We start from the raw sequence: 56323 nt of genomic DNA, 5'->3' as shown, positions 1-56323 counted from the left end.
CTGGAGGAGGCGCGTGCGCGCCGGGAGCAGCAGCAGGCAAACTGCCAGCGCTGGCAACTGGCGCAGCAAAATCTGGCGCAGTTCATCGCCCTGCGCGAGCAGGAGCTGGCACGGCTCGGGCTGGAACTGGCCGAGCTCAAGGGACCGGACGCCCAGGCGGTGCAGGACATCTCGCCCCTGCTGGCGGAGCAACGCAACCTGGAGGCGCAGCAGCTGGCCTGCCATCAGCGGCTCGCCGAGCTAGAGCGTCAGCTGACCGAGCTGGAGCAAGCCAGAAGCGCCGACCACAAGCAGCTGGTGACCCTGCAGGAGAAGCTGGCTCAGCTCAGACTGGAGCGGGAGCGCAACCTGACCCGGCGACAGGGGCTGCACGAGCAGTTCGAAGAGCTGGGAGTGCGCCTGGTGGATCTCGATCAGGCCGTGCTTATCGCCGCCGATCGCGGCAAGTTGCGCCAGGAGATCCAGACCCTGGAGACACAGGTGGAGGCACTTGGCGCCATCAACCTGGCGGCGCTGGAGGAGTATGAAGAGGCGAAAACCCGCGCAAGCTACCTGGAAAACCAGTGCCAGGATCTGGAGCAGGCGCTGGAAACCTTGAGCCAAGCCATTAAAAGAATTGATAAAGAAACACAAATACGCTTCCGTGACACTTTCGATAAGGTCAACGAAGATTTAAAATCCCTGTTCCCGAAAGTGTTCGGCGGGGGGAGTGCCTGGCTTGAGCTGACCTCGGACGATCTTTTGGAAGCCGGAGTGAGCATCATGGCAAGACCTCCGGGCAAGAAGAATGCTACCATTGCCCTGCTTTCCGGGGGGGAGAAGGCGCTAACCGCTCTTGCGCTGGTTTTTGCCATCTTCAGACTCAATCCAGCACCCTTCTGTCTGCTGGATGAGGTGGATGCACCGCTCGATGAAGTGAACGTGGGTCGCTTCTGTTCTCTTGTCAAAGAGATGTCGAGCACAGTACAGTTCGTTTACATCAGTCATAATAAGGTCTCCATGGAGATGGCCGAGCAGCTGATAGGCGTCACGATGCAAGAGCCCGGGGTTTCTCGTATCGTGTCGGTTGACATCGGTGAAGCCGTCGCTTTGGCTGAGCAAAACTAGAAAGAGAAGCAGCTAATGCAGGAATTGCGTTACATCTTGGTTGCCCTGGGCGGTATTGCCATCGCGGCATTGCTCATTCACGGGTTGTGGAGCAACAGAAAGAACCGTCAGGCACCGATCAAGGAAAAACCCCTGGGTCGGATGGAATCCAAGTCACGGGATCGTGACAGCGATGCGTTTGACAGCGATGGCATTGGCCAGGTGCGCGTGGTCAGCGGCGGCCGTCGTGCCGAGCCCAAGCTGCGCAGCGACGAGGCCCATCAGCCGGAACCCCGCCGTGCCGCCACAGTGCCCGCCTTCGATGACGACGAGGATGACGAGCTGCCGCCGCCCGTGGTTCGCAAGCCAGCCCCTCGTCCGGTGACGCCGCCGCCCGTCTATGAAGAAGAAGATGACTATGACGAGCCGAGCGCCGAGCCTGTCGAAGAGGTGCCTGCCGCGCCGGTACGCAAGCCTGCCCAGGTGATCCGCCGTACCCCGGTGCACCGCTCCCGCCCCCAGCGCGAACCCATGATGCAGCCATTGGACGACGAGCCGCTGGTGGAGCCGGCTTACGCCCAGGCGCCGACCTTCGGTGCCCGCGAACCCGCGCCGCAGCAGCAAGCCCGCTATGCCCAGCCCGTGTCTGCGTATGAAGAGCCCGATTATGATGACGAGCCCGCCTACGAAGAGCCGGTCCAGGTGGCCGAGCCCGTCCAGGAGCTGCCGCCGGTCGAGAAGATCTGGCAGGACGTCTATGTCATCAACCTGATGGCCCGTCCTGGCCACGATCTGCAAGGGGCTACCCTGCTCTCCTCCCTGCTGGCGCTGGGCTTCAAGTTTGGCGAGATGGATATCTTCCACCGCCATGAAGATCTCAACGGCAAGGGTGAAGTGCTCTTCTCCATGATCAACATGGTCAAGCCGGGTACCTTCAACCCCTATCGCATGGAGCAGTTCAGCACCCCGGGTGTGTCCCTCTTCATGCAACTGCCCCTGCGCAGCAACGCGGCCTTTGCGTTCGAGCACATGTTGCAGGCGGCGGATCAGCTGGCGAGCGATCTCGACGCCATGCTGACCGATGCCTCGCGCAGCCCGCTGAGCGACGACGACATTGCCCGTTATCGCCATGAGCTGGCGGCCTACGAGGCCAGCCGCGACTGATGTGCCGTGGGGCCTCAGCAATGAAAAGTGCGGTACCCCGGTGCCGCATTTTCATTTCTGCCCCAGACTGATTGTTCCATCACACTTCGAGACTTCTTCATGAGCGACATCCTCTCCCGCCACCGTCAACTGTGTGAGCTGCTGACCGAATACGGCCATCAGTACTATGTGCTGGATAACCCCACGGTGCCGGACGCCGAATACGATCGCCTGATGCGCGAGCTGATTGCGCTGGAGGCCGAGCATCCCGAGCTGAAAACCCCGGCCTCCCCCAGTGTGCGGGTCGGCGGCCAGCCGCTCTCGGCCTTCAGCCAGGTGCGCCACGAGATCCCCATGCTGAGCCTGGACAACGTCTTCAGCGCCGAAGAGCTGCAGGCCTTCGAGCAGCGCATGCGCGACCGCCTCAAGCGCGAGCTGAACTTCACCTTCTGCTGCGAGCCCAAGCTGGATGGTCTGGCGGTCAGCCTGCTCTATGTGGACGGCCAGCTGGTGCAGGCGGCCACCCGGGGGGATGGCACCACGGGGGAGGAGATCACCGAGAACGTGCGCACCATCAAGGCCATTCCGCTCGTCCTGCGGGGCTCGGGCTGGCCCGCCCGTTTAGAGGTGAGGGGGGAGGTCTTCATGCCCAAGGCCGGTTTCGAGGCGATGAATGCCAAGGCGCTGGCGGCAGGGGAGAAGGTGTTCGTCAACCCGCGCAACGCCGCCGCCGGCAGCCTGCGCCAGCTCGATTCCCGCATCACCGCCAGCCGTCCCCTGAGCTTCTACGCCTATGGCGTGGGTGTGGGCGGCGACGAGCTGGGGAACTCCCACTTCACTCGCCTCAACCAGCTCAAGGCCTGGGGGTTGCCGCTCAGTCCCGAGGTGAAGCTCAAGGAGGGGGCGGCCGGTTGCCAGGCCTTCCACGACGACATCCTGGCCCGCCGCAGCGAGCTGCCCTACGAGATCGATGGCGTTGTCTACAAGGTGGACGACATAGCACTGCAGCAGGAGCTAGGCTTCGTGGCCCGGGCCCCGCGCTGGGCCACGGCCCACAAGTTCCCGGCAGAAGAGGAGATGACCCTGCTGGAGAATGTCGAGTTCCAGGTGGGCCGTACCGGCGCCGTCACCCCGGTGGCCAAGCTTAAACCGGTGTTTGTCGGCGGCGTCACCGTTTCCAACGCCACCCTGCATAATGCCGACGAGATTGAACGCCTCGGCGTCATGATCGGCGACACCGTGATAGTGCGACGGGCGGGGGACGTGATCCCGCAGATAGTGGCCGTGGTAGAGGCCCAGCGCCCCGCGGATGCTCGGGAGATCCTCTTCCCCACCCAGTGCCCTGTGTGCGGCTCGGCGGTGGAGCGACTGGAAGGGGAGGCGGTGACCCGCTGCTCCGGCGGCCTGTTTTGCGAGGCCCAGCGCAAGGAGGCGATCAAGCACTTCGCCGCACGCCGCGCCATGGATGTGGACGGTTTGGGTGACAAGATTGTGGAGCAGCTGGTGGACAAGGGGCTGGTGAAGACACCGGCGGATCTGTTCAGCCTCAACGCCATCCAGCTGGCCGGTCTCGAGCGGATGGGGCAAAAATCTGCCCTCAATCTGGTGGCGGCCATCGACAAGGCCCGCAGCACCACCTTGCCCCGCTTCCTGTTTGCCTTGGGCATTCGCGAGGTGGGGGAGGCGACCGCCCTCAATCTCGCCAACCACTTCCTCACCCTGGAAGCCCTGCGTGCAGCCTCGGTGGAGCAGTTGCTCGAGGTGGCCGACGTGGGCGACATAGTGGCCAAGCATGTCTACTACTTCCTGCGTCAGCCCCACAATATCGAAGTGCTGGAGGCCCTGCTGGCGGCCGGTATCCACTGGCCGGCCATCGAGAAGAAGGAGGCAAGCGATCAGCCCTTCGCCGGCAAGACCTTCGTGCTGACCGGTACCCTCACCACCTTGTCCCGCAACGATGCCAAGGCGGCGCTGCAGGCCCTGGGGGCCAAGGTGGCGGGCTCGGTATCTGCCAAGACCGATGTGCTGGTGGCAGGGGAAGCCGCCGGCTCCAAGCTTGCCAAGGCGCAGGAGCTCGGCATCACCGTCTGGACCGAAGCCGAGTTGCAGGCGGCGATCCAGCCCTGAGTCGGCAGGCACACAATAAAACAGACCCGGCCAGATGGCCGGGTCTGTCGTTTTCGGGCTCAGTCGACATAGGTCACCCGCCCCTGCCATCTTGATGGCGCCTCAAGCTGCCAGCGTGCCAGCTCGCTCTTGCTGAACAGGTATTCGCCACGCTGGGCGGCGCGGGGTGAGAGGGCCCCCGGCGCCGTGCCCGCCAGTATGGCATTGGCCAGCTCGGCCGCCTTCTCCCCCTGGGTGTGGCCATCGAGCACCAGGCCGCCTATGGTGCGGTGCGGCCCCACCGCAAACTCCCAGAAACCGAACAGGGGCACAGGGCTGTTGGCGCTGGTCCAGGCCAGCACCTGCTGCTCGCTCACATGCAGCCCCTGCTCGTCCGTGAGGGTGTGATAGAGGCCGAGGAAGATAGCTTCATAGCCGTTCTGCCGACTGGCGAGCACCACCTCCTGCCAGCGCCGGTAGTCATCGATCTGCTGGTTGTTGACCCTGGTCTGGCCGACCCGCTGCTCGTCGGGGGTCGTGAACTCATCCTCGATGGCGGTGCGCGACACCTCGCTCGCATCGAACAGCACCAGCGCCTTGCCCAGCCCCCCCATCAGCTGGCTCATCTCGCTGATGTTGCGCTTGAGTAGAGGCCGCTCCAGCACGCCTGTGATCTGGGGATGGCCGACCAGTCCCTTGGGGCGGGGATTCTCGTTCATGCCGAGAAACACCACAGGTGTGCCCAGGGCGGCGATGGGGCGGGCGAGGGCGTTGATGGCGTTGTCATCGCCGAGCACCACCAGGGCCGGTTTGCGCGCCTGATAGGCCGCCATCCCCTGGCTGACGAGCTGCTCCCGGGTCTGGTGAGGCTGACGCTTGGTATCCAGGTAGAAGTGGCTGATGTGGTGCTCGCCCTTGAGGTGCTTCTTCAGGCCGGCGCTGTAGCTCTGATCCCACAGATTGGCCTGATGGTAGCTGCTGATCACCAGGATCTCGGCGGCCATCAACTGGAGCGGGAAAAGGGCTAGCAGGAGCAACACCTTGGTCACGTTCATCTTCCATTGGCAGGACACTGCACCCATTATGTGCGTTCCGGCTCCTTGATGCCTTAGTCAATTGTTGTCAGATGGTGCCATTCTTTCTTGGCACCCCTCATCGGGCGCCAGCCCGCACCCCGTCTGGGATGCACAGAAATAGCCTCTTTTGACGCTGGTTGTGAACTGCGCCACTCCTTCCAAAACCTGTCCTGGATCAAGAAACGGGCAATCGCTTTGGGGCCTAATAGCTACCACATATAGGGGTTAGCATAAAAAAAATACCCATATATAGTGTTATCAAGCTGTGCATAAGTCGTCTCCCTCTCAGCGTCAGCCCGGGCCTCTCACGCCTCGGCTGAATGCATGTGCGCCGGGGATAGGGTGTGGAGAAGGGGACTCAACAAGGGTGAGCCCAGGGTGGCTGCCAGGCCTTTAATGCGGGGAAAATCGATGAAACCGGTAGTGATCAAACGTGATGGATGTCGCGCACCATTCAATGGCCAGCTGATCGCCGAGGCAGTGAGCCGGGCGGCGGAAGCGGTCAATCAGGCCAATCCGGCGCTGGCCGAGCGTATCTCAAGCGCGGTCAGTCAGGAGCTGGAAGGGCGGGGTGAGGTGGATATCCACGAGATCCAGAACCGGGTCGAGAACCACCTGATGGCTTCCGACGACAAGGCCATCGCCCGCGCCTACATCGAGTACCGTCACGACCGGGATCAGGCTCGCGAGGCCCGCGGCCGGCTGGCCCAGGAGATCCGCGGCCTGGTGGAGCAGACCAACGCGGCTTTGCTCAACGAGAACGCCAACAAGGACTCCAAGGTGATCCCGACCCAGCGCGACCTGCTGGCGGGCATAGTCGCCAAGCACTACGCCATCAGCCACATGCTGCCCCGCGAGGTGGTGCAGGCCCACGAGAGCGGCGATCTGCACTTCCACGATCTCGACTACTCCCCCTTCTTCCCCATGTTCAACTGCATGCTGATTGACTTGCAGGGGATGCTGACCCACGGCTTCAAGATGGGCAATGCGGAGATTGATACCCCCAAATCCATCAGCACGGCCACCGCCGTGACCGCCCAGATCATCGCCCAGGTGGCGAGCCACATCTATGGCGGCACCACCATCAACCGCATCGACGAGGTGCTGGCCCCCTATGTGACCATCAGCTGGCAGAAACACAGGGAAGTGGCCGAGGAGTGGGGCATCAGCGACGTGGACGCCTACGCCATGGCCCGTACCGAGAAGGAGTGCTACGACGCCTTCCAGTCCCTGGAGTACGAGGTCAACACCCTGCACACCGCCAACGGCCAGACCCCCTTCGTCACCTTCGGCTTCGGCCTGGGCGACAGCTGGGAGTCGCGGATGATCCAGGGGGCCATCCTCGGCAACCGCATCGCCGGCCTCGGCAAGAACAAGAAGACAGCCGTCTTCCCGAAACTGGTGTTCGCCATCAAGGATGGCCTCAACCACAAGCCGGGGGATCCCAACTACGACATCAAGCGGCTGGCGCTGGAGTGCGCCTCCAAGCGGATGTACCCGGACATACTCAACCATGACCAGGTAGTGAAGGTGACCGGCTCCTTCAAGACCCCCATGGGCTGCCGCTCCTTCCTCGGCGCTTATGAGGAGAATGGCGAGCTCATTCATGAAGGGCGCAACAACATAGGGGTGGTGAGCCTCAACCTGCCGCGCATCGCCCTGAAATCCCGTGACGAGGCGGATTTCTGGGACAAGCTGGATGCGGCCCTGCGCGTGGCCAAGCAGGCGCTGATGTACCGCATCGAGCGACTGGATGGCGTCAAGGCGCGGGTCGCCCCCATCCTCTATATGGAAGGGGCCTGCGGTGTGCGGCTCAAGGCCGACGACAACGTCAGCGAGATCTTTAAAAATGGCCGCGCTTCCATTTCGCTCGGCTATATCGGGGTGCACGAGACCATCAACGCCCTGTTCGGCACAGACACCCATCTGTTTGACAGTGAGGTACTGCGGGAGAAGGCCATCGCCATCATAGCGCGCCTCAAGGCGGCCACCGACGAGTGGAAGGAGGAGACCGGCTACGGTTTCAGCCTCTACTCCACCCCGAGCGAGAACCTCTGCACCCGCTTTTGCCGCATCGACGCCAAGGAGTTCGGCGTGGTGGCCGGGGTGACCGACAAGGGTTACTACACCAACAGCTTCCACCTGGATGTGGAGAAGCAGGTCAACCCCTACGACAAGCTGGACTTCGAGGCGCCCTATCCGCCCATCGCCAGCGGCGGCTTCATCTGCTACGGCGAGTACCCCAACATCCAGCACAACCTGGAAGCGCTCGAAAACGTCTGGGACTACAGCTATGACAAGGTGCCCTACTACGGCACCAACACCCCCATAGACGAGTGCTACGACTGCGGCTTCACCGGCGAGTTCGAGTGTACCTCCAAGGGCTTTACCTGCCCGCGCTGCGGCAACCACGACCCCGCCAAGGTGTCGGTGACCCGCCGTGTCTGCGGCTACCTCGGCAGCCCGGATGCGCGCCCCTTCAACGCGGGCAAGCAGGAAGAAGTGAAGCGCCGGGTCAAACATATGTAAGCCGAGCCCTCACCCTGGCCCTCTCCCAGAGGGAGAGGGAACCGATAGCTGAGCTGTGGGGGCCGAAGAGCGACAGTCAGCTCTTGTTCTGATTGGCAAGCTGGTTTCCTCGGGACTATCCGCAATACGTCGCTCTGCACCCTTCTCCCGCTCACGTTGAAAAAGAGTGGGAGAAGGGCTGGGGATGAGGGGGCTGAAAATCCATCATCACTTGCCTGCCAAACAGTGAACCGAGAGACAAGATGCACTACCACCAATACTACCCGGTCGATGTGGTGAACGGCCCCGGCACCCGGGCTACCCTGTTTGTGTCGGGCTGCGAGCACCAGTGTCCGGGTTGCTACAACCAGAGCACCTGGCGCCTCGATGGGGGCAAGCCGTTTGATGAGGCGATGAGCGATCGTGTCATTAGCGACCTCAACGACACGCGCATCAAGCGGCGAGGTCTGTCGCTCTCCGGTGGTGATCCGCTCCACCCGGCCAACGTCCCCCAGGTGCTGGCGCTGGTGAAACGGGTGCGGGCAGAGTGCCCCGGCAAGGACATCTGGTGCTGGACCGGCTACCTGCTCGGCGAGCTCAGCCCGGCCCAGCGCGAGCTGGTTTGCTTACTGGATGTGCTGGTGGATGGCAAGTTCGAGAAGGAGCTGGCCGACCCCGGCTTGCTCTGGCGCGGGAGCAGCAACCAGATCATCCACGACCTCGACGCCTGGCGGGAGCGGGAGCATAAGAGCCGGATCCCCTGCCAGCTGCTGGCCTGAACATTGCGCTTCCTGAGTGCGCCGACCACCGTCAGCTGAACCCTGGCTCAATCCCGGGTGATAAAGGCGCGAAAGGTGTCCGCTGTGGTTTGCAGTTGTGGGCAAGGCTGTTTATGGTTAGCCCATCCGAATCACATGACATCTTTCATGAGGAACCATGAGATGAACAATCTGCTCAAGATCCTGCTGGCCATCTTCCTGCCGCCGGTCTGTGCCTTTATCCAGGTGGGCTTAAGCCTGCACTTCTTCATCAACATAGTGCTGACCCTGCTCGGCGGCCTGCCCGGCATGGTCCATGCGCTCTGGCTGGTGGTCAGCGACAAGCGCGCCTGAGTCATTCCCTTGCAGCAGAGGCCAACCTTAGGGTTGGCCTTTTTATTGCCTGCGAGACTCGCCCGCCAGATGGGGGATTCCTGAATGAGGCTGATTGGTTGACACTGCCCCCTGGCCAAGCCGACCGCTCAGGGAGCCGAGCGGTTACAGGACAAGGAGTGTTGAATGAACTTGAAGATAGCGCTGCTGGGGGCCGCCCTGATGCTGGGGGGCTGCGCCAGCCCGAGTCCCACCGTGAAGCTGAACCAGCCGCCACGGGAGGTCTCGGAGGAGGATCTGTGTCTCTACTGGGTGCAGGAAGGGGAGATGACGCAATTCAACCTGCCCCTCAAACGGCCTATGAAGGCGCCGGTTGAGGGGTTCGTGGATATTCGCTACCTCATCGACTCCAACGGCAATCTGTTCAGCCCCGAGATACTGGCGGCGGAGCCGGCTGGGGTGCTGGAGCTGGCCGCCCTGACGGCACTGTCAAAGATGCGCTATCGGGTCGCCGAGCAGAATCCGGAGGCTATCCCCGTCCAGGTGGTGCAGCGCTTCCGGCTCAAGGGGACGCCCCAATGACAAAGACCCCGGCCTTGGCCGGGGTCTTTGTCATTGTGCGGGGGAGCTGTGGCTGTCGGGGCTTATTGCTCCTTGCAGTCGTTGTAGCGGCTCTGCCACTCCCCGGCTTCATCGCGCATCTCCACGAAGCCTTCCTTCCCCTTGTTCCACCAGACCACCTCGTGATCGTCGGTGTAGCGGGCCCCGGAGGCAGAGACCGCCTGGGGCAGGGTGTAGTCCTTGCCATCGGGCAGGGAGAGCTTGACGAAGTTCAGGCTCTCGTCCGAGAGGGTGAAGTAGCGCACCTGCACCTTCTGGTTCTGCTCGCACAGATAGGTGACAGGATCGCCCCCCGTGACCCCCAGCTTGCCAGCGCCCAGATCGCAGCCGCTCAGCAGGGTCAGGGTACCCAGACCCAGTAGTGCCAAATTGGTCTGTTTCATGTCGCATCCTTTGAACGGTGTCATATGGCCTTGAGCCTAACAGGCTGAGGATCAACTGCAACCTCGGTGTGTCCCCCTTGCGTCGGGATGCGTCCGTCGCACTGTGGAGCCTGCGGGCAAAAAAACGCCCCGCAGGGTTGCGGGGCGAAAGACAGCACATCCTTGGCCATTGGAAAGGGGATCAATAACCGAAGCGGGTCGCCTCGAAACGGTTGAGCAGACGGTGGATCAGGTAGCAGGCCAGCAGGGTGGCGACGATGGCAAAGAGGATGCTGCTGACCCGGTAGAGGGCGCTGAACACCAGATCGTTGCCCGGGGTCAGGTACTGACCAAACAGTATGCCGAGGGTGGTGAGGGCGCCGAAGCCGACCCCGGAGCCGCTCGCCTCCTTCACATGGGCATGGCTGAACAGCATGGCCCCGAGCCAGAGCAGGGGGGTGACCAGCAGCAGCAGACCAGACCAGTCATAGAGCACCAGCTGCCCCAGGATGCCGAAACTCACCCCCAGCAGGGTGCCCATGGCGCGCTTGCGGGCGTAGCTCAGGGCCCCGTCCCAGTGCATGGGGAAGAGCACCAGCAGTGTGGTCGCCTGGGCGGACATGGAGTCGCGCAGATCGAACAGCTGGAATACCAGGAACGACAGGGTGGCGATGCTGGCACCGAGCAGGGCCTCGTGGCGCATCCGGTGGGGCGCCTTGGGAGAGGGGGTGGGGGCGGGCCGCGCCTCCACATCCGGGATCAGAGCCGTCATCAGGTAGGCGATGAGCACCGACAGTATGCTGGCCCAGAGGTTGCTGAAGATGAGATCGTTCAGATCGGTTCCGGGGTAGCTGGCAAAGTGCAGCATGATGCTGAGGCTGAGCACGCCGTTGGCGCCAAACAGGAAGAGGCTGCCCCGGGACATGGCGGCGAAGCGGTAGAGGAACAGCAAAAAGACCAGGGGGGTCATCAGCCCGGGATGACTGCCGAACAGGCCGCCCAGCAGGCCGACCTCCAGCCCGCACATGGCGGCTGAGGCGATAAGCTGGCGGGCGGCGTGGCCGTTCATCACCGGGATCATGCCGAGCAGCAATACAGGGGTGACGGTGAAGAAGACCCCGTTGCTCCAGCCGAAGATCTTGCACAGTACAAACCCCAGGGTGCAGCCGAAGGCGATGCGCAGACACTGGCGCAGCTCGTTGGCGGTGAGGGGTCTGTGCCACAGGTTCATGGTCGTCATCTCAGTAGATGTAGTGCAGCAGGCTGAGCAGGCGGATCTGGCCGCGGGCAAAGAGCGCGCTCAGGGCGTTGTCCGGCAGCAGCTGGACAGTGGCGCGGGCCCCGGCCGGCAGATGGGCGGGCAACTGATCCAGGGTCAGGTGCAGGCGCAGTCGCTGGGCATCCCGCACCCAGCGATCGGACTCGATGGGATTGGCCAAGAGGCCGTTGGCGTCGAACTGGCCGGCGCTGACCCCGGCGTCCAGGCTGGCGACCCGGGCCGGGTAGAGGCGGCCGGGCTCGCCGTCGAAGGCGACCAGCGCCCGGCTCTGCGGGGTGATGTTACGCAGGCTCTTCTCGCGAAAATCGGCGATCACATCCACCTGCTCCGACACCAGGGCCAGCAGGGGAGAACCCGCCGTGGCCACGCTGCCGGGCTTGAGCTGCAGGTTGGTGATGATGCCATCCTGGCTCGCATGGACCTGACTATAGGTGAGGTTGAGCTCTGCCTGGGCGAGGCGGTTGCGCGCCTGGCGCAGCAGCAGGTTGTCATCGCCGGCCAGGCCTCGGTTGACGCGAGCCTGCTCCATGCGGGCCTGGCTGGCCAGCAGGTTGGCACGGGCGGTGCGGGCGGCGCTGTCGGCGTCATCTTTCTGCTGCTCAGAGACCATGTGACGGCGATAGAGGGTATCGATGCGCTCGGCCTCCCGCTGTTTCTGGGCGGTCTGGGTCTGCAGCGAGCTGAAGTCGGCGGCGGCGGCGTTCAGGGTCGCATCCAGCTGGCGATTCTGTTGCTCGGCCTGATCCAGGGCGAGTCTGGCCTGCTCGACCGCGAGCTCGAAGGGGGCCGGATCCAGCACGAACAGCAGATCCCCCTGTTTGACGTGCTGGTTGTTCACCACTGCGACCTCGACCACCTTGCCGCTGACCTGGGGCGCCATCTTGGTGACGACCCGGGTGGCCATGGCCTGGGGGGTGAGGGGCATCTTGATGTCGGCCAGCAGGAAGTAGCCGAACACCAGGATGAAGCAGGCCATGGCCCACTTGATCCAGCGTTTGAATTGTTGATCCGGGGTCATCTTATTCTCTCTCTTCATGCTGGGCACCGATCTTGCCGAGGGCATTGGCGGAGATGCGGTGCACTATCTCTTCAAACTGGGCCAGCTCCTGCTGGCTGATGCCTGCCAGCAGATCCCGGCGGACCTCCATGATGCGATCCTCGATCTTGTCGAGCAGCGCCTTGCCGGCCGGGGTCAGGGTGACGATGCGGGCGCGCTTGTCCTGGCTGCAGCAGTGGCGCTCGATCAGCGCCAGCTCTTCCAGCTGACCCAGGGTGCGCATCAGGGAGGGCAGCTCTATCTCCAGCGCCTCGGCCAGGGTCTTCTGGCTGAGGTGGCCGCCGAGGCGGCTCAGCTTCCAGAGCGCGGTCCAGCGCGGATGGGTCAAACCCAAGGGGGCCAGCTCGATATCGGCCACGGTGCGCCACAGCCGGTGCAGTCGCCCCAGTTGTTCGGCGAGGGAGAGCTCGCGCAACATCTCCAGATCCTTTTTCATGGCAGATACCTCATATACTTAGCCTGCTAAGCATTATATTTATTTCGCAGGCTAAGTAAAGCGTGATTCAGCTCACATTCAGTTTCGGGGGCAGGGGACGCGGGGAGGGCAATGGTGCTTAAGGTTTCAATGTTTTTATATGGCTTTGCAGGCCCGCTAACCGACAGCGCAGGAGGGGATACGTAGAGTGGCGCCACACCACAAGCTGGAGCATAACAATGAAAAACCTCTCTACCCCCGAAGTACAGATGAAGGGCGCCTGGAGCGACCAGCAGATCGCCGGCATGCCCATGATGATCTTCCTTGGGCTTGCCACCTGCGTCCTCTACGCCGGCTGGAACGGCTCCCTGCCGCTCGGCATGGTCGGCGCCCTGGCGCTGATGTTTGTGCTCGGCACCCTGCTGAGCGAGCTGGGCGAGCGGATCCCTCCCATACGGGAATACCTGGGGGGCGGCACCATACTCGCCATCTTCGGCGGCGCAGCGCTGTTCGAGTACCGGATTCTGCCGGTCGAGGCCGGTGAGGTGATCACCCGCTTCATGAAGGAGGGGGGCTTTCTGAACTTCTTCATCGCCAGCCTGGTGACAGGATCTGTGTTCGGCATGAGCGGCGCCCTGCTCAAAAACGCCGCCATGCGTTACCTGCCGGTGATCCTGGGGGGCGTGGCGCTGGCGCTGGTCAGCGTCGGCCTGGTCGGCTCCCTGATGGGGTACGGCTTCAAGAATGCGGTGCTGCTCATCGGTCTGCCCATCATGGGTGGCGGCATGGGCGCCGGCGCCGTGCCCCTGGTGGAGATCCTCTCCGGCCCCTTGCAGATGTCCAGCGCCGACCTGCTGTCGCGCATGGTGCCCGCCGTGGTGATCGCCAACACCCTGGCCATACTGGTGGGCTCCCTGCTGGCGCGCCTCGGTCGTCGTTACCCCTCCCTGACCGGCAACGGCAAGCTGATGGTCAAGGAAAACAGCCAGAGCGTCGCCGACGAGCAGGCCGAGGCGCCGACCCTGCAGAGCCTGGGTCTCGGGCTCTTCATCAGCTCCAGCATGTTCGTGCTGGGCTCCTTGCTCGGCAACTTCATCCCCATGCACCCCTTCGCCCTGATGATACTGGCGGTGGCCTTTATCAAGGTGAGCGGCGTGCTGCCGCGCCGCTACGAGCAGGCGGCCGCCGACTGGTATCAGTTCGTGGTGAGCAACCTCACCCCCTCCCTGCTGGTGGGCATAGGGGTGGCCTACACCAGTATCCCCGAGCTCATCGGCGCCTTCTCGGTCAACTACTTCATCATGGTGCTGACCACTGTGGTCGGCGGCGCCCTGGGGGCGGCCCTGGTGGGGCGCATGATAGGTTTTTATCCCATAGAGGCGGCCATCACCGGTGGCCTGTGCATGGCCAACATGGGGGGCACCGGCGACGTGGCCGTGCTGTCGGCAGCCCAGCGCATGAAGCTGATGCCCTTCGCCCAGATCTCTTCTCGCCTCGGCGGGGCCGTGATGCTGATCCTGGCCACCGCCCTCATCTCTCTGCTCGCGTGACGACCGGATACAGGAAAACGACATGAACGACATCATGATGGGCACCAGTCTGCCCTATGCCGAACGCAAGCGTCAGGGGCTGATGGGGCGCATGCCTCACAAGGAGGAGTCCCTCTCCCAGCAGCGCCGCCGCATCTACCGCCTAGTCTCGGCCATGCAAAGCCCCTTCGATCAGCACCTGCTGCTGCGCCAGTTGCAGGAGGACAACCCTGTGCTGTTTTACGATCTGGTGCGCCACCACCTGCCCGAGCTCCTGCCCATCATCTACACCCCTGTGGTGGGGGAAGCCTGCCAGCGGCACAGCGATCTCTACCTGCGCAGCCACGGTCTCTACCTCTCCTGGCACGACAGGGACGAGCTGGACGCCATCTTCGCCGCGGTAGAGCAGGAGGTGGACGTCATCGTCATCTCCGACGGGGAGCGGGTGCTGGGGCTCGGCGATCTCGGCATCGGCGGCATGGGGATCTGCATCGGCAAGCTGGCGCTCTACAGCGCCGCCGGTGGCATCAACCCGGCCCGCACCCTGCCCCTGTGCGTGGACGTGGGCACCAACAACCCGGCCCTGCTGGAGGATGACTCCTACCTCGGCTGGCAGGCCCCGCGCATCGACGGCGAGACCTACTACCACTTCATGGACAAGGTAGTGGCGGCCATCCATAAACGCTGGCCCCAAGTGGTGCTGCAGTTCGAGGACTTCGCCGGCAAGCATGCCGCCAACCTGCTGGCCCGCTACCGGGACGAGCTCTGCATGTTCAACGACGACATCCAGGGCACGGCGGCGGTCGCCTCCGCCTGCGTGCTGGCGGGGTTGCAACAGGCGGGAAGCACCCTTGCCGACACGCCGGTGCTCATCGTCGGCGCGGGCTCGGCGGGCTGCGGCATCGCCGCCATGCTGGCCCGGCTGGCGGGCAGCCCAGAGCGGGTGCAGTTGTTCGATCAGGACGGCCTGGTCTGCCTGGACAGGGCCAACCTGACCCCTTCCCAGCAGCCTTTCGCCCGCCCGGCAGAGGAGGCCTGCGGCTCCCTGTCCGAGCTCATCGCCCGGCTGAGGCCCGGGGTGCTGATCGGGGTGAGCGGCCAGGGCGGCCTCTTCACCGAGCAGGTGCTTGGCGCCATGGGGGAGGCGTGCGAGCGCCCTGTGATACTGCCGCTCTCCAACCCGACCCGCAGCGCCGAGGCGACCCCGGAGCAGGTGTGGCAGGCGACCGAGGGGCGTGCCCTGCTCGCCACCGGCAGCCCCTTCGCCCCGGTCGAGGTGGCTGGGGAGGCGCGGGTGGTCTCCCAGTGCAACAACGTCTATGTCTTCCCGGGCATTGGCCTGGGGGCCTGCGCGGTCAAGGCGCGTCGTATCAGCGATGGCATGCTGCTGGCCGCGGTGCGGGCTGTGGGTGCCTATCCGCTGGTGACGGGTCGGCTGCTGCCCCCTATCGAACAGGTGGGAGAGGTGGCCCGCGCGGTTGCCAGGGCCGTGGCCCTGACCGCCCGCGAGGAGGGGTTGGCGGATTTTGACGGTGATCCCGCGCCGCTCATTGACCAGACCTGGTGGCGCCCGCACTATTGGTCCGCCTCCTGAGCTTGCAAGGTTAATCGATGAAACTTCGCCACCAACTGGTCACCCTCTCCCTCGGGCTGTCACTGCTGCTGATCCTGATCTTGGGAGGGCTGCTCGCCCTCTTTATCCGCCACCTGCTGGAGAGCAACCTGGAGGAGAAGGGGAGCGATCTGGCCCGGGTGCTGGCGGCGGACAGCCGGGTGGTGCAGGCCCTGCAGCAGGGCAATGATCCCGGCCTACGGGACTATGTGCAGGGGATCTGCAACCGCACCGATGCCGCCTACATGGTGGTGACGGACGAGCACGCCCGCCGCCTGAGCCATCCGTCACCCGAGCTGGTCGGTGCGACCTTCCGTGGCGAGGACATCTGGCCGGCGATCCAGGAGCGGCGCAGCTATTGCTCCAGGGACAAGGGCACGCTCGGCCCGGCCATCCGCTGCTTCTCGCCGGTGATAGGGGCGGACGGGCGCGCCATAGGGGCGGTGGCGGTGGGCTACCTGATGCGGACTGTGGAGGGCATCTATCTGGAGCGGATAGCCCTGCTCATCAGCGCCATCGGCGCCGTGCTGGGCTGCGGCCTGCTGCTGGCGCTCTGGTTGCAGCACCGGCTGCGGCGCACCCTGCTGGATCTGGAGCCGGAGACCATAGTCAACCGCTTCGCCCAGCAGGATCTGGTGCTGGAGGGCATCTCGGAGGGGATAGTGGCCCTCGATGGCAACCATCGCATCAAGATGCTCAACAGCGCGGCCTTCTACCAGTTGCGGCTACCGGGCACCGGCCGCCACGCCCTGCTGGGGCAATCCCTGGCCGAGCTGGCCCCCAGCCTTCTGCCCGCCCTGAACCAGCAGGGGGGGGTGAACTTCACCGTGCAGGGGGAGGCCTTTGTCGGTCACTGGCAGGATCTCAGCGGCCGCGAGCCGGGCCGCATGCTGATCTTCAGCCGACCGGACGGCACCGGCAGCCTCGGCATGCAGGTGACTCACTTGCGCCAGTATGCCGAGATGCTGCGGATCCAGACCCACGAGTTCGCCAACAAGCTGAGCAGCCTCTCCGGCCTGCTGCAGCTCGGTCACGTGGATCAGGCGGTGGAGCTGATCCAGCAGGAGAACGAGGCCTGCCAGACCATGCTGCAGGATCTGCTGCGCTCCATCGAGAACAAGCCGGTGGCCGGCCTCATCCTCGGCAAGTTCAGCCGGGCGCGGGAGCTGGGAGTCGAGCTGGTGCTGGATCCCGGCTCGGCCCTCGGGGAGTACCCGGCCGAGGTGTCGGCGGATCTCATCACCTGCATCGGCAACCTGCTGGACAACGGCATCAGGGCCGCCTGGGCGAACCGCCAGCGGTGCGCGCCCCGGGTGCTCATCTCGGTGGATGACTTCGGGCGTCGGCTGGTGATCGAGGTGGAGGACAGCGGCGAGGGGGTGGACGAGGCGCTGGCGGATCACCTGTTCGACTATGGGATCAGTCGCCAGACCGGCGATCATGGCGTAGGCCTCTTCCTGGTCAAGAAGACGGTGGCCCGCCGTGGGGGTGTGATAGAATGGCGCCGCACCGCCGAACAGACCACCTTGTTCGGTATCTATTTGAATAAAAACCAATTGGTGTGAGTCATGAAGCCAATTTTCACTCTTGTTATCGAGGACGACGAGCGGATCGGCGCCATCCTGGCGGAGCTTATCTCCTCGACCCCGGGCTACTCCCTGCTGGGGCGGGCCGAGAGCCTGGCCCAGGCCGATCTCATGATGCGTGCCACCGAACCCCAGTTGCTGGTGGTGGACATCTCCCTGCCGGACGGCTCGGGTCTTGAGTGGGTGAACCGGCTGCGCAGCCACAATCGGGAGGTCTTCGTGGTCATGGTGACCGCTTCCTGCGACGTGGAAACCATACAGCAGGCCCTGAATCTCGGGGTGCAGGACTACATCATCAAGCCGCTGCGGCTGTTTCGCATCCAGCAGAGCCTGGACGAGATCCTGACCCTGCACCGCCGCCTGTGCGAGCGCGGCCTGCTGGAGCAGAGCGATCTCGATCGCCTGATGGGCAAGGGGCGGATTCAGCCGAGGGAGGTGCGCGACACCCCCAAGGGCATAGACGCCATCACCTTGCGCCAGGTGCTGGAGCTGCTGGCGGGGGAGCCGGACACCGCCTTCTCCACCGATACGGTGGCGCTGCGCCTGTCACTCAGCCGCACCACGGCGCGCCGCTACCTGGAGTTTCTGGAGTCCGAAGACAAGCTGGACGTGGATCTCAACTACGGCCAGCGCGGTCGCCCCGAGCGGCGTTATCACTGGCGCCGGAGCAGCTGAGGCTGTTCTAACCCGCTGATGAAAGAAGGGAGCCCGAGGCTCCCTTCTTTCATTGCGCAGCAACGGCGCTCGCCGGCTTATGCCCCTTCTACCAGGGCGGGGCGTGCCCTCGGCTTGAACTGGGAGATCATGACGCCGGTCAGGATCAGGCCGCCGCCGAGCAGGTGATGGCCATGGATGGGCTCCCCCAGGGAGATGACGGCGATCAGCGCCGTGCACAGGGGCATCAGGTTCATGAACACAGAGGTGCGCTCCGCCCCCATGCTTGCCAGGCCGCGCATCCAGCAGTAGGCCGCCAGCAGGGAGGAGGCGAGCCCGGCGAACAGCACCAGACCCCAGCCTTCGGCAGGCACCGCCAGGGAGTCCGCACTCAGGGCGACCGGGATCAGCAGCAGCACCGCCAGCAGGATCTGCAGATAGAGGTTGAGCCAGGGGCCGAACGGCAGTTGCCAGCGGCGGATCAGCAGGCCATAGAGCGCATAGCTGGCGGAGCCGAGCAGCATGAGGCCATCCCCCGGATTGATGCCGTCGTGCAGCAAGGCCAGGGGGTTGCCCTGACCCAGCAGCCAGAGCACCCCGAACAGGGAGAGGCTCATGCCGAGCAGCGCCTGCTTGCCCGGGCGCTGGCCGAAGAAGAGGGCGCTCTGCAGCAGGGTCAGCAGCGGTATGAGGGAGCCGATGACCCCCATGTTGGTGGCCGAGGTGCTGTGGGCGGCGTAGTAGGCCAGGCACTGGTAGAGCACCATGCCAAGGGCCGCCAGCACCAGCAGCTTGCCGAGCCAGGGACGGATCTCGGCGCGGCGGCGCCATAGCTGCGGCAGGCAGAAGGGGGAGAGCGCCAGGGCGGCGATCACCCAGCGGTAGAAGGAGATGGCGGCGGGATCCAGCACGCCGGCGGCGGCCTTGGAGACCACCGTATTGGCGGCCCAGATCAGGATGGCGAGCAGGGGGAAGAGAAAGGGCATAGGCACTCCTTGATACGATGACGAGAGTCTAGCCTTGTCTTGAACGATGCAAGTAGCGTAAATAAGACATGTCATAACCGCTTTGGGACAATCTTCATGGGCAGCCTCACCCTGGCCGAGCAGGATCGCCTGCTGGGCGACCCCAACCCCCTCTATTTTCGCTACCGCCAGATCCAGGGGGGCAATGCCTGCGCCGAGCATACCCACCCCTGGGGCCAGCTCAGCCTCATCAGCCTGGGGGTCATGGTGGTGGAGGTCGGGGGAGAGCGACTGGTGGCGCCGGCCGACTACCTCATCTGGGTGCCGGCCAACCTGCCCCACAGCGCCTTCAACGAGCAGACCCTGGACTACACCTCCATCTATGTGAGCCATGCGCTGGCCCCGCGCCTGCCAAGGGAACCCCAACTGCTGGAATTGACCCCCTTGCTGCGGGCCCTGCTGGAGGATTTTACCCAGCGCCGGGTCGGCCATCTGGAGGACGAGTGGGACGCGCGCCAGGGGGAGCTCTTCATCGAGAAGCTGGCCCGCACCCGCTGCCAGCCGAGCTACCTGCCCCAGAGTCGCGACCGCCTGCTGGCCCCGCTGCTGGCCGCGCTGCACGCGGCTCCCGAGGACAACCGCACCCTGGCCGAATGGGCCAAGGTCTTGCACAGCACCGAGCGCACCCTGGCGCGGCGCTGCCAGAAGGAGCTGGGCATGAGCCTCGGCCAGTGGCGCACCCGGCTGCGCATGGTCAAGGCGCTGGACTGGCTGCGGGGGGAGATGCCGGTGCAGGAGATAGCCTGGCGCCTGGGTTACACCTCGACCTCGGCCTTTATCGCCATGTTCCAGCGTGAGCAGGGGTGTGCCCCCCAGCGTTATCGCCAGCAGCTGGGCCAGCCAGGGGGTTGATGAGCCTGGTGGAAAAAGAGAGGGCGCCTGCAGGCGCCCTTGTCATCAGAGGTGGCAGGATCAGAAGAAGCCGAGGGGGTTGATGTCGTGGCTCACCAGCAGGTTCTTGGTGTTCTGGTAGTGATCCAGCATCATCTTGTGGGTCTCGCGGCCTATGCCTGACTTCTTGTAGCCGCCGAAGGCGGCGTGGGCCGGGTAGGCGTGGTAGCAGTTGACCCAGACCCGGCCAGCCTGGATGCCGCGCCCCATGCGCCAGGCCAGGTTGCTGTCCCGGGTCCAGAGACCCGCCCCCAGGCCATACTGGGTGTCGTTGGCAATGGCCAGGGCATCCGCCTCGTCCTTGAAGGTGGTGACCCCGAGGGCCGGCCCGAAGATCTCCTCCTGGAACACCCGCATCTTGTTCTGACCCGAGAAGATGGTGGGCTGGATGTAGAAGCCCCCCTCAAGGCCATTCACTTTGGCCGGGCCGCCGCCTATCAGCATCTTGGCCCCCTCGCCGCGGCCAATCTCCATGTAGCTCAGTATCTTGTCGAACTGCTCCCGGGACGCCTGGGCGCCCACCTGGGTCGTGGTGTCCAGGGGGTTGCCCTGCACTATGGTGCGGGCGCGGGCCAGCACCCTGTCCATGAAGTCGTCATAGATGCTGGCCTGCACCAGGGCGCGAGAGGGGCAGGTGCACACTTCGCCCTGGTTGAAGAAGGTCATCAGCATGCCTTCCACCGCCTTGTCGATGTAGCTGCTCTCATGCTGCATCACATCGGCAAAGTAGATGTTGGGGGACTTGCCGCCCAGCTCGACGGTGGAGGGAATAAGCTTGTCGGCGGCGCAGCGCAGTATATGGGCGCCGACTTCGGTCGAACCGGTAAAGGCCAGCTTCTGGATCCTGTCGCTGGTAGCCAGCGCCTGACCCGCCTCGGCGCCGAAGCCATTGACCACGTTGACCACGCCGGGGGGCAGTATGTCCTTGATGAGATCCATCATCAGCATGATGGTGACCGGGGTCTGTTCGGCTGGCTTGAGCACGCTGCAGCAACCGGCCGCCAACACAGGAGCCAGCTTCCAGGCTGCCATCAACAGCGGGAAGTTCCAGGGGATGATCTGGCCGACCACGCCTATGGGCTCCTTGAAGTGGTAGCTGACGGTGTGCTGATCCAGCTCGGCGGCCGAGCCCTCCTGGGCGCGGATGCAGCCGGCGAAGTAGCGGAAATGATCCACCACCAGCGGCAGGTCGGCGGCCAGGGTCTCGCGCACCGCCTTGCCGTTCTCCCAGGTCTCGGCGACGGCGAGCACCTCTATGTTCTGCTCGATGCGATCGGCGATGCGCAGCAGCAGGTTGCTGCGCTCGGTGACGCTGGTCTTGCTCCAGCTGGCAAAGGCCTTGTGGGCGGCATCCAGCGCCAGCTCGATGTCGGCGGCGTCGGATCTGGCCACCTCGCAGAATACCCGGCCATCTACCGGCGAGACGTTCTCGAAATAGCGGCCGGCGCGGGGGGCCACCCAGTCGCCACCGATGAAGTTGTCGTAACGGGACTTGAAGCTGACCAGGGCGCCTGCCTGACCGGGAGCGGTGTAAATCATCTCATCATCCTTATGTGTGTGGTCCTGACCGGCCCGGGGCCGGTGACCAGCTGCTATCGCAAGGGCCGTGCCAGAGGGTCTGACCAGAGGGACGAAAGTTAATAAAACGTTATCAAACGGGGTGCGGCGGCGTATCTTGATTAACCAGTGACCCCGGCCGTGGCGATGAGACTGTGCCGTTTCTGGACAGTGGTCGTGACACTGTGCCCTTTGTGAACAGGAGGCGTGATGAGCGAGTTACCTCAGTCCATTCCCAGCCCCAGCCCGATCCAGCGCTCCTGGCAGCGTTGCCTGCATCAGGGCCTGCTCCGCCAGCAGAGCGCCGAGCTGGATCTGCTGCCCCAGGGAGAGCTGTCGGCCCGCCAGGAGCAGCACAGAACCCTTATCACCTGCTTCCAGCGCTTCGTGTTGCCGCTGTTTGCCCAGTTGCTGGCGGGCAGGCCCTGTCGCCTGCTGCTGTGTGACGGCGAGGGGGCCATTTTGGCCGCCAGCGGTGACGATGGCTTCGCCCGCCTCGCCGAGCGGATCTTTTTGCGCAGCGGTGCCCGCTGGGGGGAGGCGAGCAAGGGTACCAATGCCATAGGCACAGCGCTGGCCGAGCAGAGCGAGGTGCAGGTGCTGGGGGCCCAGCACTTCTTCGCCCAGCACAGCTTCCTCAGTTGCAGTGCCTGCCCCCTGCTCGGGCCGGACGGGCAACTGCTGGGGGTGCTCGACATCTCCACCGATGCGGCCCACCACGACGGCGACATGCTGGGCACTGTGCGGCTGCTGGCCATGACCCTGGAAAACGCCCTGCTGGCGCGTCAGCCGGGCTGGCTGGTGGATCTCGATCCCCAGAGTCTCTGGTCCGCCCGCCTGCTGCTGGGGGAGGGGGGCGAGCTGCTCGGGGCCAACCGGGCAGGACGGCTCTGGCTCGGCCAGCACCCGTTTGACGGCAAGCAGCTGCTGCGGGATCGGCGCGGCCTGCGGCTGGAGCCCGAGCCTGTGGTGATTCAAACCGAAAACCAACCCCAGCCAGCCGTTACCGCCGGGGTGCCCCTCAAGATGCTGGAGCGCGGCATCTCGCTGCTTGTCGAGGGGGAGACCGGTAGCGGCAAGGAGCACCTGGTGCGTGCCCTGCACCGCCAATCGAGCCGACGGGGCAAGCCCCTGGTGTGCGTCAACTGCGGCGCCCTGCCCGCCGATCTGGTGGAGGCCGAGCTGTTTGGCTATGTGGGTGGGGCCTTCAGCGGCGCCCGCAGCCAGGGCAGTCAGGGTTATCTGCGCGCCGCCCACGGCGGCATCCTGATGCTGGACGAGATCGGCGAGTTGCCGCTCCCGGCCCAGACCCGGCTGCTGCGGGTGTTGCAGGAGCGCAGCGTGACGCCGGTTGGCAGCCACAAACCAGAGCCGGTGGACTTCTGGCTGGTCAGCGCCAGCCACCGGGATCTTACGGCCATGGTGCAGGATGGCGGCTTTCGCGAAGACCTCTATTACCGCATCTGTGGCTGGCGCCAGCAGCTTGCGCCGCTGCGGGCCTGGCCCCAGGGCGAGCGCCTGGGGGTGATCCGGCGCCTGCTCTCGGAGATGGACCCGGCCCTGCAACTGACGCCGCAGGCGGAGCGGCAACTGCTGGCCCATCCCCTGCCCGGCAACGTGCGCCAGCTCAAGCAGGCGCTGGAGGTGGCCTGCGTGCTGGCGGAAGGGCAGGGCTGGATTGAACCCGCCCACCTGCATCTGCCCGAGGTGGCCGCCATGCCGGCTCCCCGGGGCGCCACCACCTTGCGCGAACAGAGCCGGCTGCGGGTGCAGCAGACCCTGACGGAGTGTGGCGGCAACGTGAGCGAGGCGGCGCGGCGGCTTGGCATCAGCCGCACCACCCTCTACCGGGCGCTGCGGGAAGAGGGATAGGGGTGTTGCCGCACCGCTTGCTTGTGTAGACTGGGGCTCTGCGATGATTTTTCTTTATTTTTCCATGGCATGGAGCGCTCAGTGGTGAAAGGAATGATGACATCGGGAACCCGTTTCCCCAGGAGCTGGCGTCCGCCTCTTGCGGTGCAATGCCGACAGGATACAGCCCGGCGGATGGCAGGCGACGCCCTGCTCGCGGGCTGAGCCGACCAATGCCCCGGCGCCCGTGAGGGCGCGTGTAATAACCTTGGATCTGGATCAGCACGGTGCAGAATTACAAGGTGTAGAGTAAAAGCTCTTTTTCAGGTGTGATCGCCATGACCCCATCCTATTCCCGCGTGACCAATATGTTGTTCTGGAGCCTGCTGCTCGGCAGCCTGCTGGCCATACTGGTGTTCGAGTTCGGGCCAGAGCGGCGGCTGGACATCCTGAGCCAGGCCAGCCTAGCCGTCAGGGCCCAAGATGATCGCGCCAATGGGGGCCAATCGGTCACCACGCTGATTCCTGGGGGCGACAAGCCCGCCATCGACTGCAAGCTGCGCGCGGGCCACAGCTCCCCCTTCTGTGAACTGATCCTGACCCTGTCTGCCCCCGAGTGGGGGCTGGATCTCTCCCACTTCAACGGCGTGCGGGTCAAGCTGAGGGTGGAGGGGAGCGAGCCGCAGAGCTGGCGCCTCTATCTGCGCAACTATGATCCCGCCTACTCGATAGCCGGGGACGAGATCTCCCACAAGTTCAACGAGGTGCTCTTTCGTCCCGACGATTACGGCCGCATCCAGGACATCCCCCTCAAGGTGTTCGCCCCCAGCTCCTGGTGGGTGCAGCAGTACCGGATCCCGCTGGCGCAGCAGGGGGCGGATCTGCACCATGTCTATGCCATCGAGCTTGCCACCGACGACAGGATGCAGCCGGGGGACTACAGGTTGATCCTGGAAAAGCTGGAGTTCTATGGCCGCTGGGGCAAGCCGGGGGACTTCTACCGCCAGCTGCTGCTGGGCTGGCTGATATACGGAATACTGCTGTTTCTGACCCAGTACCTGCTGATGGGAGACAAGCTGCGCAAGGCTCGCGAGGCGCGGCTGGCGGCGGAGGCGCTCAGCCAGAGCCTGTCCGAGCAGTACCGCCGCACCGAGGAGGAGGCCCGCTACGATCCCCTGACCGGGGCCCTCAACCGGCTCGGTGGCGAGAAGCTCTTGAGCGAACTGGGGGAGATGCCGCTCTCCTTCATCTATATCGACATCGATCACTTCAAGGGGGTCAACGACACCCACGGCCACCCCATGGGGGACGAGGTGCTCAAGCACATGGTGAGCGAGCTGCTGCGCCATTGTGACAGCCTGTGCCGCCTGGTGCGCTGGGGAGGAGAGGAGTTCGTGCTGGTCTGCCTGCACCATGAGCAGGCGAGGGCAGAGCGGCTGGCCGAGCGACTGAGGGGGGCGCTGGAGGCCTACAGGGAGTGGCCCCTCGGGCTCAGGATCACCGCCTCCTTCGGGGTGGCGGAGCGGCGCGGGGACTCCCTGGAGCTGACCCTCAAGCGAGCGGACGAGGCGCTCTATCAGGCCAAGGAGCGGGGTCGCAACCGGGTCGAGGTGGGCTAGGGCGCAGGCTTGCCAACCGACTAAGGGCCTTGCCTTCGCTAAGGTGATTGCAGCTGGAGCCCCGGCCTCCCAGCCGTTATGATGCGCGCCAGCCGGGGCGCGGGCCCCCCTCTTCAGTCAAGGAGTTTCCCATGTCCCAACACCTAGGTGCCCTGACCCTGCTGGTGGCCGACTACGATCAGGCCATTCGCTTTTTTACCCAGGGGCTCGGATTTGAGCTGCTGGAAGACACGCCCCTCGACGAGCCGGGCAAACCGGGCAAGCGCTGGGTGCGGGTCGCCCCGAAAGGTGCCCCAGGGTCGGCCCTGCTGCTGGCCCAGGCTGCCAATGCGCAGCAGCAGGCCGCCATCGGCCAGCAGGGGGGCGGCCGGGTCTTTCTGTTTCTCGAGACCGACGATTTCTGGGGCGACTACCAGCGCATGCAGCAGTACGGCGTGCATTTTTGTGAACAGCCCCGCCACGAGCCCTATGGCACTGTGGTGGTGTTCGAGGACATCAGTGGCAACCGCTGGGACCTGCTGCAACGCATTGCTGCCAACTGAATCTGAAAACGTTTATCATCCCGCCTGTCATAAAGTCATAAAAGTGTCACAGAAAGTTCTAATAATTGGCGCACCCATCTTCACAGAGGAGAGAGAAGGGATATGGCTAAGCGAATTCTGGTGGTCGAGGACGAGGCACCAATCCGCGAGATGCTCTGCTTCGTGCTCGAGCAAAAAGGATATGAGACGGTTGAGGCAGAAGATTATGCCGATGGACTGGCGAAGGTGCGTGAACCTTACCCCGAGCTCATCGTACTGGACTGGATGATGCCAGGCGGCAGTGGCATCCAGTTCATCAAACAGCTCAAGCAGGACGAGGTGACCCGCCAGATACCCGTAGTGATGCTGACCGCCCGTGGTGAGGAAGAGGACAAGGTGCGCGGCCTCGAGGCGGGCGCCGACGACTACATCACCAAGCCGTTCTCTCCCAAGGAGCTGACCGCCCGTCTGCACGCCGTGATGCGCCGGGTCTCCCCCACCTCGGTGGACGAGGTGATCGAGGTGCAGGGGCTCAAGCTGGATCCTGTCTCCCACAGGGTCAGTGCCGAGGAGAAGGCGCTGGACATGGGGCCGACCGAGTTCAAGCTGCTGCACTTCTTCATGACCCATCCCGAGCGGGTCTACAGCCGCGAGCAACTGCTCAACAACGTCTGGGGCACTAATGTGTATGTGGAAGACAGGACGGTGGACGTGCACATCCGTCGCCTGCGCAAGGCGATCGAAGAGACCGGGCACGACAGATTGATCCAGACGGTGCGTGGAGCCGGATACCGCTTCTCAACCCGTCTCTAGGGGATAACATGTTGCAACCTTACGCCTGGCGGCGACAGTTGTGGCGAATGGCGTTCTTCTACGCCCCCTTCGTCTTGGTAGGTTGGTTGATAGAACACCTCTCCCTCTGCCTGCTGGTGGCGACCGTGCTGCACCTGGGCTGGCACTACCGCTTCCAGAAGCGGCTGTCGGACTGGCTGTGGCACGATCGCAGCCTGGTGCCGCCCCATGGCAGCGGCAGTTGGGAATACATCTTCAATGGCATTTACAAGTTGCAGCAGCGCCACCGTGCCCGGCGCCGCGAGCTGGCGGGGCTCATCCGTCGGTTCCGGGAGGGGGCCGAGGCCCTGCCCGATGCCGCCGTGGTGTTTCGCACCGACGGCAGCATCCTATGGTGCAACCGGCTGGCGGAGCAGTTGCTCGGTTTTCGCTGGCCCGAGGATGCCGGCCAGCACATAGGCAACCTCATCCGTCACCCCGGTTTCGTCGCCTACCTCGGCAAGGGGCAGTATGACGAGCCGTTCGAGATGAGCTCCCCCATCAACGAGGAGAAGTTTCTCGAGTTTCGCATCATGCCCTATGCCGAGGATCAGGCCATGCTGGTGGTGCGGGACGTGACCCGGCTGCGCAGCCTCGAGAAGACCCGCAAGCACTTCGTCTCCAACGTCTCCCACGAGCTGCGCACCCCGCTCACAGTGCTCAAGGGGTACCTGGAGATGACCGAGGAGCCGCCGCCCCCCGCCATGTGGGCCAAGGCGCACAAGGTGATGATGGAGCAGACCATTCGCATGGACAACCTGGTCAACCAGCTGCTCACCCTGTCGCGCATCGAGGCGGCCCCGACCGTGGATCTCTCCCATCTGGTGGACATGCCCGCCATGCTGGGGCTGCTGGAGCAGGAGGCGCGGGCCCTGTCGGGAGAGAGTGCCCATCAGATCGAGTTTCAGGTGCAGTCCAATCTGTTCGTGAAGGGTGACAGGGACCAGCTGCGCAGCGCCGTCTCCAACCTGGTCTACAACGCCATTCACTACACCCCCGCCGGTCGCAAGATCACTGTGGAGTGGCGCAAGCAGGGGGCCATGGCGCTCTTTGTGGTGCAGGACCAGGGGGAGGGGATAGCCCCGGAGCATCTGGCGCGGCTCACCGAACGCTTCTATCGGGTCGACAAGGCGAGATCCCGCCACACCGGCGGCTCCGGCCTTGGCCTCGCCATCGTCAAGCATGCCCTGAGCCATCACGATGCCCAGCTCGAGATAGAGAGCCGGGTCGGCCAGGGCAGCCGTTTCAGCTTCCTCATTCCTGCCAGGATGGTGGTGGTAAAATAGTCTTTATTGACAACTGGTTAGCAATAAAAAAGGGGGCGGCGAGAGCGGCCCCCTTGGCATTTGTTCCGCGCTGGGCCCATGTCATCAAAGTGTCATATAAATTCCATAAATTTGTCACTGCCAGGTCAGATACTGGCGCCGTCTTAAGAACAGACCCAGCGTCACCTTGGGAAAGAGGGGACGGAATACAACTCAACAAGCTGACTGACGCAGTCAGCTTGATCACCGCAAGACAGTGTTAATCGGCGCCATGTATTGGCAATTGCCTTCTGTAACTTTGGAGAGATTGGATGAAACTCAACAAACTGGCTGGTGTAATCGGATTCACCGCAGCAACCCTGTTTTCTGTCAGCGCCCTGGCTGCCGGTGTGGATAAAGATCTGCCGGATTACACCCCGACCAGTGGCATCTCGGGCAACCTGTCCTCTGTCGGCTCGGACACCCTGGCCAACATGATGACCCTGTGGGCCGAAGAATTTAAGCGCGTCTACCCCAACGTCAACGTGCAGATCCAGGCCGCCGGTTCTTCCACTGCCCCGACCGCACTGACCGAGGGCGTCGCCCAGTTTGGCCCCATGAGCCGTGCCATGAAGGCCGGTGAAGAGGAAGCATTCGAGAAGCGCTACGGCTACAAGCCGACCGCCATCCGCGTCGCGGTCGATGCCCTGGCGGTGTTCGTGAACAAGGACAACCCCATCAAGGGGCTGACCATGGAGCAGGTTGACTCTGTCTTCTCCAGCACCCTCAAGTGCGGCGAAGCCAAGGCCGCCACCAAATGGTCCGATCTGGGTCTGGATGGCAACTGGTCCAGCAAGGACCTGCAACTGTTCGGTCGCAACTCTGTCTCCGGCACCTACGGCTACTTCAAGGAGCACGCCCTGTGCAACGGTGACTTCAAGAGCGGCGTGAACGAGCAGCCGGGCTCCGCCTCAGTGGTGCAATCCGTCTCCGCTTCCCTGAACGGCATAGGTTACTCCGGCATCGGCTACGTCACCTCAGGCGTGCGTGCCGTACCGCTCTCCAAGGATGGCAAGACCTTCGTTGAAGCGACCGCAGAGAACGCCTTGACCGGCAAGTACCCGCTGTCGCGCTTCCTGTACGTTTACGTGAACAAGGCTCCGAACAAGCCGCTCTCCCCGATGGAGCAGGAGTTTGTGAAGATGATGCTCTCCAAGGCCGGTCAGACCATAGTGGCGAAGGATGGCTATGTGCCGGTTCCCGCCAAGATTGTCCAGGCCGACCTGAAGAAGCTGGGTATCATGTAATCCCGCTTTCGCACTCTATACAGACGAGCCTCCAAACGAGCCCAAGCGGGCTCGTTTTTATTTTGGCGCCACGGGATCTTTTTGGTCGCATGGGGTGGTGCCTGGCTTGCACCGGACGGCGGCATTCCCGAGAATAGGGCAACTTCACGGTAAAGGACCCTCTCATGCGTGCATCTTCCCTGTCCAAATTCGGCCTGGCGGCCTTGTGTAGCGCCCTGCTGGCCAGTTGTGCCCAGTCGCCGACCGGCCGCAGCCAGATGCTGCTCTTCTCACCCCAGCAGATGAACCAGCTGGGTGCCGACTCCTTCGAGCAGATGAAGAAGCAGGAGAAGGTAAGCAAGGATGCCAAGGTGAATGCCTATGTCTCCTGCGTGGCCAAGGCGGTCACCGCCCAGGTGCCTGCCAGCTATGGCATCGCCAGCTGGGAGGTGGTGGTGTTTGACTCCAAGGAGGTCAATGCCTTCGCCCTGCCCGGGGGCAAGATCGGCGTCTACAGCGGCCTGCTCAAGGTCGCCAAGAATCAGGATCAGCTCGCCACCGTCATCGGCCACGAGCTGACCCACGTGCTGGCACAGCATTCCAACGAACGCCTCTCCCGGGATCAGCTGACCGGCATAGGGCTGGCGGTGGCCGATGCCGCCATCGGCAGCAGCCAGGGGGGCGGTGCCACCATGGCGGCGCTCGGGCTCGGGGTTCAGGTGGGGATCGCCCTGCCCTATGGCCGGGCTCAGGAGAGCGAGGCCGACCGGTTGGGGCTGGATCTGATGGCTCGCGCCGGCTTCAACCCGGCCGAGGCGATTCCCCTGTGGCAGAACATGAGTGCCGCCGCCGGGGGCAAGGCGCCGCCCCAGTTGCTCTCTACTCACCCGAGCGACGAGAACCGCATTACCGAGTTGCAGGCCCAACAGGCTCAGGCAGAGCCCCTGTATCGGCAGGCCCGTGCCGCTGGGTTGACTCCCCAGTGCAAGGCATAACACTGCGTCTGGCCCGTCCCGCCGATGCCGCCGCCATGACGGTGATGCAGCGGGCCAGCTGGCTGGCGGCCTATGGCGGTGTGCTCGGTGAGGATCTGCTGGCCCAGCTGGCGGTCACCGAGCATCTGCAGATCTGGCGCCGCCGGCTCGCCGAGCCAGCCCCCATCCCCATGCTGCTCTGCCAGGACGAGGTCGTCATCGGCCTGCTCTATTGGCACCCGGCCCATGAGGAGGGGCTGATGACGGCGCGCATCCGGGCGCTCTATCTGCACCCGGATCACTGGCGTCGGGGCCATGGCAAGCGGCTGTGGCAGGCGGTGGCGGTGCAGATGCGCCGGGCCGGTTGCGAGTGCGTCAGGCTATGGCTGCTCGATGGCAATCACATTGGCGAGGGGTTCTACCTGCGCCGCGGCTTCGTGTTTGACGGCCAGGAGCGCACCCTGACGAGCCTGGGACAACCCTGTCTGCAGCGGCAAATGTTCCGTTTGCTTTGAGCTGGCTCCCGTTTTTCGCCCATGGTTACTTTATTTTTTTGGCGAATTAATACAATGTGCCCCATCTGGACAGACTGAGGTGACCCGGTTCACCGGCAAGGGAGTGTGGCATGTATTACGGATTTGATATTGGTGGTACCAAGATTGCCTTCGCGGTGTATGACGGTGGCCTGAATCTCTGTCACGAAGAGCGCATGAGCACCCCCGGCAATGATTACGAGGGGCTGTTGCAGCTGATCCTGACGCGGGTCGAGGCGGCGGACGCCCGCTTCGGCGCGAAAGGCGCCGTCGGCATCGGGTTTCCCGGCATCATCAATCGCCTGGATGGGAGCATAGTGGCGGCAAACCTGCCCGCCATTCACGGTCGTCATCTGGGCGCGGATCTGGCCGCACGACTGGCACGCACCGTCAGCGTCGACAACGACGCCAACTGCTTCCTCTGGTCCGAAGTGCATCAGGGGGCCGCCGCCGAGGCCGAGAGTGCGCTGGGGGTGACCATTGGCACCGGCATAGGTGGCGCCGTCTATCTGGCGGGCAAGCTCATCCAGGGCCGCAACTGGCTGGCGGGGGAGATAGGCCATTACCCGCTGCCGGCCACCATATTGATGAAGTATCCCGATCTGCCCCGTCCCCGCTGCGGCTGTGGCCGCCTGGTCTGTTTCGAAACCTATGCCTCGGGCACCGGCCTGGAGCGGCTCTATCACCACTTCAACGGCGAGCGCGCCAGTGGTCACCAGATAGTCGCCCGTGCCGAGGCCCGGGAACCCGCGGCGCTCTCGGCCATCGACTGCTGGCTGGAGATCCTGGCCGCCGGGCTCGCCACCGCCATCTCGGTGATAGACCCCGAGGTGGTGGTGCTGGGGGGCGGCCTCAGCGGCCTGCCTGCCCTGTATGAAGAGCTGCCCAAGCGTCTGCCCGGCCACCTGCTGCCCGGCGTCGCCCTGCCGGCTATCCGCCAGGCCCGCTTCGGCGGCGCCGGTGGCGTGCGTGGCGCCGCCCTGCTGAATTTATGAGATCAGGCACTGGGTCTGATCTCCCCGGATAAGGAGTCATCATGACCCGTCTTGAAATCTGCATCGACAACCTGGAATCCCTGTTCACCGCCCAGCAAGCCGGGGCGGATCGCATCGAGCTCTGCTCTGCGCTGGGGCTGGGCGGTCTCACCCCCTCCTATGGTTTCATGCAGCAGGTGGCGCGCCACGCCACCATTCCCGTCTACGCCATGATCCGCCCCCGTGCCGGGGATTTCTGCTTCAGTGCCGCCGAGTTCGAACTCATGTTGCTGGACATCGCCGCCGCCCGGGCAGCAGGCTTGCAAGGTGTGGTGGTGGGTCTGCTGGACGAGGGGGGCAGGGTGCCTGCCGCTCAGTTGCAACAACTGGTCGAAGCGGCTGGCCCCCTGGGGGGCACCTTCCATCGCGCCATCGATCTCAGCTCCAACTGGCGCGCCGATCTGGAGACCATAGTGGCGGCCGGCTGTGAGCGTATCCTGAGCTCCGGCCATGCCCCGACCGCCCTGGCGGGTCTGGAGACACTGCAGGCGATGCAACAGACCCTGGCGGGCCGCGCCAGCCTGATGCCCGGCGCCGGGGTCAATGCCGACAACGTGCGCACCATACTCGAGTTCACCGGGGTGAGCGAGGTGCACATGTCCGGCATGGGCTGGCGCGGCGGCATGGTGCCCCACGGCGTCAACATGGGCACTTCGGACGACGGCCGGGTCAATATCACCGACGGCGCCAAGGTGGCAGCGGTGAGAGCCCTGCTGGATCGCGCCTGAGTCAGGGTGTGGCCGGGCGGCATGGTGCCTCTCTATGGGATGTGAACATGGGCACTTCGGACGACGGTCGGGTCAATATCACCGACGGCGCCAAGGTGGCAGCGGTGCGGGCCCTGCTGGATCGCGCCTGAGTCAGCCTGTGGTTGTCGTCTCCTCTCCCTTCTCCCCTCGCGGGAGAAGGGCCGGGGATGAGGGGGATGTGAAGTCTCTCCCACGGGCGGGGAAATCAGGACGGCAGCCGGCAGCACCTCGCCAAAAAGTCTGATATTATCTCGACTCTTTTACTCTCAGGACCCGGAGCAACATCTCAATGTCCCAATACGACTCTATCGAACAGAAGGCCAGCTATGGCATCGGCCGCAACATGGGTGATCAGCTGGCGCAGCAAGCCTTCGCCGGTCTGGATATCCCTGCCCTGCAACAAGGTCTGGCAGATGCCCTGAATGGCCTGGAGTTCGCGGTCAGCCGTGACGATATCAATGATGCCTTCCAGGTCATCACCGCCCGCATGCAGGAAGAGCAGGAAGCCGTTGCCAAGGCTGCCGCCGCCGATGGCGAAGCCTTCCTGGCCGACAACGCCAAGCGCGCCGAGGTGAAAGTGACCGACTCCGGTCTGCAATACGAAGTCATGGTAGAAGGCAAGGGCGCCGTGCCGGTGGCCGGTCAGTCCGTGCGCGTGCACTACCACGGTACCTTCACCCACGGTGGCGTGTTCGACAGCTCGGTCGCCCGCGGCCAGCCTGCCGAGTTCCCGGTTACCGGCGTCATCGCCGGTTGGGTGGAAGCGCTGCAGATGATGCCGGTTGGTTCCAAGTGGAAGCTCTACATTCCACAGGATCTGGCCTACGGTGCCCGTGGCGCCGGCTCCATCCCGCCCTACTCCGCACTGGTATTCGAAGTGGAGCTGCTGGACATCCTGTGATCCGGCTGGCGTGATGCAAACGGCGACCCCTGGGTCGCCGTTTGTTTTTGCGCCGCCACGCCCTGATGGATGAGCCATGGTCTTCTCGGGAGATTTGGATATAGTCAGGACGTCGCACTCTCGGCCACCCAGGGAGACAGGCCATGGCCGCCATCATAGAAGTCGTCGATCTCATCAAGCACTTTCCCGGTGTCAGGGCGGTGGACGGACTCAGCTTTGCCATTCCCGCCGGTAGCTGTTTCGGCCTGCTTGGTCCGAACGGGGCGGGCAAGACCACCACCATAGAGCTGCTCGAGGGGATCCTCACCCCGGACAGCGGCCAGATCCTGTTTCATGGCGCCCCCCGCGGCCCCGACTATCGCTCCCGCATCGGCATCCAGTTCCAGCACACGGCGCTGCAGGATTTTCTGACGGTGCGCGACACCCTGCGCCTGTTCGCCAGCCTCTATCCCAACCCCCTGCCACGGGAGCTGCTCATCGAGTTGTGCGCCCTTGGCGAGTTCATCGACAGGGACAGCCGCAAGCTCTCCGGCGGCCAGCGTCAGCGCCTGCTGCTGGCCCTGGCCCTGCTCGGCGACCCCGAACTGCTGTTTCTGGACGAGCCCACCACAGGGCTGGATCCCCAGGCCCGTCACCACTTCTGGCAGCGGATCGAGGCGATCAAGGCCCAGGGCAAGACGGTGGTGCTCACCACCCACTACATGGACGAGGCGCAGCAACTGTGCGATCGCATCGCCATCGTGGATCACGGTCATCTGCTCAGCCTGGACACGCCGGCGGCCCTGCTGGCGCGGCACTTCGACGGCGTGCTGGTGCGCCTGACCGATCACCCGGCCCTCGCCAGCCTGGGTTATCCGCTGCTGCCCCACGGGGATCAGGTGGAGCTGAACTGTCCCGATGTGGCGGCCTTGCTGCCACGGCTGCTGAGTCTGGGGGTACCGCTGACCGGCATGCAGGTGCGTTCCCCCAACCTGGAGGATCTCTTCCTGCACCTGACCGGCCATAGCCTCCGGAGCGGTGCATGAAAAATCCCATCAAGCGCAGTGTCGTTGCGCTCTGTTACCCGCAAGCCTTGTCATGGCCACTGGGTTTGTCATCTCTACTGGGTTCGAGCCCGAGGAGGGGAACATGAAGGGCGTCATCAAGCGCAATGTCGTCGCGCTCTGTTACCCGCGAGCCTTGCCATGGCCACTGGGTTTGTCATCTCGACCTGAGAGCGGAACATGAAGGGAGCACTCAAGCGCATAGGTGCGCTCTTTTACGCCCGCACCCTGGAATTCGTGCGCGACAGGGCGGCCCTGGTCTGGAACCTGCTTTTTCCGCTCTTGCTGGTGATTGGCTTCTCCCTCATCTTCTCCGGCCCTCCCAAGCCGCTGGTGCAGATAGGGGTGGTGGGGGAGCTGACGACGGCCTATCAGCCCCTGACCCATATCCCGTTGCTCAAGCTCATCCCCTATGACGACGAGGCGAGAGGCGTCCTCAAGGTGCGCCACCATCAGCTGGACTTGCTGCTGTCACCGGCGCGCGGCCACTACTGGGTCAACCCGGATGCGCCCCAGGGAGCCATGGCCGAATACCTGCTGCGCCAGGCGGTGCAGGAGCCCTTGCAAAGAGAGGCCCTGAGCGGACGGGCCATTCGCTATGGCGACTGGCTGCTGCCCGGGGTGATCGGCATGAACCTGATGTTCTCCGGCCTGTTCGGGGTCGGGTTCGTCATAGTGCGCTATCGCAAGAACGGGGTGCTCAAGCGCTTGCGAGCGACCCCGCTGTCGGCGGCCGAGTTTCTCTGCGCCCAGTTGCTGTCGCGGGTGCTGATCACCCTGGTGGTGAGCCTGCTGGTCTTCCTGGTGGCTTACTGGCTGCTGGATGTGCCCCTGCTCGGCTCCGGCTGGCTGCTGCTCTTTATCGCCCTGGTCGGCGGGACCGCCATGGCCTCCCTCGGGCTGCTCATCGCCGCCCGCATTCAGAACGAGGAGCTGGCGAGCGGTTTGCTCAATCTCATCAGCTTGCCCATGATGTTCTTATCCGGCGTCTGGTTCTCGCTGGAAGGGTCTCCCCCCTGGTTGCAGGCCGTGGCAGCCCGCTTGCCGCTCAGCCAGATCATAGAGGCGGCCCGCGCCGTCATGCTGGAAGGGGCGGGCTGGCAGGCGGTGGCGGGGATGCTGGCCCAGGTCATGGTGTTTGCCCTGGTGTGCATCACGCTAGGGGCGGCGTTATTCAAATGGAGCGCAAAATGAAGCCAATACTGTGGTTGCTGCTGGTGGCGACGCTGCCGGTGGATGCCGGCACCCTGCGCTGCAAGAGTGCCCTGCTCACCGAAGGGGACACCACGGCCGAGCTGCTGATCCGCTGCGGTCAGCCGATGCTCAAGGAGGATCTGACCCGTTTTGAGGAAAACGGCTTCGGGGCGCGGATGACGGTCAAGTATGCCGAGCGCTGGACCTACAACTTCGGCAGGAGCGAATTCATGCAGTTCGTCACCGTCGAAAACGGCGTCATCACCGAGATTGAAGACGGTCCCCGCGGCGGTTGAACCACGTACCGATCTAGGGTCGGCGCCCCGATCTTGAGGCTCCTTATCCCGGCCTCGTTTCCCGCCAGAAGATAGGCTGCTTGAGCCTGTGCTCCCCACGCCATAGCGCCATATCGACGCCGCCCAATATTTGTTCACTTCCACCCGTGTTGGGGCTTGCCGAGAGAAAAGTGAGCCTGATGAGTCAGTTGGAGTCCGATTTCGCTGCCCCATCCCGGTGCGTCCCATTTTTTTGCGAAAATAATCCTCACAGTGGGAATGGCTTTTAACAGCAGGCTATTTGGTGAATAAGGGTCTACTTTTGATTCTGAGAGTGCATATCGCCCCGTGTGAACATTTTGTGCTGTTGCACCACTGTTGTGCCGGGTTGCACCGATTGACAGGTTTTTGAAGCGCTGGATAAGCTGCAAAAAAGCAGGGAAACGATGGCATCTTGCTCGGTTTGGGTGCCAATTCGAATCAAACCACAGGGAAGAGTGACATGAAGCAGATACACAAGGCGGGTATGGTGATAGTGCTGTCGCTGGCGGCAGCCAATGTCTGGGCAGAGGGTACTCTGGATGCCGTGAAGAAGAAGGGGTTCGTGCAGTGCGGGGTCGGTGATGGCCTGCCCGGGTTCTCCAATCCGGACGCCAAAGGCACCTGGACCGGGCTGGACGTGGATGTGTGCCGCGCCGTCGCCGCGGCCGTGCTCGGGGATGCCGGCAAGGTCAAGTATGTCTCCCTCACCGCCAAGGAGCGTTTCACCGCCCTGCAATCCGGCGAAGTGGATCTGCTGTCGCGCAACACCACCTGGACCCTGACCCGGGACGGCTCGCTGGGCCTGACCTTCGCCGGGGTGAACTACTACGATGGTCAGGGCTTCCTGGTCAACAAGTCTCTGGGCGTCAAGAGCGCCAAGGAGCTGGACGGGGCCGCCGTCTGCATCCAGTCCGGCACCACCACCGAGCTCAACCTGGCGGATTACTTCCGCGCCAACGGCGCCATGAAATATACCCCAGTGGTGTTCGACACCTCGGATCAGACCGTCAAGGGCTTCGAAGCGGGGCGTTGCGACGTGCTGACCTCGGATCAATCCCAGCTCTACTCCCTCAAGATCAAGCTGACCAAGCCGGAGGATGCCGTGGTGCTGCCCGAGGTCATCTCCAAGGAGCCGCTGGGCCCGGCGGTGCGCCAGGGTGACGAGCAGTGGTTCAAGGTGGTGCGCTGGAGTCTTTACGCCATGCTCAACGCCGAAGAGGCCGGTGTGACCAGCGCCAACGTGGACGAGATGCTCAAATCCACCAACCCGGACATCCGTCGCCTGTTGGGGCTGGAAGAGCCCAAGGGCGCTGTGCTGGGGCTGGATGACAAGTGGGCCTACAACATAGTCAAACAGGTCGGCAACTACGGCGAGTCCTTCGATCGCAACGTCGGCGCCGGCTCTCCCCTCAAGATCGACCGTGGCATCAACGCGCTCTGGAACAAGGGTGGCCTGATGTATGCCCCGCCCATCCGCTAAATAGACTGCAGTCGGGGGGCCTGGCCCCCCATTTCCCCCTTGCCCTGGCTTTGTCGGAGTCATCCTCATGGCGATACAAGCATCAAACCATAGGAAAGAACAGGGCCGCTGGTGGTATGACGCTAAGGTGCGGGCGCAGATCTTCCAGTGCCTGGCCATTGCGGCCGTTCTCGCGTTTCTGTTCTACATCATCAACAATGCCCTGACCAATCTGGCAACCCGTGGCATCACCACAGGTTTCGATTTTCTGGGCAACACCGCCGGGTTCGGCATCTTGCAGAGCCTGATCCCCTACGACGAGACCTATACCTTCGGTCGCACCTTCGTGGTCGGCCTGCTCAATACCCTGCTGGTCTCGGTGCTCGGCATCCTGTTTGCCACCCTGCTCGGCTTCGTGCTCGGGATAGCGCGTCTGTCCCGCAACTGGCTGGTGGCCAAGATAGCCACCGTCTACATAGAGACCTTCCGCAACATTCCGCTGCTGCTGCAGATCTTCTTCTGGTACTTCTCGGTGCTGCGCACCCTGCCGTCTCCCCGTGAGAGCGTGGAGCTGGGAGGGCTCGCCTTCTTGAATGTGCGGGGCTTCTATCTGCCCAAACCCTTGTTTGAAGAGGGATTTGGCTATGTGCTCTGTGCCCTGCTGCTGGCCGTCGTCCTGAGCTGGGGGCTGAGCCGCTGGGCAAGGCGCCGTCAGGCGCTGACCGGCAGGATCTTCCCGTTCTGGCGTTGTGTGGCCGGCCTGGTGATCCTGCTGCCCGCCATCGCCTTCCTGCTGGCAGGCAGCCCGCTCTCCTGGAGTGTGCCCATACTGCAAGGCTTCAACTTCCGGGGCGGCTTGACGGTACTGCCCGAGCTCGCGGCGCTGCTGCTGGCGCTCACCATCTATACGGCGGCCTTCATCGCCGAGATAGTGAGATCCGGCATACTGGCCATCAGCAAGGGGCAGACCGAGGCCGCTTCCGCCCTCGGGCTCTCGCCCACCAAGACGCTGCGGCTGGTGGTCATTCCCCAGGCGATGCGGGTCATCATTCCCCCGTTGACCAGCCAGTACCTGAACCTCACCAAGAACTCCTCGCTGGCCACCGCCATCGGTTATCCGGATCTGGTCTCTGTGTTCATGGGCACCACCCTCAACCAGACCGGGCAGGCCATCGAGGTGATCGCCATGACCATGGGGGTCTATCTCATCATCAGTATCACCACCTCAGTCCTGATGAACATCTACAACCGCAGGATGACGCTGGTCGAGCGCTAGGGAGCTGTCATGTTTGTGAACGAGTTGCAGGAGGCGCTGCCGCCTCCCAATCATCGCCGGGGGCTGGTCGCCTGGATCAGGCAGAACCTCTTCCCCAACTGGTGGAACGGCCTGCTGACCCTGGTGCTGGCCTACCTGCTGCTGCCACTGCTCTGGTCTGCGCTGGACTGGGCTATCTTCTCCGCCAACTGGCAGGGGAGCAGCCGTGCCGACTGCGCCCAGGGCGGGGCCTGCTGGGTCTTTATCGAGAGCCGCCTGGGGCAATACCTCTACGGCTTTTACCCGGTCGACCAGTATTGGCGCATCAATCTGGCCTTCGCCGGTCTGGCCGTGCTGCTGGCACTGCTGATCTGGCCGCGCACCCCGCGCAAGGGCTGGCTGGCGCTCTTTACCCTGCTGGTGTTCCCTGTCATCGCCTTCGTGCTGATCCACGGCGGAGCCGGTCTGGAGGTGGTGGAAACCAACCGCTGGGGCGGCCTGATGCTGACCCTGGTGCTGGCGGTGGTGGGCATAGTGGTTGCCCTGCCATTCGGGATCCTGCTGGCGCTGGGGCGCCGCTCCCACATGCCGGTCATCTCCAGCCTCTCCACCGTCTACATCGAGTTCTGGCGGGCGGTGCCGCTCATCACTGTGCTCTTCATGGCCTCCGTCATGCTGCCGCTGTTCATGACCAGCGAGGTGGAACTCGACAAACTGCTGAGGGCGCTCATCGGCATCATTCTGTTCCAGGCGGCCTACGTGGCCGAGGTGGTCAGAGGGGGGTTGCAGGCGATCCCCAAGGGGCAGTACGAGGCGGGTGAAGCCTTGGGACTCTCCTACTGGAAGGTGATGGGACTGGTCATCATGCCCCAGGCCCTCAAGATCACCATTCCCTCCCTGGTGAACACCTTTATCTCCCTGTTCAAGGACACCAGCCTGGTGCTGATCATAGGGCTGTTCGATCTGCTGGCCATCTCCAAGGTGGCGCTGGCGGATCCGGCCTGGCTGGGGTTCTCCACCGAGGCCTATGTGTTTATCGCCATGATCTTCTGGATGTTCTGTTTTGGCATGTCCCGCTACTCCATCTATCTGGAGCGCAAACTCAACACCGGTCACAAGCATTAGGAGTAGTTTCGAGATGAAAACGGACGCTGTGGTAGAACTCAAGGACGTCAACAAGTGGTACGGTGAGTTTCATGTGCTGCGCAACATCAATCTGCAGGTAGGCAGGGGGGAGAAGATCGTCATCTGCGGGCCCTCGGGCTCGGGCAAGTCCACCATGATCCGCTGCATCAACCGGTTGGAGGAGCATCAGAGCGGTGACATCCTGGTCAAGGGCACGGCCCTGACCTCGGATCTCAAGAACATAGAGACGGTGCGCCGCGAGGTGGGCATGGTGTTCCAGCACTTCAACCTCTTCCCCCACCTGACGGTGCTGGAGAACTGCTGCCTGGCCCCCATCTGGGTCAAGCAGTTGCCGCGCAAGGAGGCCGAGGAGATCGCCATGACCTTTCTGCGTCGGGTCCGGATCCCGGAGCAGGCCCTCAAGTACCCGGGCCAGCTCTCCGGCGGCCAGCAGCAACGGGTCGCCATCGCCCGCAGTCTCTGCATGAATCCCCAGGTGATGCTGTTTGACGAGCCGACCTCGGCGCTGGATCCCGAGATGGTGCGTGAGGTGCTGGATGTCATGGTGGAGCTGGCCCACGAGGGGATGACAATGCTCTGCGTCACCCACGAGATGGGCTTTGCCAAGCAGGTGGCGGACAGGGTGATCTTCATGGACCGCGGCCAGATCATCGAGGAGAACGTGCCGGACCAGTTCTTCGACCATCCCCAGTCGGAGCGGACCAAGCTGTTTCTCTCCCAGATCCTGCAGCACTGATGCGGATAAGACGCGGCCCGTCCCATGGAAAATAGCCCGCACGCTCGGTGAGCTGCGGGCAAAGACATGCATGAAAGCAGACTACAAACGGAAAGGAGTATGTCAGCCCGGCAACAGGGTGGTGGTGCGCAGATCGCGCACGGCCAGATTGATCTGCCGGGCCAGGCTTAGCGCCTGACGGCAGTCCAGCGTCTTCACATCGATGACTCCCCCTTGAAACTCGAATCGTCCCAGTGCCTCGATCATGAAGCTGCCGTGATGGAAGCTTTTGATATAGCGGGCAATTCGACGAGGAGACAACTGCTTGAACACCTTCATGGCAAGACACCCTGTTGTTTGGACAGGGCACACTATGCCGCCTCACCGTGACACTGATGTGACACTTTATAAAGGTTTGTATGAATCCTTGTTATGGCGGGCTGGCGTCCTGTTCCCGGCGTTGAAAAAGTAGTGCAGCCCCTGGCCTCGGCCCCGATATACTGCGGCCATCGCTGTATGGACAAAGGGACCGCACGTGGAGTGGGTGGACGTAGTAGACGAGCATGACAGGGTGATCGGGGTGGCCGAGCGCGCCCGGGTGCGTCAGGAAAATTTGCGCCATCGCGCCAGTTACATCCTGGTGCTCGATGAGGCCGGTCGAATCCTGGTGCAGCGGCGCACCCCGAGCAAGGATTTTTGCCCCGGCATGCTGGACGCCTGCGCCGGTGGCGTGGTGACAACTGGGGAGGCGATGGAGCCTTCCGCACGGCGCGAGCTGGCCGAGGAGCTGGGTATCTTTGATGTGCCCCTGCAAGACTTCGGCACCTTCTACGCCGAGGGGGAGGCGAGCGGGGGAGGCTATCGGGTCTGGGGCGGTCTGTTCAGCTGCCAATATCAGGGGCCGCTGCAACTCCAGGCGGAGGAGGTGAGCGAGGTGCACTGGATGAGCCTGGCCGAGATAGCCGAACGGGCCGCCGAGTTCACGCCGGATTCCCTCCTCGCCATCGCAACCTGGCAGGCACGGCGGCACGGGTGAGGGAGCGACGTGAGACGTCGAGTTCACCCTGGGTTTCCTGCTCGCCATCGCCACCTGGCAGGCACGGCGCTCGCAATAAGGGCGAGGTGCGGGCCGCCGAATGCAGGTTGAACTCCCTGTTCGTTATGGCCACCTGGCAGGCGCGGCGCTCGCAATAAAGGCGAGGTGCGGGCGGCGACAGGGGAGCCGGTGTCGTCTCTTTCCGGGTTGGAGTAGACTGTGCCTCTTTCAGTCACTTAAGGACGAGACATCATGATCACGGTCGGACAATCCCTGCCAGCGGGGGAATTTACCTTCATCACCGCCGAGGGCAAGCAGGTACAAGACAACCAGGCCCTGTTTGCGGGCAAGAAGGTGGTGTTGTTCGCGGTGCCGGGGGCCTTCACCCCCACCTGCTCCAACGCCCATCTGCCGGGCTATGTGGTGCTGGCGGATCAGTTCAAGGCCAAGGGCGTCGATGCCCTCTATTGTCTCTCGGTCAACGATGCCTTCGTGATGAAGGCGTGGCAGGCTGCCCAGAATGCCGACGCCATCACCATGCTGGCGGATGGCGACGGCAGCTGGACCCGGGCACTGGGCCTTGCAAAGGAGACAGGCGCCTTTGGCGGTCTGCGTGCCCAGCGCTTTGCCCTGATTGCCAATGATGGCGTGGTCGAGCAGCTGTTCGTGGAGGCCCCCGGCAAGTTCGAGGTGTCTGATGCGCAGAGTCTGCTGGCCGCCTTGTGAATTGTTAATCATCGTTTGATTTCAGCTTGAAATAGCAAGGCGGCTCGCTACACTGAGCCACCTTTGGATGGAGCCAGGCTGACCCCTGGCTCTCGTGTTTGCAGCCGATGAGATGGAAGAATATGACCCTGGCTTTTGTTGCCCTGATTGCCGGACTGGCGTTGCTGGTCTGGAGTGCGGATAAATTTGTGGACGGCGCCGCCGCCACCGCCCGTTATGCCGGCATGCCGCCGCTCTTGATCGGCATGGTGATCATCGGTTTTGGTACCTCGGCCCCCGAGATGGTGGTCTCGGCCCTGGCATCCATGCAGGGTAACCCGGGCCTGGCCCTGGGCAACGCTTATGGTTCCAACATCACCAACATCGCCCTCATTCTCGGTCTGACAGCCCTCATCAGCCCCATCGCCGTCTCTTCCCAGGTGGTGCGCAAGGAGATCCCCATACTGCTCGGCATCACCCTGCTGACCGGCGCCTTGCTCATCGATGGTCACCTGGGGCGTGGCGACGCCCTCATTTTGGGTGGCGTCTTTATCGTACTGCTAGGCTGGTCCATCTGGACCGGGATCAAGGGCAAGGGAGACGCCCTGGACGAAGACGTGAATGTGGAGATCGACAGCGAAGCCATGCCGCTCAAGAAGGCCATCTTCTGGTTGATCGTCGGCCTGGTACTCCTGGTCGGCGCTTCACGTCTGCTGGTGTGGGGCGCTGTGACCATAGCCCAGGCATTTGGCATCAGCGACCTGGTCATCGGTCTGACCATAGTGGCGGTGGGCACCTCGCTGCCTGAGCTGGCCTCCTCCCTGATGGCCATCAAGAAGAAGGAGCACGATCTGGCCCTCGGCAACGTGCTCGGCTCCAACTTGTTCAACACCCTGGCGGTGGTCGGAATAGCAGCCGGCATAGCGCCCCTGGACGTGGATCCGGCGGTGCTCTCCCGCGACTGGAGCCTGATGATGGGGCTGACCCTGCTGCTGCTGGTGATGTGCCTGGGCCGCAAGGGACAGGGCCGCATCAACAGGGTGGAAGGGGGCATCTTGCTCTGCATCTTCGTCGCCTATACAGGTTGGCTGTTGACCAGCCAGTTCTGATTCAGGCACGACGATACACACAAGAAGGGGAGCCAATGGCTCCCCTTCTCTATGCTGCTGGCGTGGTCAAAGCGTTCAGGCCACCGCCACCAGCTTCTGCTTCTGGGCGCTGTCCAGGATGAGGATGCTCGCCTTGGGGAAGAAGTTGAAGGTGGAGGCCGACGCCCAGGTGTAGGCCCCCATCACCCGGCCTATGACCAGCTCGCCGATGGCCAGATCCGGCAGCATGATGCCGTCGCGAATGACATCCACGCTGTCGCAGGTGGGGCCGGAGAGCACGGCATTGTGCAGCGGGCCTTGGGCGTAGGGAGTGCTCACCGGATAGGTGACGTGGTCATAGAGCTGACCGTTGTAGCTGCCGTAGAGGCCGTCATCCAGGTAGTACCAGATCTTGTCGCCGCGGTGGGCCTTGCCCATCACGCTGGAGACAGAAGTCATGGCTGGCGCGCTGATGAAGCGGCCCGGCTCGGCGATCTTCTGCACAGTGGCGGGCAGCTTGGCAAGGGCCTCGCGGATCGGCGCGCAGAAGCCGTCGATGTCGAACTCGCCGCCGTCATAATCCACCGGGAAACCACCGCCGATGTCCAGCACCCAGGGCTTGAGCCCCAGATCCCAGGCCTGCTCCATGATCTCGCGGCAGGCGTCGATGGCCTGTACGTGGCGACGGGCGTGGGGCACCTGAGAGCCGACGTGGAACGACAGCCCCATCACCTTGATCCCCTTGGCCTGGGCCAGTTGCAGCAGCGGCAGCGCCTGCTCCGGGGTGCAGCCGAACTTCTTGGAGAGATCGACCTTGGTTTCGGGGTTCGGGAAGCTGACGCGCAGCAGCAGCTTGACCTCGTCCTTGTAGGGCAGGAACTTCTCCAGCTCCAGCGGGTTGTCATAGACGAACACTGTGCAGCCGAATTCCAGCGCATAACGGATGTCGCTGTCGCGCTTGATGGGATGGGTGTGAATGCAGCGTCCCGGGCGAACCCCTTGGCTGCGCACCAGATCCACTTCGCCATTGGTGGCCAGATCGAAACAGGCCCCCTCTTCCTTCAAGACAGAGACCACGGCCTCATGGGGCAGGGGCTTGAGTGCATAATGCAAGCGCACATCGGGCAGGGCGGCGGCCAGGGCTCGATACTGTTTGCGGACGGCTGCCTTGTCGAGCAGCAGCAGGGGGGAGCCAAATTGTTCAACCAGCTGACGGTAATCTTGTGCGACCAGGGTCTCGTTCATTCTCTTTTGATCATCCTTAGGGGGCGTGATATGCCCAAGCCATATGCGATTGAATCGGCGACGGCCGGCTCAGGCGAGTGGTCCGGAGGGACCGACCAGGCACAATGCATAACTCCCTTGCAAAGTGCTTAGTTATGCGCGGGATTATCGACTTATTGAGTTTGTGTGCAAGCATTTTGATTGGATATGTTGGCAAGTATTTCTGGTCGAGACGAAACATCATCTTGATATGGGGCAGTCTGTCCCTGCTTGTGCGCGCCATTGGCAGAGAAGTCCTCATAAGCTATTGATAGTTAACGAACATTTAACATGTGTTCCGCTCATGGTCGGGGCAGAAAAAAGCGGCGCTGAGGCTGGCCGAGTGGGAGACAGCTCACATTTTTTGGATTAACATGCCCGCTTCCTAATCCAAACTAGTTCGGATGAAGGTAGCAGGAGAGCGATGGGGGACCATCCACCGAAGAAGTGAATCTTTCAGGTACCGGGCAACCGGTGTGGACTGCTACTGGACGATACTCTGGAGAGACCCGTTAGATCGGGCGCCGAAGGAGCAAGGCACCATGACGACCCGCAAGGGCTGGCTGGCGCCGGAAACTCTCAGGCAAAAGGACAGAGGGGATGGGATGGTTGTACCTGAGCTTGGAACTGTTCACGATCTGTAACGAGAGGTCGTCAGCAAGGTAAAGAGCAGCGCAGGAACCGGAGCGTATAGACATACGTGAGCCTCTCGGTCCCACATAAGCGAGCTGCACATGAGCCTTGATCACGGCCTCGCAGTAAGAGTGTGAACACGTTCTTGGCCCGCATCCGATCGCCTCTGGGGATCGCGACACCTATGGGAAGATCATCCTTCTCCTCCTTAATCGTTGTTTTTTAAGGAGGATGCATGTCATCAATTCAATCGGCGCTCGCCGCCATCGATAGCTTTGTCTGGGGGCCGCCCCTGCTGATCCTGCTGGTCGGGACCGGTATCTATCTCACCCTGCGTCTGGGTCTGCTTCAGGTGGTGCGCTTGCCGCTCGCCCTCAAGCTGGTCTTTGGCCGGGATCAGGGCCAGGGCAAGCAGGGGGATGTCTCCAGCTTCGCCGCCCTCTGCACCGCTCTCTCCGCCACTATTGGTACCGGCAACATCGTTGGTGTTGCCACCGCCATCAAGCTCGGCGGCCCCGGGGCCCTGTTCTGGATGTGGATGGCGGCCCTGTTCGGCATGGCCACCAAGTACGCCGAGTGCCTGCTGGCGGTCAAGTATCGCGAGCAGGATGCCAACGGCCAGATGGCGGGCGGCCCCATGTACTATCTGGAGAAGGGGCTCGGCTCCAAGCCGCTGGCCAAGCTGTTTGCCCTGTTTGGCATAGGTGTGGCCTTCTTCGGCATCGGCACCTTCCCCCAGGTCAACGCCATCTCAGATGCCATGAGCCTCTCCTTCTCGGTGCCCCGGGAGGCGACCGCCGTGGTGCTGACCCTGATAGTGGCCCTGGTGACCCTGGGGGGTATCCAGTCCATCTCCAGCGTGTCGAGCAAGGTGGTGCCCTTCATGGCCATCTTCTACATACTCGCCTGCGCCGGTGTGCTGGTGAACAATGCCAGCGCGCTGCCCGATGCCCTCATGCTGGTGATCGAGAGCGCCTTTACCGGCCATGCGGCCACCGGCGGCTTCGTCGGGGCCGGCATCATGCTGGCGATCCAGTCCGGGGTGGCGCGCGGGGTCTTCTCCAACGAGTCGGGGCTGGGCTCGGCTCCCATAGCCGCGGCGGCGGCCAAGACGGACTCCTGCGTGGAGCAGGGGCTGGTCTCCATGACGGGCACCTTCATCGATACCATCATCATCTGCACCATGACAGGCCTGACCCTGGTGGTGACAGGGGTGTGGAGCGGGGACTTGAGCGGAGCCGCCATGACCAGCCAGGCCTTTGTCCAGGGGCTGGATGCCCACATAGGTCAGTATCTGGTGAGCATAGGGCTGCTGTTCTTCGCCTTCACCACCATCCTCGGCTGGAACTACTACGGCGAGCGCTGCACCGAGTACCTGTTCGGGGTCAAGGCGATCAAGCCCTATCGCCTCATCTATCTGGCGCTGGTGGCGAGCGGCGCCTTCCTCCATCTGGACATGATTTGGCTCCTGGCAGATATCGTCAATGGCCTGATGGCGGTGCCCAACCTCATCGGCCTCATCGGCCTGCGCCACGTGGTGATCGCCGAGACCCGGGCCTACTTCAGCCGGGACCGAGATACGGAGTCGGAGCCCGAGCCGCAGACGGCCTGAATCTGTGCCCGTCCAATCAGGAAAAGCAAAGCCACGACTCGGGTCGTGGCTTTTTTGTGCGCGGCGTTATTTCCATGGACGGGGGTTTTCCCTCTCCCTCCGGGAGAGGGTCAGGGTGAGGGAGATAGCCCCTCGCTCAGCAGGCTATCCAGACGTGCTCGCACCTTGTCCACCAAGGCCTGGTCGCCACCGCGCCAGCCAATGCAGCTTGCCAGCGTGGTGGAGGTTCCTGCCATGAAACGCAGCTCCCCGCCCGCCAGCTCGTAGAAGCGGCTCGCCATCCGGGTGCCTTCGTCCACATCACCCGCCACCAGCAGCATGGCTTGCGCCAGCACGGCGCCGCCATGATCCTGGCCCGGCGCCAGCCAGCGCTGGGCTGTGCCTGTTACCTTGCGACCCTCGATCACCAGATTGTACTGACCGTCGCAAAAGGATCCGGGCACGAAGTCATAGTTTCCTTCAAGGCCGTGCTCCGCCAGCAGGGCCAGCAGCGGCGCCCCCAGCAGTCGGTAGTAGTGGCCAAGATCCGTGGTGGTACGGGGCAGCAGCAGGGAGAGGTTGAGGATGCCGGCCCCGTGGGGTACGGCGGTGCCGCCGCTGTCACGCACATGAACGGGCCAGCCTTCGGCGGCTAGCTGCTCGCAGGCCGCCTGATAGCGGGGCAGACGCATGTCCTTGCGGGTGACAATCAGGCACTGGGGCGCCTGCCAGAGGTGGGCGCGGGGCAGGCCGTCATGGGCACAGTCCCGCAGCCAGCGCTGCTCCTCGGCCAGTATCTGATCCGGGGTGTGGCGGGTGGGCAAGGAGGGAAGCAGGATATAGGTCATGAAGGGGCATCCTGGGCAGAGGCTGCCCAGCACAGTACCCGCGACTGGGGAGGAGGTAAAGCCCCGTACGGCGGGGCTTTACCGGTTTGTTGACGAGAGAGTCAGGCCTGCGCGGCGGCGCGCTTGGGCAGCAGCAGGTTCATCACTATGGCGGTGATACCGCCGGTGGCGACGCCGTAGGAGAGCACGCTTCGGGCCAGCTCCGGCAGGTGTTGCAGCACCTCGGGCACCTGGGCGACCCCCAGCCCCATGGCGAGCGACACCGCCAGTATCATGAGGGCGCGGCGGTCGAGCTCCTCGCGGGAGATGATGCGCACCCCGGCCGCGGCTATGGTGCCGAACATGACGATGGTGGCACCGCCCAGCACGGGTTCGGGGATCTGCTGCACCAGGCTGGCGACCGCCGGGAAGAGGCCGAGCAGGGCCAGCATGGCCGCGATGAAGAGGCCGACGTGGCGGCTGGCGACCCCGGTCAGCTGGATGACGCCATTGTTCTGGGCGAAGGTGGACATGGGGAAGGTGGAGAAGAGAGCCGCCAGCATGGAGTTGGCGCCATCGGCCAGCACGCCCCCCTTGATCCGCGCCATGTAGACGGGTCCGTCCAGCGGCTCGCCCGAGATGTCCGAGGTGGCTGTCATGTCGCCTATGGCCTCCAGCGCTGTCACCACGAAGATGATGGCGAGCGGCACGAACAGCTGCCAGTCAAAGCCGATGCCGTAGTGAAGCGGAATGGGCACCATCACCAGGGGGCCCTCGAAGGTGGGAGGGCTGACCTTGCCCAGCAGCAGGGCGACGGCATAGCCCGCCAGCATGGCAATCATGATGGCGGAGAGGCGCAGCCAGGGGTTGCGGCTGCGCTGCAACAGTACGATGAGGCCGAGCACCAGCAGGGAGAAGAAGAGGTTGGTGTGGCTGGCGAAGCTGCCGTCAGAGAGGGCCGCATAACCGCCCCCCATGCTGATGAGGCCTACCTTGATCAGGGTCAGGCCGATGAGCAGCACCACTATGCCGGTCACCAGGGGGGTAATGATGCGCTTGACCAGATGGAGGAAGCGACTCATCACCACTATGGTGAGGGCCGCCGCCAGCATGGTGCCAAACAGGGTGCCCAGCAGATCCTCGGTGGGCATGGCGGCCTGTTTGAGGGCGAGGCCGGAGGCGATGATGGGGCCGAGGAAGTTGAAGCTGGTGCCCTGCACCGAGAGCAGGCCTGAGCCGAGGGGGCCGAAGCGGCGGGTCTGGATGAAGGAGGCGATGCCGGACATGACCAGGGACATGGAGACTATGTAGCGGGTGTCGGCGGCCGGGAGGCCCAGGGCATTGGCGATGATGAGGGGCGGGGTGATGATGGCGACAAACATGGCGAGCATGTGCTGAAGGGCGGCGAACAGCGTCTGGGGCAGGGGTGGGACTTCGTCGATGCCGTAGATGAGTTCGCTGTGGGCTCGCCTGGGGGGGTGGGTCTCTGGGGTCGCACGCACGGCGGCAGCCTGTTCCATAAATACCTCTAAGTGTGGGGAGGGGGAGAAAATTGGGCGCTATTCTAGTGGCTGAGCCTGGGCTGACCAGCGCTAATTGGAGCGATAAAGGGTTTATTTTTCGATGGGTTGAAACGTTTGCGTGCGGCGATTATGATCCGCCGGTTTGTGTGAGGCAGTTCTCGTTATAAATAGGGGACATGCTGATGCATCCAGGGAGGGACGGTGTAGAATGAGCCCTCAGTTGTAAAATGGAGGCTCTGGATGCTGAAGCTGTCGGAGTTCTGGAGTGCCCGTGCCCACTCCGAAGATTTCACCCTGACCCGCATGGGCTTTATGACGGTGCGTCTGCGCCTGCTCACCTGCCTGCTGATGGTGGGACTGCCCGCCTGGGCGCTGGTGGATTGGCTGACCCTGCCCGCCACCCAGTTCGACGAACTGTTTCAGGTCAGGATCTTCTGCCTGCTGGCCCTCTCTCCCCTGATCCCTCTTTCGTATCTCATCCACTTCAAGCGCGAGCGCATGAGGCTGGCGCTGGGCTACCTGATGGCGGTGATGATGCTGTTCTCCCTCATCTGTCTGCACAGCTTCGGGACGGATCAGGAGCTGCAGGCGGGCTACATGGCCTTCCCCTATCTGCTCATCAGCCTGTTTGCCATCTTCCCCATACCGCTCTCCCTCAGCCTGCAACTGGCGGGGGGCATTCTGATCACCATGCTGGCGGGCAACTGGCTCCTGGTGGGCCAGCCGCTGCTGAGCGTGCAGACCCTCAACCAGGTCTGGCTGCTGGGGCTCTTCACGGTGGCGAGTGCCTGGGTGCAGTGCGGCCAGCTCAACATGCTGCTGCAGCTCTATCGGGAGTCCACCACGGACGAGCTGACCGGCATGATGAACCGCCGCCTGCTGATGAAGCAGCTCGAGAAGGCCAGGGTCACTATGATCCGCAAGCAGGCATCCTTTGCCGTGCTGCTGCTGGATCTGGACAGATTCAAGCGCATCAATGACAGCTTCGGCCATCTGGCGGGGGACGCCGTGCTCAAGGAGGTGGCGGCGACCCTGGCGGAGCAGCTGGAGCCCGGCATGGTGCTCGGTCGCTACGGTGGCGAGGAGTTTGCCATACTGCTGCCCAACTGCGCCGATCTGGCCCAGGCGAAACGGGTCGCCGAGCGACTGCGGGTAGCGGTGGAGGCGCGGCTGGTGAAGAGCCCGACGTCGGATGAGCTGCTGGAGGTGACGGTGAGCATAGGCCTGACCCTGTCCCTGCGCGGGGAGAGCGTCGAGGAGCTGCTCAACCGGGCGGACGAGTGCCTCTACATGGCCAAGATGGCGGGGCGCAACTGCGTGGTGGGCGAGCTGGCGAAGACGCCGGGCAAGCCCGGGCCCACAAAGACGGATGCCGCCTGAGGGCGGCATCTTGTCTGGAGGGCTATATCAGTTCAGCCGGTACTTGCCTGACAACTGCTGGGCCAGCAGCTTGAACATGTTGAACACCGCCATTGTCTTGCCGGTCGGGGTGCCATCCTCGGCCAGGAAGAACTCCCCCTTGAACACCAGGATCTCCCCCTTCTGCTCCACCGAATCGGCACGCATGCCGTGGATGAAGTCTTCGTGGCTCTTGATGATGCCGTTGGCCATCTCCAGCAGGGCAGTCTCGGTGATCAGCTCTTTTTGTGGTTGCATGTGCGTCTCCTTAAACGACTACTGGCAGGGCGTGGTGTGCCCCGCCGCTGATTGAAGAGGCGGTTAGCATACTGCAAGGGGGGATTTTCTGTCATTGATATGACCCCGCTTTTTGCCCGGCTGCGGGCAGCCGTCACCCCATCACCAGATTCTTGAGCCAGTGGCGCTGGCGGATCCTGCGCTGCACCAGCAGCACCTTGCACAGCTCCTCCAGCAGCACCACGGCCACCACCCAGGAGAGAGGCCAGCCCAGCAGGCTGACTACCGCCCAGGCGAGCGGCAGGCCGATGCACCACATGGCGACTATGTCGATGAAGATGCTGTAGTTCACGTCCCCCCCCGAGCGCAGCACCCCGACTATGCCCACCATGTTGAACACCTTGAGCAACATGCCGAGGCACATGATGGCAAGCACCTGACCCGCTTCTCCCATCAGTTCGCCCGGCAGGTTGCCGACCCACTGCAACAGGTTGGCCTGCAGCAGCCAGACGGCTATCCCCACCAGCAGGGCGCCTATGGGGGCGAGCAGCAGAAACAGCTGGGAGTGCTGCCAGGCCGCCTCGTACTCCTCGGCCCCGAGCCGGTGGCCGAGCAGGGTGGAGCAGGCCACCGCCAGCCCGAAGAAGAGGGAGATGAGGATGCTCTCCAGGGTGCCAAGGGTGGTCATGATGGCCAGCGAATCCGTGCCGAGGTGGGCATAGAGGAAGCCGTAGAGCAGCATGCCGAAGGCCCAGAGCCCGTCGTGGAACAAGAGCGGCAGGGCGATCAGGGTGAAGCGCACCACCTCCTTGCGCCGAAAGGCGTCCCACCAGTCCTGTTTGCGCGGCACCAGACGTGGCTCCTGGCGCCACACATAGGCAAGCAGCAGCGCCGTCTGCAGCAGTCGTGAAATCGTGGTGCCCCAGGCCGAGCCCGCGACCCCCATGGCCTCGAAGCCGAAGTTGCCGAAGATGAGGGCGTAGTTGAGGATGACGTTGGCGATGATGGCAATGATGCCGATCCGGGTCGGCGCCGCCGCGTTGCCCACGGAGCGCAGGGCCGCCTCCAGGGGCACGACTATGGCGGTGCAGAGGATGGTGGCACCTGTGATCATCAAAAACTCGTCGGCCAGCAGGCGCAGCGCGGGATCCTGGCTGGCAAAGCCGAGCACGCTGCCCGGCGAGAGCACATAGATGAGGGCAAACGGCAGGCTCACCAGCAGGGCACCCACCAGGGCCAGCGCCAGGGAGCGGCGCACCCCGGCCAGCTCGCCCCGGCCATAGTATTGGGCCGCCAACACCGAGACCCCGCCAGAGAGCCCCGCTATCACCAGCAGATTGAAGAAGAAGACCCGGTTACCCAAGCCGACCGCCGCCACAGCCGTGGTGCCAAGCTGGCTCACCATCATGATATCGATGAGACCGAGCAGGGAGAACATCATGGATTGCAGCGACACCGGCAGGGCCAGTCGCCACAGTCGGGTCATGAACTCACGATCGGTGGTTTGTTTTAAAATCGCTTGCCAATAATTCATTTATGTTAACCGGGTATGTGAAAAGCAAGGTTTGTCATGGGTATGATAGGGGCTGACACGAGAGGCTTCACTGTGAGCATCTCTCGGCTTTCTTGTTCAAAACTATCATGTTGAGGCGTTATGGCATTTGTCAGCGAGTGTCTTGAGATAGCTCCCGGCTGCGAGGAGCGGATGCTGGGGCGCGAAGGCTTGCCCCTGCTCGGTGAGGCGGGCATCTTCCTGACCGGCCTCTCCCGCTTGCGGGATCACTACCTCATTCGCCGCAACAGACCCGAATTTCACATCCTGATGGTGAGCCACGACGAGGGAGGGGCCCTGCTGACGGAGCAGGGGGAGCAGCCCATCCCCGCGGGCTCGCTCATCTTCCTGCCGGCGGCCGTGCCGGGGGGGCTCAGGCTCATCGGCGAGCGCTGGCAGATCAGCTGGATCCTGCTGGACGACGTGCCGCGCTGGCAGCACCTGCACCGGCTCGGCCACCGCATCTGGCAGGGGGAGGAGGGGGAGCAGCTCTACCATCTGCTCAGCCTGATGCAGGGGGAGGGAGTGCGATCTCCCTTGCAGCCCCAGCTGCTCAGTCTGTTGCTGGCCCTGCTGGACAGAACCCTGCAAGGGGAGGTGCGTGGCACCCCTGAGCTCAGGCTGCAGGCGCTGTTTCGCCGGGTGGAGGCGCGCCTCGATGAGCCCTGGAGCGTGGCCCTGCTCGCCAGCCAGATGGCCTGCTCTGTGCCCCATCTGCATCGGCTCTGCCAGCAGGTGTTCGGCATGGGGCCCATGGCCTGGCTGACGGGGCTTCGAATGAACAAGGCGCGCCAGTTGCTGCTCTATACCAACTGGCCCCTCGGCGAGCTGGCGGCCCGGGTCGGATACAGTGACGGCGCCAACTTTGCGAACCGTTTTCGCCGCCTCACTGGTCAGACCCCCGGCGCCTTTCGTCGCCTGGGTCGCAAACCTGTTGCCACTGAGGTGCAAACCCTTTGAAATTGTTGGCCCAAGCCCATAGGATCGGCGGGCCACACAGTCAAGGTACAGATCCATGTTTGAAGATAATAATCAGAAACGTCCCCTCTACATTCCCTACGCCGGCCCGGCCCTGCTGGAGACCCCGCTGCTCAACAAGGGCAGTGCCTTCACCAGCGAGGAGCGCAGCAGCTTCAATCTGGAAGGCCTGCTGCCCCAGAACATAGAGACCATAGAAGAGCAGGTGGAACGCGCCTATCGCCAGTTCATGGCGTTTGGCAACGACATGGACAAGCACATCTATCTGCGCAACATCCAGGACACCAACGAAACCCTGTTCTATCGCCTGCTGACCAACCACCTGACCGAGATGCTGCCGGTCATCTACACCCCGACCGTGGGCAAGGCGTGCGAGGAGTTCTCCAACATCTACCGCCGTGCCCGTGGCCTCTTCATCTCCTATCCGGACAAGGACAGGATCGATGACATGCTGCAAAACGCCACCAAGCAGAACGTCAAGGTGATAGTGGTCACCGACGGCGAGCGGATCCTGGGGCTGGGGGATCAGGGCATAGGCGGCATGGGCATTCCCATCGGCAAGCTCTCCCTCTACACCGCCTGCGGCGGCATCTCCCCCGCCTACTGCCTGCCGGTGGTGCTGGACGTGGGCACCAACAACCAGCAACTGCTCAACGATCCCTTCTACATGGGCTGGCGCCATCCGCGTATCTCCGGGGAGGAGTACGACGAGTTCGTCGATGCCTTCATCCAGGCGGTCAAACGCCGCTGGCCCGAGATCCTGTTGCAGTTCGAAGACTTCGCCCAGGGCAATGCCACCCCGCTGCTCAACCGCTACAAGGACGAGCTGTGCTGCTTCAACGATGACATCCAGGGCACGGCCGCCGTCACGCTCGGCAGCCTGATCGCCGCCTGCAAGGCCTCGGGGGCCAAGCTCTCCGAGAAGCGGGTCGCCTTCCTCGGCGCGGGCAGCGCCGGTTGCGGCATCGCCGAGCAGATAGTGGCGCAGATGAAGGCCGAAGGACTGAATGATGCGGAGGCCCGCGGTCGGGTCTTCATGGTGGACAGGTTCGGCCTCATCACCGACAAGATCCCCAACCAGCTCGACTTCCAGCGCAAGCTCTCCCAGCCGCTGGAGCGGATCAAGGAGTGGCCGGTGGGGGACAACATCTCCCTGCTGGAGGTGATGGAGCACGGTCGTCCGGACATCCTGATCGGGGTCTCGGGCCAGCCCGGCCTCTTCACCGAAGAGGTAGTCAAGACGATGCACAAGCACTGCAGTCGCCCCATCATATTCCCGCTCTCCAACCCCACCTCCCGAGTGGAGGCGACACCGGCGGATCTCATCCGTTGGACCGATGGCCAGGTGCTGGTGGCCACCGGCAGCCCGTTCGCGCCGGTGGAGTACAAGGGCAAGCGCTACGTCATCGCCCAGTGCAACAACTCCTTCATCTTCCCGGGCATAGGCCTCGGTGTCATCGCCTCAGGCGCCACCCGGGTGACCGACGCCATGCTGATGTCCGCCAGCCGGGCGCTGGCGGAGTGCTCCCCCCTGGTGAAGGGAGAAGAGGGCTCCTTGCTGCCGGATCTGGCGGATATTCATCGGGTGTCCCGCTACATCGCCAAGATGGTGGCCAAGACCGCCATGCTGCAGGGCAAGGCAGTGCAGACCCCCGATGATGTGATAGACCAGGCCATAGAGGCGAACTTCTGGCGGCCGGAATACCGCCGCTATCGTCGCACTTCGTTCTGAGCGAAGAGGCCGCAAAAGCAGAAGGGATGCAAAGCATCCCTTTTTTTGTGCACGGCAGAGGCGGATGAGGGGTTATTGTGCCGGTTGCTCGGCAGCGGGTTCGGCCACGGGCTCGGTGGCCGTTGGTGCGGCGGCCTGCACGCCGGTCACCCGGATCTCGACCCGGCGATCCGGGGCCAGGCAGTCGATGAGGGCGGCTCTCGCCTTGACGTCATCGCACTGGGTGCCGGTGACCGGATTGCTCTCGCCATTGCCCTGGATGCTCACCTTGTCGGCGGGCAGGCCCTTGCCGATCAGGAAGTTGGCGACCGTGCTGGCGCGGGCCTCGGACAGCGCCAGGTTGTTGGCATCCGAGCCGATGCGGTCGGTATAGCCCATCACCACGGCGTTGCCATCCTTGGGCTTGACGTCGACTATCTGCTGGTAGAGGTCGTCCAGGGCGGCCATGCCTTCCGGCTTGAGCTCGGCCTTGCCAAAGGCAAACAGCACATCAGAGCTCAGGTTGAAGGTCTGATCCACCGGCTCGGGCGGCGGCGGGGTCACCACCAGGGGGGCTGCCACCGGCACTGCGGCCACGGTGCGGTTGGGGTGCAGCACCAGCTCTATGGTGGCGGTGCTGATGTCGCTGACCCAGCGCTGGGTGCCGCTGCCCAGCTTGTCGTTGTCAGGATCGTCCCCGACCCGCACCAGGTAGCGGTAGCGCGCCTGGATGTCGACCCAGTCAGTGAGCCTGGCGGTCAGCCCCAGACCCGCCAGCGGGGCCAGGTTGTCATCGCCGCCGTTGACGGAGTCGACGTGGTAGAGATAGCCGCCACCTTCGGCGAACACCGAGAAGATGTCGCCAAGGGGCAGTCTGCCTATCACCGACAGGGTGGCACCCTGACTGTTGAAGTCGTTGCCGGCGATGTCCCAGTCACCGGTCGACAGATAGCCGAGTTCGGCGCCCAGGTTCTCGGTGAAGTTGTAGCCGACAAAGGCGTCGATGGCGGTGGCGTCCTTGTCGACATCCTCACTGAAATCATTGATGTCGTGGGCAATGGCCCAGCCTCCCCCAGCCCCTATATACCAGTCGTGAACAGGCGCCGCCTGGGCGCCACTCGTCGCCAATGCCAATGCAATCCACACGGGTTTCAGTCTTATGTTCATCGCGTATCCTCGTCGATGTTGGGTGTTATAGGGCTCCCAGCCCTTTGCTATGTATAGCCACCATTATGTATAGGCGATATGAGAGGTTTAACCACTTAAGTGGCGCATCTATATGGAGAATTTGTGAGGAAGCAGGCAAGTGTGGCGCCTTGGACACCGCCCCTGGCTGGCGGGGAGGACAACAAAAAAAGGGGCCGTACGGCCCCTTTTTTTTCAGGTGCTGTCCCGTCCTGAATATGGTTTACACCTTTCCCCCCAATAAATGGAGAACCCGATGGGACAAGGTGTGAAACGGACACAGCGCGATTACTCGCTGACTTTTAAATTGGCACTGGTCGAGCAGA

General features: G+C 63.5%; 52 protein-coding genes and 1 riboswitch (1 of these 53 cut by a window edge). Of the genes, 38 read left to right on the top strand and 14 right to left on the bottom strand.

Going from position 1 to position 56323, the window contains the following annotated elements; translation table 11 throughout:
* From OC537_RS10870 to ligA, 3 genes are all read left to right on the top strand, one after another.
* On the top strand, positions 1-1107 hold the end of the coding sequence (locus OC537_RS10870; protein ID WP_106886103.1) for an AAA family ATPase. It extends 2268 nt beyond the left edge of the window; the window shows 1107 of its 3375 coding nt (coding positions 2269-3375); its start codon lies off the left edge, out of view; its stop codon occupies positions 1105-1107.
* 15 nt (positions 1108-1122) lie between these two features.
* Entirely contained in the window at positions 1123-2250 is a 1128-nt protein-coding gene (gene zipA / locus OC537_RS10865; protein WP_111909952.1) for a cell division protein ZipA, read from the top strand.
* Positions 2251-2349: 99 nt separating this feature from the next.
* Entirely contained in the window at positions 2350-4356 is a 2007-nt protein-coding gene (ligA, locus tag OC537_RS10860; protein WP_262111170.1) for an NAD-dependent DNA ligase LigA, read from the top strand.
* Positions 4357-4415: 59 nt separating this feature from the next.
* Here the strand turns inward: ligA and OC537_RS10855 are convergent, their stop codons facing one another.
* Positions 4416-5390: an ABC transporter substrate-binding protein gene (locus OC537_RS10855; RefSeq protein WP_262112201.1), complete on the bottom strand. Its 975-nt coding sequence runs from the start codon at positions 5388-5390 to the stop codon at positions 4416-4418.
* Between the two features lie 432 nt (positions 5391-5822).
* Between OC537_RS10855 and nrdD the strand changes: the two genes are divergently transcribed.
* The 4 genes from nrdD (at position 5823) to OC537_RS10835 (ending at position 9592) form a co-directional block, all read left to right on the top strand.
* Positions 5823-7940, top strand: a complete 2118-nt coding sequence (gene nrdD, locus OC537_RS10850; RefSeq protein WP_262111168.1) for an anaerobic ribonucleoside-triphosphate reductase — start codon at positions 5823-5825, stop codon at positions 7938-7940.
* 242 nt (positions 7941-8182) lie between these two features.
* Positions 8183-8698: an anaerobic ribonucleoside-triphosphate reductase-activating protein gene (gene nrdG / locus OC537_RS10845; RefSeq protein WP_262111165.1), complete on the top strand. Its 516-nt coding sequence runs from the start codon at positions 8183-8185 to the stop codon at positions 8696-8698.
* Positions 8699-8860: 162 nt separating this feature from the next.
* The gene (locus OC537_RS10840) at positions 8861-9031 is read left to right on the top strand and encodes a YqaE/Pmp3 family membrane protein (protein WP_025327864.1); all 171 of its coding nucleotides are present in this window, start codon (positions 8861-8863) and stop codon (positions 9029-9031) included.
* Between the two features lie 165 nt (positions 9032-9196).
* A complete protein-coding gene (locus OC537_RS10835; RefSeq protein WP_234570270.1) occupies positions 9197-9592 on the top strand; it encodes an energy transducer TonB in 396 nt (131 codons plus the stop codon).
* 62 nt (positions 9593-9654) lie between these two features.
* Here the strand turns inward: OC537_RS10835 and OC537_RS10830 are convergent, their stop codons facing one another.
* The 4 genes from OC537_RS10830 to slyA form a co-directional block, all read right to left on the bottom strand.
* A complete protein-coding gene (locus OC537_RS10830; protein ID WP_262111160.1) occupies positions 9655-10014 on the bottom strand; it encodes an MliC family protein in 360 nt (119 codons plus the stop codon).
* A gap of 181 nt (positions 10015-10195) precedes the next feature.
* On the bottom strand, positions 10196-11224 hold the full coding sequence (locus tag OC537_RS10825) for a DUF2955 domain-containing protein (protein WP_262111158.1): 1029 nt from the start codon (positions 11222-11224) through the stop codon (positions 10196-10198).
* Between the two features lie 10 nt (positions 11225-11234).
* Positions 11235-12290 carry an HlyD family secretion protein gene (locus tag OC537_RS10820; protein ID WP_106886112.1) on the bottom strand — a complete coding sequence of 352 codons (1056 nt, stop codon included), beginning with the start codon at positions 12288-12290 and terminating at the stop codon, positions 11235-11237.
* A 1-nt stretch (position 12291) separates the two neighbouring features.
* The gene (gene slyA / locus OC537_RS10815) at positions 12292-12765 is read right to left on the bottom strand and encodes a transcriptional regulator SlyA (RefSeq protein ID WP_042040713.1); all 474 of its coding nucleotides are present in this window, start codon (positions 12763-12765) and stop codon (positions 12292-12294) included.
* 218 nt (positions 12766-12983) lie between these two features.
* Between slyA and OC537_RS10810 the strand changes: the two genes are divergently transcribed.
* The 4 genes from OC537_RS10810 to OC537_RS10795 are packed head-to-tail and all read left to right on the top strand — an operon-like array spanning position 12984 to position 18146.
* Positions 12984-14294 carry a 2-hydroxycarboxylate transporter family protein gene (locus OC537_RS10810; protein WP_262111154.1) on the top strand — a complete coding sequence of 437 codons (1311 nt, stop codon included), beginning with the start codon at positions 12984-12986 and terminating at the stop codon, positions 14292-14294.
* A gap of 22 nt (positions 14295-14316) precedes the next feature.
* A complete protein-coding gene (locus tag OC537_RS10805; protein ID WP_262111152.1) occupies positions 14317-15867 on the top strand; it encodes an NAD-dependent malic enzyme in 1551 nt (516 codons plus the stop codon).
* A 17-nt stretch (positions 15868-15884) separates the two neighbouring features.
* Complete coding sequence (locus OC537_RS10800; RefSeq protein WP_106886114.1) at positions 15885-17450, top strand: sensor histidine kinase; 1566 nt, start codon at positions 15885-15887, stop codon at positions 17448-17450.
* 3 nt (positions 17451-17453) lie between these two features.
* Positions 17454-18146: a response regulator gene (locus OC537_RS10795; protein ID WP_042649489.1), complete on the top strand. Its 693-nt coding sequence runs from the start codon at positions 17454-17456 to the stop codon at positions 18144-18146.
* Between the two features lie 77 nt (positions 18147-18223).
* Here OC537_RS10795 and OC537_RS10790 read toward each other — a convergent pair whose 3' ends face one another.
* Positions 18224-19111, bottom strand: coding sequence for a DMT family transporter (locus tag OC537_RS10790; RefSeq protein ID WP_234571049.1), 888 nt, complete (start codon positions 19109-19111; stop codon positions 18224-18226).
* Between the two features lie 96 nt (positions 19112-19207).
* Here OC537_RS10790 and OC537_RS10785 point away from each other — a divergent pair, with 96 nt between their 5' ends.
* On the top strand, positions 19208-20002 hold the full coding sequence (locus OC537_RS10785; protein WP_262111146.1) for an AraC family transcriptional regulator: 795 nt from the start codon (positions 19208-19210) through the stop codon (positions 20000-20002).
* Positions 20003-20062: 60 nt separating this feature from the next.
* On the opposite strand, the gene OC537_RS10780 is transcribed toward OC537_RS10785, so the two are convergent.
* Positions 20063-21580, bottom strand: a complete 1518-nt coding sequence (locus OC537_RS10780) for an aldehyde dehydrogenase family protein (protein ID WP_262111144.1) — start codon at positions 21578-21580, stop codon at positions 20063-20065.
* Positions 21581-21808: 228 nt separating this feature from the next.
* Here OC537_RS10780 and OC537_RS10775 point away from each other — a divergent pair, with 228 nt between their 5' ends.
* The 19 genes from OC537_RS10775 (at position 21809) to OC537_RS10685 (ending at position 40291) form a co-directional block, all read left to right on the top strand.
* Positions 21809-23470 (top strand): sigma-54-dependent Fis family transcriptional regulator, encoded by a 1662-nt coding sequence (locus tag OC537_RS10775; RefSeq protein ID WP_262111142.1) that lies wholly within the window; start codon positions 21809-21811, stop codon positions 23468-23470.
* 317 nt (positions 23471-23787) lie between these two features.
* Positions 23788-25068: a GGDEF domain-containing protein gene (locus OC537_RS10770; protein ID WP_262111140.1), complete on the top strand. Its 1281-nt coding sequence runs from the start codon at positions 23788-23790 to the stop codon at positions 25066-25068.
* Between the two features lie 131 nt (positions 25069-25199).
* The gene (locus OC537_RS10765; RefSeq protein WP_262111138.1) at positions 25200-25610 is read left to right on the top strand and encodes a VOC family protein; all 411 of its coding nucleotides are present in this window, start codon (positions 25200-25202) and stop codon (positions 25608-25610) included.
* Positions 25611-25712: 102 nt separating this feature from the next.
* On the top strand, positions 25713-26402 hold the full coding sequence (gene phoB, locus OC537_RS10760; protein WP_041206225.1) for a phosphate regulon transcriptional regulator PhoB: 690 nt from the start codon (positions 25713-25715) through the stop codon (positions 26400-26402).
* 8 nt (positions 26403-26410) lie between these two features.
* A complete protein-coding gene (gene phoR, locus OC537_RS10755; protein WP_111909968.1) occupies positions 26411-27706 on the top strand; it encodes a phosphate regulon sensor histidine kinase PhoR in 1296 nt (431 codons plus the stop codon).
* A gap of 290 nt (positions 27707-27996) precedes the next feature.
* A complete protein-coding gene (locus OC537_RS10750) occupies positions 27997-28971 on the top strand; it encodes a PstS family phosphate ABC transporter substrate-binding protein (protein ID WP_025327848.1) in 975 nt (324 codons plus the stop codon).
* A gap of 164 nt (positions 28972-29135) precedes the next feature.
* Positions 29136-29945, top strand: coding sequence for a M48 family metallopeptidase (locus tag OC537_RS10745; RefSeq protein ID WP_262111130.1), 810 nt, complete (start codon positions 29136-29138; stop codon positions 29943-29945).
* Complete coding sequence (locus OC537_RS10740; protein ID WP_042648621.1) at positions 29933-30439, top strand: GNAT family N-acetyltransferase; 507 nt, start codon at positions 29933-29935, stop codon at positions 30437-30439. The genes OC537_RS10745 and OC537_RS10740 overlap by 13 nt, the downstream gene beginning before the upstream one ends.
* Before the next feature lie 110 nt (positions 30440-30549).
* Positions 30550-31452 (top strand): ROK family protein, encoded by a 903-nt coding sequence (locus OC537_RS10735; RefSeq protein ID WP_163147732.1) that lies wholly within the window; start codon positions 30550-30552, stop codon positions 31450-31452.
* 41 nt (positions 31453-31493) lie between these two features.
* Positions 31494-32219, top strand: coding sequence for a copper homeostasis protein CutC (locus OC537_RS10730; protein ID WP_262111126.1), 726 nt, complete (start codon positions 31494-31496; stop codon positions 32217-32219).
* A gap of 47 nt (positions 32220-32266) precedes the next feature.
* On the top strand, positions 32267-32350 hold the full coding sequence (locus OC537_RS10725) for a hypothetical protein (RefSeq protein WP_039039290.1): 84 nt from the start codon (positions 32267-32269) through the stop codon (positions 32348-32350).
* A 179-nt stretch (positions 32351-32529) separates the two neighbouring features.
* Positions 32530-33141: an FKBP-type peptidyl-prolyl cis-trans isomerase gene (locus OC537_RS10720; protein WP_410050474.1), complete on the top strand. Its 612-nt coding sequence runs from the start codon at positions 32530-32532 to the stop codon at positions 33139-33141.
* A 143-nt stretch (positions 33142-33284) separates the two neighbouring features.
* A complete protein-coding gene (locus OC537_RS10715) occupies positions 33285-34166 on the top strand; it encodes an ABC transporter ATP-binding protein (RefSeq protein WP_262111119.1) in 882 nt (293 codons plus the stop codon).
* 198 nt (positions 34167-34364) lie between these two features.
* Positions 34365-35378 carry an ABC transporter permease gene (locus tag OC537_RS10710; RefSeq protein WP_262111116.1) on the top strand — a complete coding sequence of 338 codons (1014 nt, stop codon included), beginning with the start codon at positions 34365-34367 and terminating at the stop codon, positions 35376-35378.
* Complete coding sequence (locus OC537_RS10705) at positions 35375-35674, top strand: DUF2845 domain-containing protein (protein ID WP_106886124.1); 300 nt, start codon at positions 35375-35377, stop codon at positions 35672-35674. The genes OC537_RS10710 and OC537_RS10705 overlap by 4 nt, the downstream gene beginning before the upstream one ends.
* Before the next feature lie 481 nt (positions 35675-36155).
* The gene (locus OC537_RS10700) at positions 36156-37175 is read left to right on the top strand and encodes an amino acid ABC transporter substrate-binding protein (RefSeq protein WP_106886125.1); all 1020 of its coding nucleotides are present in this window, start codon (positions 36156-36158) and stop codon (positions 37173-37175) included.
* A gap of 67 nt (positions 37176-37242) precedes the next feature.
* Positions 37243-38430 carry an amino acid ABC transporter permease gene (locus OC537_RS10695; protein ID WP_262111113.1) on the top strand — a complete coding sequence of 396 codons (1188 nt, stop codon included), beginning with the start codon at positions 37243-37245 and terminating at the stop codon, positions 38428-38430.
* Between the two features lie 9 nt (positions 38431-38439).
* Positions 38440-39534, top strand: coding sequence for an amino acid ABC transporter permease (locus tag OC537_RS10690; RefSeq protein ID WP_111909974.1), 1095 nt, complete (start codon positions 38440-38442; stop codon positions 39532-39534).
* A gap of 13 nt (positions 39535-39547) precedes the next feature.
* Positions 39548-40291 (top strand): amino acid ABC transporter ATP-binding protein, encoded by a 744-nt coding sequence (locus tag OC537_RS10685; RefSeq protein ID WP_005328952.1) that lies wholly within the window; start codon positions 39548-39550, stop codon positions 40289-40291.
* A gap of 102 nt (positions 40292-40393) precedes the next feature.
* Here the strand turns inward: OC537_RS10685 and OC537_RS10680 are convergent, their stop codons facing one another.
* Positions 40394-40609 (bottom strand): DUF1107 family protein, encoded by a 216-nt coding sequence (locus OC537_RS10680; RefSeq protein WP_111909975.1) that lies wholly within the window; start codon positions 40607-40609, stop codon positions 40394-40396.
* 196 nt (positions 40610-40805) lie between these two features.
* Between OC537_RS10680 and yfcD the strand changes: the two genes are divergently transcribed.
* From yfcD to OC537_RS10665, 3 genes are all read left to right on the top strand, one after another.
* Positions 40806-41306, top strand: a complete 501-nt coding sequence (gene yfcD / locus OC537_RS10675; RefSeq protein WP_111909976.1) for an NUDIX hydrolase YfcD — start codon at positions 40806-40808, stop codon at positions 41304-41306.
* A gap of 252 nt (positions 41307-41558) precedes the next feature.
* Positions 41559-42032 (top strand): peroxiredoxin, encoded by a 474-nt coding sequence (locus OC537_RS10670; protein WP_262111109.1) that lies wholly within the window; start codon positions 41559-41561, stop codon positions 42030-42032.
* A gap of 122 nt (positions 42033-42154) precedes the next feature.
* Positions 42155-43120: a calcium/sodium antiporter gene (locus tag OC537_RS10665; RefSeq protein WP_111909978.1), complete on the top strand. Its 966-nt coding sequence runs from the start codon at positions 42155-42157 to the stop codon at positions 43118-43120.
* A 75-nt stretch (positions 43121-43195) separates the two neighbouring features.
* Here the strand turns inward: OC537_RS10665 and OC537_RS10660 are convergent, their stop codons facing one another.
* The gene (locus tag OC537_RS10660; RefSeq protein WP_025327832.1) at positions 43196-44344 is read right to left on the bottom strand and encodes a type III PLP-dependent enzyme; all 1149 of its coding nucleotides are present in this window, start codon (positions 44342-44344) and stop codon (positions 43196-43198) included.
* Between the two features lie 507 nt (positions 44345-44851).
* A riboswitch (glycine riboswitch) is annotated at positions 44852-44967 on the top strand.
* A gap of 263 nt (positions 44968-45230) precedes the next feature.
* Between OC537_RS10660 and OC537_RS10655 the strand changes: the two genes are divergently transcribed.
* Positions 45231-46607, top strand: coding sequence for an alanine/glycine:cation symporter family protein (locus tag OC537_RS10655; RefSeq protein WP_262111104.1), 1377 nt, complete (start codon positions 45231-45233; stop codon positions 46605-46607).
* Between the two features lie 110 nt (positions 46608-46717).
* On the opposite strand, the gene OC537_RS10650 is transcribed toward OC537_RS10655, so the two are convergent.
* Together OC537_RS10650 and OC537_RS10645 are read right to left on the bottom strand one after the other, a co-directional pair.
* Positions 46718-47434, bottom strand: coding sequence for a lipoyl protein ligase domain-containing protein (locus tag OC537_RS10650; RefSeq protein ID WP_262111102.1), 717 nt, complete (start codon positions 47432-47434; stop codon positions 46718-46720).
* Between the two features lie 101 nt (positions 47435-47535).
* Positions 47536-48933, bottom strand: a complete 1398-nt coding sequence (locus OC537_RS10645; RefSeq protein ID WP_262111100.1) for a nucleobase:cation symporter-2 family protein — start codon at positions 48931-48933, stop codon at positions 47536-47538.
* 243 nt (positions 48934-49176) lie between these two features.
* Here OC537_RS10645 and OC537_RS10640 point away from each other — a divergent pair, with 243 nt between their 5' ends.
* The gene (locus OC537_RS10640) at positions 49177-50316 is read left to right on the top strand and encodes a sensor domain-containing diguanylate cyclase (protein WP_111909983.1); all 1140 of its coding nucleotides are present in this window, start codon (positions 49177-49179) and stop codon (positions 50314-50316) included.
* A gap of 27 nt (positions 50317-50343) precedes the next feature.
* On the opposite strand, the gene OC537_RS10635 is transcribed toward OC537_RS10640, so the two are convergent.
* Positions 50344-50592: a DUF2498 family protein gene (locus OC537_RS10635; protein WP_025327828.1), complete on the bottom strand. Its 249-nt coding sequence runs from the start codon at positions 50590-50592 to the stop codon at positions 50344-50346.
* 133 nt (positions 50593-50725) lie between these two features.
* Complete coding sequence (locus tag OC537_RS10630) at positions 50726-52105, bottom strand: MATE family efflux transporter (protein WP_262111093.1); 1380 nt, start codon at positions 52103-52105, stop codon at positions 50726-50728.
* 120 nt (positions 52106-52225) lie between these two features.
* On the opposite strand from OC537_RS10630, the gene OC537_RS10625 reads away from it, so the two are divergent.
* Positions 52226-53083, top strand: a complete 858-nt coding sequence (locus OC537_RS10625) for a helix-turn-helix transcriptional regulator (RefSeq protein ID WP_262111089.1) — start codon at positions 52226-52228, stop codon at positions 53081-53083.
* Between the two features lie 55 nt (positions 53084-53138).
* The gene (locus tag OC537_RS10620) at positions 53139-54833 is read left to right on the top strand and encodes an NAD-dependent malic enzyme (protein ID WP_106886137.1); all 1695 of its coding nucleotides are present in this window, start codon (positions 53139-53141) and stop codon (positions 54831-54833) included.
* A 72-nt stretch (positions 54834-54905) separates the two neighbouring features.
* Here the strand turns inward: OC537_RS10620 and OC537_RS10615 are convergent, their stop codons facing one another.
* Positions 54906-55979 carry an OmpA family protein gene (locus tag OC537_RS10615; protein WP_262111087.1) on the bottom strand — a complete coding sequence of 358 codons (1074 nt, stop codon included), beginning with the start codon at positions 55977-55979 and terminating at the stop codon, positions 54906-54908.
* Positions 55980-56323 lie beyond the last annotated feature (344 nt).

This window comes from Aeromonas sp. Marseille-Q5825 (genome assembly GCF_946892685.1).
In the GTDB taxonomy this organism is placed as follows: Bacteria; Pseudomonadota; Gammaproteobacteria; order Enterobacterales; family Aeromonadaceae; genus Aeromonas; species Aeromonas rivipollensis.
This window is presented reverse-complemented; position numbering and strand designations above follow the sequence as displayed.

Excerpts from the sequence above, each read along its gene's own strand:
- OC537_RS10645 (WP_262111100.1), bottom strand. The coding sequence starts at position 48,933 with ATGGAACAGGCTGCCGCCGTGCGTGCGACCCCAGAGACCCACCCCCCC.
- OC537_RS10630 (WP_262111093.1), bottom strand. The coding sequence starts at position 52,105 with ATGAATTATTGGCAAGCGATTTTAAAACAAACCACCGATCGTGAGTTC.
- OC537_RS10805 (WP_262111152.1), top strand. The coding sequence starts at position 14,317 with ATGAACGACATCATGATGGGCACCAGTCTGCCCTATGCCGAACGCAAG.
- OC537_RS10840 (WP_025327864.1), top strand. The coding sequence starts at position 8,861 with ATGAACAATCTGCTCAAGATCCTGCTGGCCATCTTCCTGCCGCCGGTC.
- OC537_RS10800 (WP_106886114.1), top strand. The coding sequence starts at position 15,885 with ATGAAACTTCGCCACCAACTGGTCACCCTCTCCCTCGGGCTGTCACTG.
- OC537_RS10655 (WP_262111104.1), top strand. The coding sequence starts at position 45,231 with ATGTCATCAATTCAATCGGCGCTCGCCGCCATCGATAGCTTTGTCTGG.
- phoR (WP_111909968.1), top strand. The coding sequence starts at position 26,411 with ATGTTGCAACCTTACGCCTGGCGGCGACAGTTGTGGCGAATGGCGTTC.
- OC537_RS10820 (WP_106886112.1), bottom strand. The coding sequence starts at position 12,290 with ATGACCCCGGATCAACAATTCAAACGCTGGATCAAGTGGGCCATGGCC.
- OC537_RS10855 (WP_262112201.1), bottom strand. The coding sequence starts at position 5,390 with ATGAACGTGACCAAGGTGTTGCTCCTGCTAGCCCTTTTCCCGCTCCAG.
- OC537_RS10660 (WP_025327832.1), bottom strand. The coding sequence starts at position 44,344 with ATGAACGAGACCCTGGTCGCACAAGATTACCGTCAGCTGGTTGAACAA.
- OC537_RS10785 (WP_262111146.1), top strand. The coding sequence starts at position 19,208 with ATGGGCAGCCTCACCCTGGCCGAGCAGGATCGCCTGCTGGGCGACCCC.
- OC537_RS10780 (WP_262111144.1), bottom strand. The coding sequence starts at position 21,580 with ATGATTTACACCGCTCCCGGTCAGGCAGGCGCCCTGGTCAGCTTCAAG.
- OC537_RS10770 (WP_262111140.1), top strand. The coding sequence starts at position 23,788 with ATGACCCCATCCTATTCCCGCGTGACCAATATGTTGTTCTGGAGCCTG.
- OC537_RS10795 (WP_042649489.1), top strand. The coding sequence starts at position 17,454 with ATGAAGCCAATTTTCACTCTTGTTATCGAGGACGACGAGCGGATCGGC.
- OC537_RS10705 (WP_106886124.1), top strand. The coding sequence starts at position 35,375 with ATGAAGCCAATACTGTGGTTGCTGCTGGTGGCGACGCTGCCGGTGGAT.
- OC537_RS10670 (WP_262111109.1), top strand. The coding sequence starts at position 41,559 with ATGATCACGGTCGGACAATCCCTGCCAGCGGGGGAATTTACCTTCATC.
- OC537_RS10735 (WP_163147732.1), top strand. The coding sequence starts at position 30,550 with ATGTATTACGGATTTGATATTGGTGGTACCAAGATTGCCTTCGCGGTG.
- OC537_RS10810 (WP_262111154.1), top strand. The coding sequence starts at position 12,984 with ATGAAAAACCTCTCTACCCCCGAAGTACAGATGAAGGGCGCCTGGAGC.
- OC537_RS10715 (WP_262111119.1), top strand. The coding sequence starts at position 33,285 with ATGGCCGCCATCATAGAAGTCGTCGATCTCATCAAGCACTTTCCCGGT.
- OC537_RS10650 (WP_262111102.1), bottom strand. The coding sequence starts at position 47,434 with ATGACCTATATCCTGCTTCCCTCCTTGCCCACCCGCCACACCCCGGAT.
- OC537_RS10635 (WP_025327828.1), bottom strand. The coding sequence starts at position 50,592 with ATGCAACCACAAAAAGAGCTGATCACCGAGACTGCCCTGCTGGAGATG.
- OC537_RS10725 (WP_039039290.1), top strand. The coding sequence starts at position 32,267 with ATGGGCACTTCGGACGACGGTCGGGTCAATATCACCGACGGCGCCAAG.
- phoB (WP_041206225.1), top strand. The coding sequence starts at position 25,713 with ATGGCTAAGCGAATTCTGGTGGTCGAGGACGAGGCACCAATCCGCGAG.
- OC537_RS10745 (WP_262111130.1), top strand. The coding sequence starts at position 29,136 with ATGCGTGCATCTTCCCTGTCCAAATTCGGCCTGGCGGCCTTGTGTAGC.
- OC537_RS10640 (WP_111909983.1), top strand. The coding sequence starts at position 49,177 with ATGCTGAAGCTGTCGGAGTTCTGGAGTGCCCGTGCCCACTCCGAAGAT.
- ligA (WP_262111170.1), top strand. The coding sequence starts at position 2,350 with ATGAGCGACATCCTCTCCCGCCACCGTCAACTGTGTGAGCTGCTGACC.
- OC537_RS10665 (WP_111909978.1), top strand. The coding sequence starts at position 42,155 with ATGACCCTGGCTTTTGTTGCCCTGATTGCCGGACTGGCGTTGCTGGTC.
- OC537_RS10730 (WP_262111126.1), top strand. The coding sequence starts at position 31,494 with ATGACCCGTCTTGAAATCTGCATCGACAACCTGGAATCCCTGTTCACC.
- OC537_RS10615 (WP_262111087.1), bottom strand. The coding sequence starts at position 55,979 with ATGAACATAAGACTGAAACCCGTGTGGATTGCATTGGCATTGGCGACG.
- slyA (WP_042040713.1), bottom strand. The coding sequence starts at position 12,765 with ATGAAAAAGGATCTGGAGATGTTGCGCGAGCTCTCCCTCGCCGAACAA.
- zipA (WP_111909952.1), top strand. The coding sequence starts at position 1,123 with ATGCAGGAATTGCGTTACATCTTGGTTGCCCTGGGCGGTATTGCCATC.
- OC537_RS10835 (WP_234570270.1), top strand. The coding sequence starts at position 9,197 with ATGAACTTGAAGATAGCGCTGCTGGGGGCCGCCCTGATGCTGGGGGGC.
- OC537_RS10700 (WP_106886125.1), top strand. The coding sequence starts at position 36,156 with ATGAAGCAGATACACAAGGCGGGTATGGTGATAGTGCTGTCGCTGGCG.
- nrdG (WP_262111165.1), top strand. The coding sequence starts at position 8,183 with ATGCACTACCACCAATACTACCCGGTCGATGTGGTGAACGGCCCCGGC.
- OC537_RS10720 (WP_410050474.1), top strand. The coding sequence starts at position 32,530 with ATGTCCCAATACGACTCTATCGAACAGAAGGCCAGCTATGGCATCGGC.
- OC537_RS10695 (WP_262111113.1), top strand. The coding sequence starts at position 37,243 with ATGGCGATACAAGCATCAAACCATAGGAAAGAACAGGGCCGCTGGTGG.
- nrdD (WP_262111168.1), top strand. The coding sequence starts at position 5,823 with ATGAAACCGGTAGTGATCAAACGTGATGGATGTCGCGCACCATTCAAT.
- OC537_RS10625 (WP_262111089.1), top strand. The coding sequence starts at position 52,226 with ATGGCATTTGTCAGCGAGTGTCTTGAGATAGCTCCCGGCTGCGAGGAG.
- OC537_RS10690 (WP_111909974.1), top strand. The coding sequence starts at position 38,440 with ATGTTTGTGAACGAGTTGCAGGAGGCGCTGCCGCCTCCCAATCATCGC.
- OC537_RS10775 (WP_262111142.1), top strand. The coding sequence starts at position 21,809 with ATGAGCGAGTTACCTCAGTCCATTCCCAGCCCCAGCCCGATCCAGCGC.
- OC537_RS10620 (WP_106886137.1), top strand. The coding sequence starts at position 53,139 with ATGTTTGAAGATAATAATCAGAAACGTCCCCTCTACATTCCCTACGCC.
- OC537_RS10685 (WP_005328952.1), top strand. The coding sequence starts at position 39,548 with ATGAAAACGGACGCTGTGGTAGAACTCAAGGACGTCAACAAGTGGTAC.
- OC537_RS10830 (WP_262111160.1), bottom strand. The coding sequence starts at position 10,014 with ATGAAACAGACCAATTTGGCACTACTGGGTCTGGGTACCCTGACCCTG.
- OC537_RS10765 (WP_262111138.1), top strand. The coding sequence starts at position 25,200 with ATGTCCCAACACCTAGGTGCCCTGACCCTGCTGGTGGCCGACTACGAT.
- OC537_RS10680 (WP_111909975.1), bottom strand. The coding sequence starts at position 40,609 with ATGAAGGTGTTCAAGCAGTTGTCTCCTCGTCGAATTGCCCGCTATATC.
- OC537_RS10710 (WP_262111116.1), top strand. The coding sequence starts at position 34,365 with ATGAAGGGAGCACTCAAGCGCATAGGTGCGCTCTTTTACGCCCGCACC.
- OC537_RS10825 (WP_262111158.1), bottom strand. The coding sequence starts at position 11,224 with ATGAACCTGTGGCACAGACCCCTCACCGCCAACGAGCTGCGCCAGTGT.
- OC537_RS10790 (WP_234571049.1), bottom strand. The coding sequence starts at position 19,111 with ATGCCCTTTCTCTTCCCCCTGCTCGCCATCCTGATCTGGGCCGCCAAT.
- OC537_RS10750 (WP_025327848.1), top strand. The coding sequence starts at position 27,997 with ATGAAACTCAACAAACTGGCTGGTGTAATCGGATTCACCGCAGCAACC.